This is a genomic window from Thermopolyspora sp. NPDC052614, from assembly GCF_040678635.1.
Classification (GTDB): domain Bacteria; phylum Actinomycetota; class Actinomycetes; order Streptosporangiales; family Streptosporangiaceae; genus Thermopolyspora.
In genome coordinates this window covers 442,606-499,758 of record NZ_JBFATZ010000005.1, presented here as the reverse complement: position 1 = coordinate 499,758, position 57,153 = coordinate 442,606, and the positions used below count along the sequence as shown (strand labels likewise).

At 71.0% G+C, this 57,153-nt stretch carries 47 protein-coding genes and 3 tRNA genes (2 of these 50 cut by a window edge); 21 read left to right on the top strand and 29 right to left on the bottom strand.

What is annotated here, in order from left to right; translation table 11 throughout:
- On the top strand, positions 1-1,071 hold the 3' portion of the coding sequence (locus AB0K60_RS14360) for a UvrD-helicase domain-containing protein (protein ID WP_364053346.1). 390 nt of this gene lie to the left of the window's left edge; the window shows 1,071 of its 1,461 coding nt (coding positions 391-1,461); its start codon lies beyond the left edge, outside the window; the stop codon is at positions 1,069-1,071.
- A 250-nt stretch (positions 1,072-1,321) separates the two neighbouring features.
- On the opposite strand, the gene AB0K60_RS14355 is transcribed toward AB0K60_RS14360, so the two are convergent.
- The 7 genes from AB0K60_RS14355 to AB0K60_RS14325 form a co-directional block, all read right to left on the bottom strand.
- Entirely contained in the window at positions 1,322-2,731 is a 1,410-nt protein-coding gene (locus AB0K60_RS14355) for a hypothetical protein (RefSeq protein WP_364053343.1), read from the bottom strand.
- Positions 2,732-2,997: 266 nt separating this feature from the next.
- Complete coding sequence (locus AB0K60_RS14350; protein WP_364053502.1) at positions 2,998-3,864, bottom strand: class III extradiol dioxygenase subunit beta; 867 nt, start codon at positions 3,862-3,864, stop codon at positions 2,998-3,000.
- 1 nt (position 3,865) lies between these two features.
- Entirely contained in the window at positions 3,866-4,210 is a 345-nt protein-coding gene (locus AB0K60_RS14345; protein ID WP_364053340.1) for a hypothetical protein, read from the bottom strand.
- A 9-nt stretch (positions 4,211-4,219) separates the two neighbouring features.
- Positions 4,220-5,086, bottom strand: coding sequence for a bifunctional 5,10-methylenetetrahydrofolate dehydrogenase/5,10-methenyltetrahydrofolate cyclohydrolase (locus tag AB0K60_RS14340; protein WP_364053337.1), 867 nt, complete (start codon positions 5,084-5,086; stop codon positions 4,220-4,222).
- 8 nt (positions 5,087-5,094) lie between these two features.
- Positions 5,095-5,964, bottom strand: coding sequence for a formyltetrahydrofolate deformylase (gene purU, locus AB0K60_RS14335; protein ID WP_364053334.1), 870 nt, complete (start codon positions 5,962-5,964; stop codon positions 5,095-5,097).
- Positions 5,961-6,848 carry a methylenetetrahydrofolate reductase gene (locus tag AB0K60_RS14330; protein WP_364053331.1) on the bottom strand — a complete coding sequence of 296 codons (888 nt, stop codon included), beginning with the start codon at positions 6,846-6,848 and terminating at the stop codon, positions 5,961-5,963. The genes purU and AB0K60_RS14330 overlap by 4 nt, the downstream gene beginning before the upstream one ends.
- Positions 6,849-7,283: 435 nt before the next feature.
- The gene (locus AB0K60_RS14325) at positions 7,284-7,877 is read right to left on the bottom strand and encodes a helix-turn-helix domain-containing protein (RefSeq protein ID WP_364053328.1); all 594 of its coding nucleotides are present in this window, start codon (positions 7,875-7,877) and stop codon (positions 7,284-7,286) included.
- Between the two features lie 140 nt (positions 7,878-8,017).
- On the opposite strand from AB0K60_RS14325, the gene AB0K60_RS14320 reads away from it, so the two are divergent.
- The 10 genes from AB0K60_RS14320 to AB0K60_RS14275 all read left to right on the top strand — a co-directional run bounded on the left by AB0K60_RS14320 (position 8,018) and on the right by AB0K60_RS14275 (position 18,922).
- Positions 8,018-9,226, top strand: a complete 1,209-nt coding sequence (locus AB0K60_RS14320) for a lipid-transfer protein (protein WP_364053325.1) — start codon at positions 8,018-8,020, stop codon at positions 9,224-9,226.
- A 4-nt stretch (positions 9,227-9,230) separates the two neighbouring features.
- Positions 9,231-9,683, top strand: a complete 453-nt coding sequence (locus tag AB0K60_RS14315) for a MaoC family dehydratase N-terminal domain-containing protein (RefSeq protein WP_364053322.1) — start codon at positions 9,231-9,233, stop codon at positions 9,681-9,683.
- The gene (locus tag AB0K60_RS14310) at positions 9,680-10,123 is read left to right on the top strand and encodes a MaoC/PaaZ C-terminal domain-containing protein (RefSeq protein WP_364053319.1); all 444 of its coding nucleotides are present in this window, start codon (positions 9,680-9,682) and stop codon (positions 10,121-10,123) included. Before AB0K60_RS14315 ends, AB0K60_RS14310 begins: the two co-directional genes overlap by 4 nt.
- The gene (locus tag AB0K60_RS14305) at positions 10,120-10,953 is read left to right on the top strand and encodes an SDR family oxidoreductase (protein ID WP_364053316.1); all 834 of its coding nucleotides are present in this window, start codon (positions 10,120-10,122) and stop codon (positions 10,951-10,953) included. The genes AB0K60_RS14310 and AB0K60_RS14305 overlap by 4 nt, the downstream gene beginning before the upstream one ends.
- A 384-nt stretch (positions 10,954-11,337) precedes the next feature.
- Entirely contained in the window at positions 11,338-12,858 is a 1,521-nt protein-coding gene (locus tag AB0K60_RS14300) for an AMP-binding protein (protein ID WP_364053313.1), read from the top strand.
- On the top strand, positions 12,855-13,637 hold the full coding sequence (locus AB0K60_RS14295) for an enoyl-CoA hydratase/isomerase family protein (RefSeq protein WP_364053310.1): 783 nt from the start codon (positions 12,855-12,857) through the stop codon (positions 13,635-13,637). The genes AB0K60_RS14300 and AB0K60_RS14295 overlap by 4 nt, the downstream gene beginning before the upstream one ends.
- Positions 13,638-14,309: 672 nt before the next feature.
- On the top strand, positions 14,310-14,858 hold the full coding sequence (locus tag AB0K60_RS14290) for a DUF3455 domain-containing protein (RefSeq protein WP_364053307.1): 549 nt from the start codon (positions 14,310-14,312) through the stop codon (positions 14,856-14,858).
- Positions 14,859-15,231: 373 nt separating this feature from the next.
- Entirely contained in the window at positions 15,232-16,206 is a 975-nt protein-coding gene (locus AB0K60_RS14285) for a carotenoid biosynthesis protein (RefSeq protein WP_364053304.1), read from the top strand.
- The gene (gene crtI / locus AB0K60_RS14280) at positions 16,152-17,648 is read left to right on the top strand and encodes a phytoene desaturase family protein (protein WP_364053301.1); all 1,497 of its coding nucleotides are present in this window, start codon (positions 16,152-16,154) and stop codon (positions 17,646-17,648) included. Before AB0K60_RS14285 ends, crtI (AB0K60_RS14280) begins: the two co-directional genes overlap by 55 nt.
- Positions 17,645-18,922: a glycosyltransferase family 2 protein gene (locus AB0K60_RS14275; RefSeq protein WP_364053298.1), complete on the top strand. Its 1,278-nt coding sequence runs from the start codon at positions 17,645-17,647 to the stop codon at positions 18,920-18,922. Before crtI (AB0K60_RS14280) ends, AB0K60_RS14275 begins: the two co-directional genes overlap by 4 nt.
- Here AB0K60_RS14275 and AB0K60_RS14270 read toward each other — a convergent pair.
- Positions 18,849-19,469 (bottom strand): glycerol-3-phosphate acyltransferase, encoded by a 621-nt coding sequence (locus AB0K60_RS14270; RefSeq protein ID WP_364053295.1) that lies wholly within the window; start codon positions 19,467-19,469, stop codon positions 18,849-18,851. The two genes, AB0K60_RS14275 and AB0K60_RS14270, sit on opposite strands and share 74 nt — an antisense overlap.
- Here AB0K60_RS14270 and AB0K60_RS14265 point away from each other — a divergent pair.
- Positions 19,444-20,148 (top strand): spheroidene monooxygenase, encoded by a 705-nt coding sequence (locus AB0K60_RS14265; RefSeq protein WP_364053292.1) that lies wholly within the window; start codon positions 19,444-19,446, stop codon positions 20,146-20,148. The genes AB0K60_RS14270 and AB0K60_RS14265 overlap by 26 nt on opposite strands.
- A gap of 85 nt (positions 20,149-20,233) precedes the next feature.
- On the opposite strand, the gene AB0K60_RS14260 is transcribed toward AB0K60_RS14265, so the two are convergent.
- From AB0K60_RS14260 to AB0K60_RS14230, 7 genes are all read right to left on the bottom strand, one after another.
- A complete protein-coding gene (locus AB0K60_RS14260) occupies positions 20,234-21,445 on the bottom strand; it encodes a phosphate acyltransferase PlsX (protein ID WP_364053289.1) in 1,212 nt (403 codons plus the stop codon).
- Positions 21,442-22,344: a phytoene/squalene synthase family protein gene (locus tag AB0K60_RS14255; protein ID WP_364053286.1), complete on the bottom strand. Its 903-nt coding sequence runs from the start codon at positions 22,342-22,344 to the stop codon at positions 21,442-21,444. The genes AB0K60_RS14260 and AB0K60_RS14255 overlap by 4 nt, the downstream gene beginning before the upstream one ends.
- On the bottom strand, positions 22,341-23,810 hold the full coding sequence (crtI, locus tag AB0K60_RS14250; RefSeq protein WP_364053283.1) for a phytoene desaturase family protein: 1,470 nt from the start codon (positions 23,808-23,810) through the stop codon (positions 22,341-22,343). Before crtI (AB0K60_RS14250) ends, AB0K60_RS14255 begins: the two co-directional genes overlap by 4 nt.
- Before the next feature lie 166 nt (positions 23,811-23,976).
- Positions 23,977-25,503: an alpha-amylase family glycosyl hydrolase gene (locus tag AB0K60_RS14245; protein WP_364053280.1), complete on the bottom strand. Its 1,527-nt coding sequence runs from the start codon at positions 25,501-25,503 to the stop codon at positions 23,977-23,979.
- Between the two features lie 63 nt (positions 25,504-25,566).
- Complete coding sequence (locus AB0K60_RS14240) at positions 25,567-26,538, bottom strand: carbohydrate ABC transporter permease (protein WP_364053277.1); 972 nt, start codon at positions 26,536-26,538, stop codon at positions 25,567-25,569.
- Positions 26,539-26,547: 9 nt separating this feature from the next.
- Positions 26,548-27,408 (bottom strand): sugar ABC transporter permease, encoded by an 861-nt coding sequence (locus tag AB0K60_RS14235; RefSeq protein WP_364053274.1) that lies wholly within the window; start codon positions 27,406-27,408, stop codon positions 26,548-26,550.
- 142 nt (positions 27,409-27,550) lie between these two features.
- The gene (locus AB0K60_RS14230; protein ID WP_364053271.1) at positions 27,551-28,927 is read right to left on the bottom strand and encodes an extracellular solute-binding protein; all 1,377 of its coding nucleotides are present in this window, start codon (positions 28,925-28,927) and stop codon (positions 27,551-27,553) included.
- Between the two features lie 470 nt (positions 28,928-29,397).
- Here AB0K60_RS14230 and AB0K60_RS14225 point away from each other — a divergent pair, with 470 nt between their 5' ends.
- On the top strand, positions 29,398-32,715 hold the full coding sequence (locus tag AB0K60_RS14225; RefSeq protein WP_364053268.1) for a discoidin domain-containing protein: 3,318 nt from the start codon (positions 29,398-29,400) through the stop codon (positions 32,713-32,715).
- 359 nt (positions 32,716-33,074) lie between these two features.
- Here AB0K60_RS14225 and AB0K60_RS14220 read toward each other — a convergent pair whose 3' ends face one another.
- Positions 33,075-34,124 (bottom strand): LacI family DNA-binding transcriptional regulator, encoded by a 1,050-nt coding sequence (locus AB0K60_RS14220; RefSeq protein ID WP_364053265.1) that lies wholly within the window; start codon positions 34,122-34,124, stop codon positions 33,075-33,077.
- A gap of 544 nt (positions 34,125-34,668) precedes the next feature.
- Between AB0K60_RS14220 and AB0K60_RS14215 the strand changes: the two genes are divergently transcribed.
- Positions 34,669-35,421 (top strand): enoyl-CoA hydratase-related protein, encoded by a 753-nt coding sequence (locus AB0K60_RS14215; protein WP_364053262.1) that lies wholly within the window; start codon positions 34,669-34,671, stop codon positions 35,419-35,421.
- A gap of 236 nt (positions 35,422-35,657) precedes the next feature.
- Positions 35,658-37,502, top strand: coding sequence for an acyclic terpene utilization AtuA family protein (locus tag AB0K60_RS14210; RefSeq protein WP_364053259.1), 1,845 nt, complete (start codon positions 35,658-35,660; stop codon positions 37,500-37,502).
- Between the two features lie 131 nt (positions 37,503-37,633).
- Here the strand turns inward: AB0K60_RS14210 and AB0K60_RS14205 are convergent.
- The 4 genes from AB0K60_RS14205 to AB0K60_RS14190 form a co-directional block, all read right to left on the bottom strand.
- Positions 37,634-37,705 (bottom strand) — tRNA-Val (locus tag AB0K60_RS14205).
- Between the two features lie 9 nt (positions 37,706-37,714).
- Positions 37,715-37,785: transfer RNA gene (locus tag AB0K60_RS14200), tRNA-Cys, on the bottom strand.
- Positions 37,786-37,824: 39 nt separating this feature from the next.
- Positions 37,825-37,897, bottom strand: a tRNA-Gly gene (locus AB0K60_RS14195).
- Positions 37,898-38,099: 202 nt separating this feature from the next.
- Positions 38,100-38,909 carry a hypothetical protein gene (locus tag AB0K60_RS14190; RefSeq protein ID WP_364053256.1) on the bottom strand — a complete coding sequence of 270 codons (810 nt, stop codon included), beginning with the start codon at positions 38,907-38,909 and terminating at the stop codon, positions 38,100-38,102.
- 430 nt (positions 38,910-39,339) lie between these two features.
- Here AB0K60_RS14190 and dusB point away from each other — a divergent pair, with 430 nt between their 5' ends.
- Positions 39,340-40,464, top strand: a complete 1,125-nt coding sequence (dusB, locus tag AB0K60_RS14185) for a tRNA dihydrouridine synthase DusB (protein WP_364053253.1) — start codon at positions 39,340-39,342, stop codon at positions 40,462-40,464.
- A gap of 383 nt (positions 40,465-40,847) precedes the next feature.
- Here dusB and AB0K60_RS14180 read toward each other — a convergent pair whose 3' ends face one another.
- Entirely contained in the window at positions 40,848-43,346 is a 2,499-nt protein-coding gene (locus AB0K60_RS14180) for a DUF3516 domain-containing protein (protein ID WP_364053250.1), read from the bottom strand.
- 206 nt (positions 43,347-43,552) lie between these two features.
- Here AB0K60_RS14180 and AB0K60_RS14175 point away from each other — a divergent pair, with 206 nt between their 5' ends.
- Entirely contained in the window at positions 43,553-44,311 is a 759-nt protein-coding gene (locus AB0K60_RS14175; protein WP_364053247.1) for a metal-dependent phosphohydrolase, read from the top strand.
- Positions 44,312-44,441: 130 nt separating this feature from the next.
- On the opposite strand, the gene AB0K60_RS14170 is transcribed toward AB0K60_RS14175, so the two are convergent.
- From AB0K60_RS14170 to AB0K60_RS14160, 3 genes are all read right to left on the bottom strand, one after another.
- On the bottom strand, positions 44,442-44,714 hold the full coding sequence (locus AB0K60_RS14170) for a DUF4031 domain-containing protein (protein WP_364053244.1): 273 nt from the start codon (positions 44,712-44,714) through the stop codon (positions 44,442-44,444).
- Between the two features lie 93 nt (positions 44,715-44,807).
- On the bottom strand, positions 44,808-45,473 hold the full coding sequence (locus AB0K60_RS14165; RefSeq protein ID WP_364053241.1) for a rhomboid family intramembrane serine protease: 666 nt from the start codon (positions 45,471-45,473) through the stop codon (positions 44,808-44,810).
- Between the two features lie 438 nt (positions 45,474-45,911).
- Positions 45,912-46,316 (bottom strand): nitroreductase family deazaflavin-dependent oxidoreductase, encoded by a 405-nt coding sequence (locus tag AB0K60_RS14160; protein ID WP_364053499.1) that lies wholly within the window; start codon positions 46,314-46,316, stop codon positions 45,912-45,914.
- A 348-nt stretch (positions 46,317-46,664) separates the two neighbouring features.
- Here AB0K60_RS14160 and AB0K60_RS14155 point away from each other — a divergent pair, with 348 nt between their 5' ends.
- Positions 46,665-47,627 carry a hypothetical protein gene (locus tag AB0K60_RS14155; RefSeq protein ID WP_364053238.1) on the top strand — a complete coding sequence of 321 codons (963 nt, stop codon included), beginning with the start codon at positions 46,665-46,667 and terminating at the stop codon, positions 47,625-47,627.
- 32 nt (positions 47,628-47,659) lie between these two features.
- Here the strand turns inward: AB0K60_RS14155 and AB0K60_RS14150 are convergent, their stop codons facing one another.
- A complete protein-coding gene (locus AB0K60_RS14150; RefSeq protein ID WP_364053235.1) occupies positions 47,660-48,652 on the bottom strand; it encodes a sulfotransferase in 993 nt (330 codons plus the stop codon).
- Between the two features lie 329 nt (positions 48,653-48,981).
- The gene (locus AB0K60_RS14145; RefSeq protein WP_364053232.1) at positions 48,982-49,731 is read right to left on the bottom strand and encodes a hypothetical protein; all 750 of its coding nucleotides are present in this window, start codon (positions 49,729-49,731) and stop codon (positions 48,982-48,984) included.
- Positions 49,732-50,178: 447 nt separating this feature from the next.
- On the opposite strand from AB0K60_RS14145, the gene ligD reads away from it, so the two are divergent.
- On the top strand, positions 50,179-51,423 hold the full coding sequence (gene ligD / locus AB0K60_RS14140; protein WP_364053229.1) for a non-homologous end-joining DNA ligase: 1,245 nt from the start codon (positions 50,179-50,181) through the stop codon (positions 51,421-51,423).
- Between the two features lie 336 nt (positions 51,424-51,759).
- Here ligD and AB0K60_RS14135 read toward each other — a convergent pair whose 3' ends face one another.
- Positions 51,760-52,431: a phosphatase PAP2 family protein gene (locus AB0K60_RS14135; protein WP_364053226.1), complete on the bottom strand. Its 672-nt coding sequence runs from the start codon at positions 52,429-52,431 to the stop codon at positions 51,760-51,762.
- 598 nt (positions 52,432-53,029) lie between these two features.
- Positions 53,030-53,734: a hypothetical protein gene (locus tag AB0K60_RS14130; protein WP_364053223.1), complete on the bottom strand. Its 705-nt coding sequence runs from the start codon at positions 53,732-53,734 to the stop codon at positions 53,030-53,032.
- Between the two features lie 356 nt (positions 53,735-54,090).
- On the opposite strand from AB0K60_RS14130, the gene AB0K60_RS14125 reads away from it, so the two are divergent.
- On the top strand, positions 54,091-55,422 hold the full coding sequence (locus tag AB0K60_RS14125) for a hypothetical protein (RefSeq protein WP_364053220.1): 1,332 nt from the start codon (positions 54,091-54,093) through the stop codon (positions 55,420-55,422).
- 126 nt (positions 55,423-55,548) lie between these two features.
- On the opposite strand, the gene AB0K60_RS14120 is transcribed toward AB0K60_RS14125, so the two are convergent.
- The gene (locus AB0K60_RS14120; RefSeq protein ID WP_364053213.1) at positions 55,549-56,661 is read right to left on the bottom strand and encodes a DUF5685 family protein; all 1,113 of its coding nucleotides are present in this window, start codon (positions 56,659-56,661) and stop codon (positions 55,549-55,551) included.
- 172 nt (positions 56,662-56,833) lie between these two features.
- Between AB0K60_RS14120 and AB0K60_RS14115 the strand changes: the two genes are divergently transcribed.
- Positions 56,834-57,153: the 5' portion of an MmcQ/YjbR family DNA-binding protein gene (locus AB0K60_RS14115; protein WP_364053210.1), read on the top strand. The gene runs 64 nt beyond the window's last position; only the first 320 of its 384 coding nucleotides appear in the window; its start codon is at positions 56,834-56,836; the stop codon falls past the right edge of the window.

Below are 57,153 nucleotides of genomic sequence, written 5' to 3'. Positions count from 1 at the left end.
GCTCCCGTGCTGCACATCGTCGAGTCCGGCCAGATCGAGTTCGGCGGCCCGGAGCAATTCCACGGCCCGCTGGCCGAGGGGCGGTGCACACATGACGAGATCCGCACGGTCATCGCCGGTGCCCTGGACCGCCGGGTGCTGAAGGCCGCGATAGCGGATTTCCTCCGAGCTTCGGTACGGTCCGTCATCGTCGACGAAGCATTCGACGTCAACGAGCTCGACCTGCGAATCTTGGAGCTGCTATGCGAGCAGGATGTCTCGATGACCCTGATCGGCGACCCGTGGCAGGCGCTCTACGAGTTTCGTGGCGCACGACCGTTGCTCGCCGAAGCGCTGCTCATGAACTACGGCTTTCACCCGGTGCGGCTGAGAAGATCGTTCCGATTTCGGAACGCGGCGACGCGAGAACTCGCTGAGCACATGCGCACCGGGCGTCCCGTCACGATACCCCGCTGGGAAGCTGCTGGACCGCTCGATGTCGCACTCGCGGCTAGATGGGAGGACATGTGGCGGCTCGGACCGGAGATCTTGCCGTTGTCGTTCGGGCGACCGACCAGTTCGGAGAAGGCGCTCGCGACGCTCCTGCTGAATCGCTTCGCGTCCACCGTCCTGAAGACTGAGGCTGTCTACGTCAATGACGCCCTTCGGCGGCTGAACCTTCCTACCGACGTGGACTTGGGAGAGGAATTGGATGATGTCCTGCTCACTCTTCGCAAAGGCGGTGTGGATGCTGTGGATGCCGCAGGAGAGAGACTGCTTCAGGTGGTGAGGGAAGTCGGCCCGACTGGGAGATGGCTCGCAGTGACGCACGGCCTCAGAAGGCTTCTGCGGAATCTCGCGAGGCGTGTTGAGTCACAGTCCACCGGTTTCATCCCCGGCATGACCGTGCACCAGGCGAAAGGGCGGGAGTGGGACGCGGTCGGTTTCCTGGCGAGGGAGGAGGATCTCTCCGCCCTGCGCACCGGCCTTGACCGCGGCCGGGCCGGTGATCGGCAGATCTACGTGGCACTCACCCGTGGAAGATACTCGACCTTCCTCCTCACTGCAGCAGCAGAGGAGCGATCTCGATAAGGCCGTTTCGCCAAGGTCTAGGGCGGTGTGATGACCCGTTACACCGCCAATATCCACACCACGCGGTCCGCCCGGCGGGAAGCGGAAACATCGCCTATGTGCTGTGGGGCGGTCGGTGCGACGACAGCGAGGCCGCAGCGTGTCCAGCGGCGCTGGGGATCGCCCAGGGCGAGGGCAGGACCTGTCGCCTCGCCCTGGGGATCGTCCAGGACCCGCCGCCGGGCGGCGGAGGGGGTGGGGCCGGTCGGCGTCAGGCGACCGGGGCGGAGCGCCAGCCCGGCTGGTACTCCTCCTGCACCACCTTGGAGTACGGGGCCTTGCTCACGATGGCGCGGACGGCGATGGGCTCGTGCTCCTGGACGGTGAGCTTCTTGGTGCCGCCGTTCGGCTCGCCCCAGATGACGCGGACCTCGGCGCCGATCGGCACGTCGGGGTTGACGGTCGCCAGGGACAGGCCGGAGCGCTCGTTGGCGCTGTAGCCGGTGAACAGGGACAGGCCCACGACGTTGTCGTCGGCGTCGATCACGGCGTCGTAGTTGGAGGAGCCGTAGTTGGCGTTCGGGACGTCGAAGAACTGGTGGCCCGGGCCCTGCGGGTCGGCGAGGGAGGCGAAGATCTTGCCCAGGTCCTCGGCGTTCCAGGCGAGGGTGACCTTGCGGCGCTGGGCGTCCTTGTTCTTCTCGATCTCGCGCAGCGCGTCGGCGCCCATGAAGTCGTGGTCGAACTTCACGAAGGAGCCGTAGCCGAGCTCCCAGGGGTTGAGGTAGTAGTCCTTGATGTCGTCGGAGATGAAGCTGCCGGCGAGGGCGTTGGTGGCCTCGTAGCTGTCCACGCCCAGCCACTCGCGGTACGGGCGCAGCTCCTCGGCGGTGTAGACGGCCGGGAGGGGCGAGGGGATCCAGCCGGACTCCAGGGTGTTGCTGGAGTAGGCGCGCGAGCCGCAGGGCTCGATGCCGAACTCGCGGCCGGCCTCGAGGATGGCGTCGCGGATCTTCTCGTAGGTCTCGTACGGGCCCCAGATCTCCAGGCCCGGCGCGCCCGCCATGCCGTGGCGCAGGGTGCGCACCCGCTCGCCGGCGATGTTCATGTAGCTCATGCGGAAGAAGCGGAGCTGCTCGAGCGGGCCGCCGTGCAGCTTCTCGATGATCGGCCAGGCGTTCGGGCCCTGGATCTGGAAACGCCACAGGTCACGCGACACGGCCTTGCCGTACGGGCGCATCGGGGAGCGCTGGTCGAGGCGGATGTCGACGTTGTAGCCCTTGCCGCCGTAGAACTGCAGCCAGTTGGCCACCGGGGCGCGGCCGACGAAGGTGAACTCCTCCTCCGACTCGCGGAAGAGGATTCCATCTCCGATGACTCCTCCCTCGGGGGAGACCGGGACGAACTGCTTGGCCATGTTGACCTCGAAGTTCGCCACGCTGTTGATGCCGGTGTCGGAAATCAGCTTCAGCGCGTCCGGGCCGGAGATGAACAGGTTGACCATGTGGTGTGACTGGTCGAACAGCACGGCGGTCTCACGCCAGGCCCGGACCTCGCGACGCCAGTTCGTGAACTCGGCGGGGACGACCGGGTAGATGTAGGCACCGAGCTGGGAGTTGCGGAGCAGCTCTACCGTGTTGCCCGTCTGGTCCAGCAGTTCCTGCAGGTTCTTCGCAGTCATTTTTTACCCGTTCTCGTTTGACGCCGTCGGCACTTCCGTCGGCTTCAAGCTATTCCTTCGCCCTGTGCCGTTCACATGGCGAAGGGTTGGAGTGCAGTGGCCATGACCGGCAATGGCCGGTGAGTCATTTGACGTAAGGGATTACGCAGGTGTGAAGCGCGAAGAATCGCGGCCTCACCGCCGGTCTGAGCTTGTGGTTTCGTCCCGGCGGGGCACCGGGACGGGCCGGTACGGCACGGCCGTCGCCGTACCGGCGAACAGGGGGATCAGGCCGCGGCCCGGCCCCCGATCTCCTCGTCCCCGAGGTTCTCGAAGAGCGCCAGCGCCGCCGCCGTGTTGGACACCGGCACGTGATAGGTGTCGTGCACCCGGGCGATGTTGTCGCCCAGCGCCCCGCGCATCACCAGCCACATGATCAGCTCGATGCCCTCGGTCCCGGCCTGCTCGATGTAGTCCTCGCGGCTGAGCGCGGCCAGCGACTCCGGATCGTGCTCGATCTCCTCCAGGAACATGCGGTCGAAGGGCTCGTTGATCAGCCCGGCGCGGGCCCCGGCGAGCTGGTGGGACATGCCGCCGGTGCCGAATACCGCGACCTTCAGATCCTGCGGGAACGACCGGATCGCCCGCCCGAGCGCCCGCCCGAGGGCGTAGCACCGGGCCGCCGTGGGCTGCGGGTACTGCAGCACGTTGACCAGCAGCGGGACCACCGCGCACGGCCAGGCGTCGCCGGGGTCCGGGCAGTACACCGACAGCGGCACGGTGAGCCCGTGGTCGACCCGCAGCCGGTTGAATGTGGCGATGTCGAACGAGGAGTCCACGAGCTCGCGCACCAGATGCTCGCTCAGCTCGGGCGCGCCGGTCACCGCCGGCACCGGCCGCGGCCCCCACCCCTCGTCGGCGACCTCGTACGACTCGGCGGTGCCGATCCCGAAGGCCGGCACCAGGTCCATGCCGACGCCGTTGGCGTGGTCGTTGTACACGATCACGGCCACGTCGGGCCGGTGCTCGGCCATCCACCTGCGCGCCGGCGCGTAGCCGTCGAACAGGGGTTTCCAGTAGGAGTCCTCGGTCTTGTCGTGGTCGATGGCCGCGCCGATGGCGGGCACGTGGGAGGTGGCCAGCCCCCAGATCACCTCAGCCAAAACGCCGCCCCCCTGCGCGCATGGTCGCGGTGAACTCCTCGGTGGTCATGCCGGTGAAGACCGCGCCGAGGTCCTGCACCGACTTCTTGTCCACCATGGCGAGCTTCACCGTGTAGAAGATCGACGCCCCGAGGTCCAGCATCGCCGTCCAGTCGCGTTCGAGGATCGCCCGCTTCTGCTCGGGCGAGAGCCCGTACGCGTCGCAGTAGGCGGCCTCGTCGGCGAGGAAGCGGCGCCGGTTCTCCGGATCCGTCAGCGAACCGCACATCCGGTTCAGCGCGTAGCCTCGCCGGCCCGCGCTCACGTCGAGCACATAGTTGTCGCGTACCTTGCTCATTCCCCAACCTCAGGCCGGAATCGCGGAGTTCTGGCGCGCGGCCTCGTGCTCGCGCGCCGCCCTGATCGTCTGTGCGAGCAGGGTGGCGATGGTCATGGGGCCGACTCCGCCGGGCACCGGGGTGATGTACGACGCCCGCTCGGCCGCCGCCTCGTACTCCACGTCGCCCCTGTTGTCGGCGTAACCGGCGTCGACGACGACGGCGCCGGGCTTGATCCACTCGCCGCGGATGAGCGCCGGCCGGCCGACGGCCGCGATCACCACGTCCGCCTCGCGGACGTGCGCGGCGAGGTCGACGGTGCGCGAGTGGCAGTAGGTGACGCTCGCGTCGCGGGCCAGCAGCAGCATCCCGACGGGCTTGCCGAGGATCGGGCTGCGGCCGATCACGACCGCGTGCTTGCCCGACAGGGGGATGTCGTACGCGTCGAGCAGCGCCATGATGCCGCCGGGCGTGGCCGAGGAGAACCCGCCCTCGTCGAAGGCCATCATGGCGAAGGACGTGCGGGTGACCCCGTCGACGTCCTTGGACGGCGCGATCGCCTCGAAGGCGGCGCGCTCGTCGATGTGATCGGGCACCGGGTGCTGGAGCAGGATGCCGTCGACGCCGGGGTCGGCGGACAGCTCCCGGATCCGGTCGACCAGCGTCTCGGTGCTGATCGAGGCGTCCAGCTCGATGCGGCGCGAGGTCATGCCGACCTTCGCGCACCGGTTCGCCTTCATCCGGACGTAGGTGTGGGAGGCGGGGTCGTCGCCCACCAGCACCGTCGCCAGGACCGGTACGCGGCCGTACTCCTTGATGAACTCGCCGACGTCGTGTTTGACGTCGTCGAGCATGCCCGCCGAGACGGCCCGGCCGTCCAGAATCTGTGCTGTCACTGGTTCTCCTAGAACACGACCGTGCTGTTGCCGTCCCGGATGACGCGGTCCTCGCAGTGCCAGGCGACCGCGCGGGACAGCACGAGCCGCTCCACGTCCGCGCCCTTGCGCTGCAGCTCCGCGACCGTGTCGGCGTGCGTCACCCGGATGACGTCCTGTTCGATGATCGGACCCTCGTCGAGGTCCTCGGTCACGTAGTGCGCGGTCGCGCCGACCAGCTTCACACCCCGTTCCTTGGCCCGCTGGTACGGCCCGGCCCCGATGAAGGCCGGCAGGAACGAGTGGTGGATGTTGATCACCGGGACGCCGACCTCCTCGAGGAAGTCGCCGGAGAGGATCTGCATGTAGCGGGCGAGGATGACCAGGTCCACGTTGCCCTTGACGAGGTTGACCTGCTCCTTCTCGGCGGGCGTCTTGTTGCCCTTCTCCACCGGGACGTAGAAGAAGGGGATGTCGAACTGCCGTACCTGGTCGCCGAGGTCGGGGTGGTTCGACACCACCATCGACACGGTCATCGCGATCTCGTCGCGGCGCTGCCGCCACAGCAGGTCGAGCAGGCAGTGGTCCGCCTTCGACACGAAGATCGCGGCACGCTTGCGGCGCTTCGCCTCCACCAGCCGGAAGTCCAGGCCCAGCTCCTCGCCGAGCTTGGCGTCGAGCGCCGCTCTCAGAGCGTCGATCCGGGCCGCGAGGCCCTCCAGGTGGAAGACGGTGCGCTGGAAGAACCGCCCGCCGGAGGGGTCGCTGGAGTACTGGTCGAGCGAGACGATGTTGGCCCCCTGCTCGGCGAGCACACCGGACACGCTGTTGACGATTCCCGGCCGGTCGGCGCCCTGCACGATCAGGCGGCCGTAATCGGCGTTGCGGTGCTCACTCATGACCGATCGTCCCTCCCGGCGACCGCCGCGAGCAGCTTGCGCCGCCACGCCTCGGTCCCCTCCAGTTCGTTGAACGTGAAGATGTGCAGCCCGGCGATGTTGCCGCCGCCGATCTTGGCGGAGGCGGACGCGAGCCGCTTGACCAGTTTCGTGGGGTTGTAGGCGCCGGGCAGCAGGAACTTCCACAGTAGGCCGCTTTGCTTCTGCAGGAACCGGGCGGACTGGCCGAGGCCGATGCCGGCCGAGATCCTGATCAGCTTCTGGCGGTTCACCGGCCCCGGCATGCCGACGTACACCGGCAGTTCGACGCCCTCGGCGGCGATGCGCTTGGCCCAGGTGGCGGTCGTGGTGGCGTCGAAGCAGATCTGCGTCATGATCCGGGTCGCCATCGGGGCCTTCTGCTTCAGCGCCAGGTCGATCGCGTCCTGCGGGATGAGCGCGTGGCCTTCGGGGTAGCCGCCGATGCCGATGTTCTCGAAGGGGTGGTTCAGCTCCTCCATCGCCTTCAGCAGTTGGTACGACTCGGTGAACTCGCCCGCCGGGTTGGGCGCGTCGCCGCCGACGCAGAACACCCTGCGGATGCCGGCCTCCGTCAGACGGGCGACCACGTCGGCGACGTGCTGCTTGTCGACGAACTGGCGGGCCGGCAGGTGCGGCGCGACGGTGTAGCCGTGACGATGCAGGGCCTCGGCGAGGTTCAGGGTGTGGTCGATGCCCTTGGCCTCGGTGACGGTGACGGTGAGCGGAATGGTCTTCGGCACGTACGCGAGCACATCCTGCTCGGTCTTCTTGAACGGCATCACCTCGTAGCCGATGTTGCGGACCAGGTCCGCGACAGTGGAAGCTCGGCGCCCGGAGCCGGAAACCTCCTGCTGCATCGCCATGGCCTTCGTTCCTTCCAGTAGCGGGCGTCGGCGGAACCGCCTGCGATCAGTAGACCTGACCGTTACCTTCGTTTCGTCCGGCATCGGAAGGGAGTTGACTGCGACAAATGACCGAGATGACCATGTGACATTGCCGTAGGAGCTCCGCCGGTCGAGGGACGCGGGGCCTTTCCCGCCGACGGTGAACCGGGTGGCGGGAACCAAGGGGATGGGCCTTCCTGGGGAAACGCGTCCCGGGGGATGGTCGCCGGGTTCGCCGCGGCGTTCCGCACGGACGGTGGGACGGACGGTACGGCGGCGTTCGACGGGGCCTCGCGGTTTCCGGAACGCGGTTCCCGTACCCGACATGTACTAAAAGCCCTCCCGGCCGGTGGGTATTCCGTGGTCCGGCGGGTCGGTCCGGCGGTCGGCCGGCGCCGCGCGAGAACCCCCGGCTCAGCCGAGCACGTCGTGCGCGAGCTTCTTCCACACCGCCAGGTGAGGATCCGTGCGGTGGTCACGCCGCTCGAAGGTGTACGTGAGCGCCACGCCGCGCATGCTCGTCACCAGCAGCGACAGCAGGTCGTAAAAGCCCGGCCGGGCCGCCAGCTCGGGGCCGAACAGTTTGCCGAGCACGGTCCGGATCGCCTTGCCGAGCTCGTGTTCCTTGGGCGAGAGCACGGCCGCGAGCTCGGCGTTGTTCTTGGCGGCGATCCACAGCTCAAGCGTCGCGGCGAACAGCGGTCCGTGCAGGGTGTCCCACAGCGCCTCCACGGCCGCGTCGATGTCGCCCGCCGTCCGCCGCCCCTGCTCCTCCAGGTCCGCCGTACGCGCGGCGGCCAGGTGGTGCACCGCGGCGATCAGCAGGTCGTCCTTCGACGGGAACTGGTGCAGCAGGCTTCCCCGGGACACCCCGGCCCGCGCCTGGATGCGCGAGGTGGTGGCCTCGGCGTACCCCTCCTCGGCGAGACAGGCGACGGCCGCCTCCAGGATGCGCGTGCGGGTGTCCCAGGCGCGCTTCTGGACCGGGAGGGCGGGGGATTGGCTCATGGTCGCGAGTCTAGAGCACGCCTCCACCTTTTGGTCAGCTCAAACTAGTACGTCTTGACTAATTTCGGCCTGCGTGTGATGTTTGGCCTACACACCGCCAGATCCCCCCGAAAGGGATCGCCAGGCAAGAAAGGTCATCGATGAACGACGTCCGCAGCACCGGAGCCACCCGCGCGGTCCACGTCGTGGGAGTCGGCATGGTCCCGTTCACCAGGCCCAGCGCCGGCGCGCGGTACGAGCGCATGGGCGCCGACGCCGCCCGCGAGGCGCTCCGCGACGCCGGTGTGGACTACTCCCTCATCCAGCAGGCGTACGCCGGCTGGGTCTACGGCGACTCGACCTCCGGCCAGGCCGCCCTGTACGACGTCGGCCTCACGGGCATCCCGATCCTGAACGTGAACAACAACTGCTCCACCGGCTCCTCGGCCCTGTGGCTGGCCCGGCAGGCCGTGGAGAGCGGCGCGGCCGACTGCGTGCTCGCGCTCGGCTTCGAGCAGATGGCGAACGGCGCCCTGACGATGGTGTACAACGACCGCACCTCCCCGCTCGGGCGCTGGGACGAGCCGATGGCGAAGCTCCAGGAGCCCACTAACGGGCCGTTCGCCGCCCAGATGTTCGGCGGCGCGGGCCGCGAGCACATGGAGCGGTACGGCACCAGCCTGGAGACGTTCGCCAAGATCTCCGTCAAGGCGCGCAAGCACGCCGCGCACAACCCGTACGCCGTCTTCCGCGACGAGATCACCGTCGAGCAGGTGCTGAACTCGCCGCACATCTACGGCCCGCTGACCCGCCTGATGTGCTGCCCGCCCACCTGCGGCGCGGCGGCGGCCGTCGTGTGCAGCGCCGACTTCGCCGAGCGCCACGGCCTCGACACCTCCGTACGGGTCCGCGCCCAGGCGATGACGACCGACACGCCGAGCACGTTCGACTCCGGCGACATGCGCAAGATCGTCGGCTACGACATGTCCGCCGCCGCGGCCCGCGACGTCTACGAGGCCGCGGGCGTCGGCCCCGAGGACGTCGACGTGGTCGAGCTGCACGACTGCTTCTCCACCAACGAGCTCATCTCCTACGAGGCGCTCGGCCTCACCCCCGAGGGCGAGGGCGAGAAGTTCGTCGCCGACGGCGACAACACCTACGGCGGCAAGGTCGTCACCAACCCCTCCGGCGGGCTGCTCTCCAAGGGGCACCCCCTCGGCGCGACCGGCCTCGCCCAGTGCGCCGAGCTCGTCTGGCAGCTGCGCGGCACCGCGGGCGCCCGCCAGGTCGAGGGCGCCCGGCTGGCGCTGCAGCACAACATCGGCCTCGGCGGCGCGGCCGTCGTGACCCTCTACGAGAAGGTGAGCTGAGCACGTGGCCCTGGACCTGGAAGCCACCAAGGCCGTCGAGATCCCCGAGTCGACCCTGACCCTGGAGCGCGGGCGGCTGATCTTCTTCGCCCGCGCCATCGGCGAGACCGACCCCGTCTACCTCGACGTGGACGCGGCCCGCGCGGCCGGGCACCCCGACATCCCGGCCCCGCCGACGTTCCTGTTCGCGATGGAGGCCGAGTCGCCGTTCCCGTTCGCGTACGCCGAGCAACTGGGCTTCGACCCGGCCCTGGCGCTGCACGGGCAGCAGTCCTTCACCTACGACCGCCTCGCCTACGCCGGCGACGAACTCGTCTGCCGCTCCTACGTCGTCGACGCCTACGCCAAGACCCCCACCATGGACTTTGTCATCAAGCGCAGCGAGATTTTCCGCGGCGACGAGCGGGTGCTCACCGCCGAGTCGCTGCTCATCCTCCGCAGCGGGGTGACCGCATGACCGCCGCCTCCTCGCTCGCCTCTCTCGCCGACCTCAAGGTGGGCGACGAGCTCGAACCGCTGCCGATCGAGCCGATCACGCGCACCACGCTCGCCCTGTTCGCGGGCGCGTCGGGCGACCACAACGAGGTGCACATCGACATCGACGCGGCCCGCGCCGCCGGCCTCGACGACGTCTTCGCCCAGGGCATGCTCTCCATGGCCTACCTGGGCCGGCTGCTGACCAGATGGGCGCCGCAGGACCGGCTGCGCTCGTTCTCCGTCCGCTTCACGGCGATCACCCCCGTCCACGCGCGGCCGACCTGCCACGGCACCGTGACCGCGATCGAGGACGGCCTCGCCACCCTCGCCCTCGCCGTACGGCTCGCCGACGGCACCACCACCCTGACCGGGACGGCCGTGATCGACATCCGCCCGGCGCACACGGAAGGACAGCGATGAGCCTCAAGCTCGCCGGCAGGACGGCGATCGTGTCCGGCTCCGGCCGCGGCATCGGCCGGGCGATCGCCCTCAAACTCGCCGCCGAGGGCGCGAACGTCGTCGTCAACGACCTCGACGACGGCCCGGCCAAGGAGACCGTCGAGGCCATCCGCGCGGGCGGCGGCCACGCCGTGGCCTGCGTCGGCAGCGTCACCGACGACGACTTCGCCGCCCGCTTCGTCGGCACGGCCGTCGAGGAGTTCGGCGGGCTGCACATCATCGTGAACAACGCCGGCTACACCTGGGACACCGTCATCCAGAAGATGACCGACGAGCAGTGGGACGCCATCCTCGACGTCCACCTCAAGGCCCCGTTCCGCATCCTGCGCGCGGCCCAGCCGGTCATCTCGGCCGCGGTGAAGGCCGAGCGCGCCGCTGGCGAGGCGCGGATCACCCGGAAGGTCGTCAACATCTCCAGCGTCGCCGGTACGGCGGGCAACGCGGGCCAGGTCAATTACTCCTCGGCCAAGGCCGGCGTCATCGGGCTCACCAAAACGCTCGCCAAGGAGTGGGGCCGCTACGACGTGACGGTCAACTGCGTGGCGTTCGGGCTGATCCGGACCCGCCTCACCGAGGCGCCCGCGGGCGGCGGATCCACCATCAACGTCGCGGGCCGCGACATCGCGGTCGGCGTCAACCCCGACCTGCTGGCGCAGTTGGAGAAGGGCATTCCGCTGGGCCGGGCGGGCACGCCGGAGGAGGCGGCCGGGTCCGTCTACATGCTGTGCTCGCCGGAGTCCGACTACGTCAGCGGGCAGGTCATCATCTGCGGAGGCGGATTCAACGGCTGACGCGCACCCCCGCGCCCGTGTGGGGGCACGGGCGCGGGGGACCGCGGGGGACGCCGTACGGCCAGGGACGACGCCCGGACTGAAGACGACGGCCAGGGGCGTCGGGCGGACGATGAGGCCAGGCAACGGCCAGGGGTACGGGTCACCCGCACGGGTATCCGGGCAACGGCCGTGGCGACGGCCACCGACAACGACGACGGAGAACACAGAGAAGATCGCCCGTGGACGGGCCGGCCGCGCACAGGTCTCGGCGAACGGCCCGGCAGCCGCGATCGCGATCTTCTCTCTCGACCGCTCCCCGGGGGAAACGCGTACCTCCCGGGGCCGATAACCAAGCAATGGGCCGCCGACCGGCGGCGTCGCGACACCTCCCTGGAGGCCCCCATGACCGAGCCCGCCATCCACTCCGGCGCCCGCTCCCGCCCGATCTCCGAAGCCCGGACCCGGGCCGCACGGCTGGCCGCGGGTCTGCGCCGGCTGGGTGTGGGGCACGGCGACCGCTTCGCCCTCGTGCTCCGCAACGAGATCGCCTTCCTGGAGGCGACCATGGCGGCCACCCCCATCGGCGCCGTGCCGGTGCCGGTCAACTGGCACTGGACCGGGGTCGATCTCGAACATCTCCTCAACGACTCGGGCGCGAAGGTCGTCATCGCCCACAGCGACCTGCTGCCGGGCGTGGAGAAGTACGCGGGCCCGGACGTGGTCATCATCGAGGCCGAGGTGCCGCCGGAGGTCGCGGAGACGTACCGGCTCGGCGACGTCCCGCTCAGCGGCCGGCACACGACGATGGAGCGGCTCATCGAGGACAACGAGCCCGTGCAGGACCCGGTCACCCGCCCGCCGATGAGCGTCATCTACACCTCCGGCACGACCGGCCTCGCCAAGGGCATCCTGCGCGACCCGATCGACGCGGCCTCGATGCCCCGGCTGGTCGCCTCGATCGCGAAGATCTTCGGCATGCGCCCCGGCGGCAGCACGCTCATCACCGCGCCGATGTACCACACCGCCCCGAACGTGCAGGCGACGTTCGCCGTCGCGATGGGCCTCGACGTGCACGTGATGCCGGCCTTCCGCCCCGAGCTGTGGCTGCGCCTCATCGCCGAGCACCGCATCGAGTCGGTGCAGATGGTCCCGACCATGTTCCAGCGGCTGCTGCGCCTGCCGGAGGAGACGCGCCGCTCCTACGACCTGTCGTCGCTGCGCGCCGTCGTGCACGCCGCCGCGCCGTGCCCGATCCCGGTCAAGGAGGCGATGATCGACTGGCTCGGCCCGATCGTGGCCGAGTACTACGGCGGCTCCGAGGGCGGCATCTGGACCTACGCCACCTCCGAGGACTCCCTGTCCCACCCCGGCACCGTCGGCCGCCCCTTCGCCGAGGCCGACATCCGCATCCTCGACCCCGACGGCCGTCCGGTTCCCACCGGCGGGACCGGCATCGTGTACGGCAAGGCCATCGCGGGCTGGCCGAACTTCACCTACCTCCACCAGCCGGACAAACGCGCCGCCATCGAGCAGGACGGCTACATCACCGTGGGCGACATCGGCCGCGTCGACGAGGACGGCTTCCTCTACCTCAGCGACCGGCTCAACGACGTCATCGTCGCCGGCGGCGTCAACATCTACCCGGCCGAGATCGAGGCGGCGATCCTGGAACTCGACGCGGTCGCCGACGTCGCGGTCTTCGGCATCCCCGACGAGGACCTCGGCGAGGCCGTCTGCGCGCACGTCGAACTCCGGCCCGGCGCGCACTCCACCGTCGAGGCGATCCAGGAGCATGTGCGCGCCCGGCTCGCCCGCTACAAGGCCCCCAAGCGGGTCGTCTTCGACGAGTCCCTGCCGCGCGAGGACTCCGGCAAGCTCTTCAAGCGCCGCATCAAGGCGCTCTACTGGCCAGAGATGTCATGACGACCTCGCCCGCGGCCGCCGAGGTCCAGGTCATCGCCGACGGCCCCGTCGCCCACGTACGGTTGCACCGGCCCGAACGCCTCAACGCCTTGCGGGAGAGCACGTTCCGCGAGCTGCGCGCCGCGCTGCGCCGCATCGGGGACGACGACACCTGCCGGGTGGTCGTGCTCTCCGGAGCCGGGCGCGCGTTCTCGGCGGGCCTGGACGTCGAGGCCGGGCTCGGCCCGCGGATTCCCGAGATCCTGGGGGTGCTGCGCGTCGGCGTGGAGACGATCACGCTGCTGCGGGACATCCCGCAGCCCGTGATCGCCGCCGTCGGCGGGCACGCGGTCGGTGCCGGGTTCGCCCTCGCCGCCGCGTGCGACATCCGTCTCGCGTCGGCCGACGCGGTCTTCACCGCGCCGTTCGTCGGGATCGGCATGAGCGCCGGCGACCTCGGCCTGTCGTGGCTGCTGCCCCGCCAGGTCGGCGTGTCCGCCGCCGCGCGGCTGTTCTACACCGCCGGGAGCCTCGGCGCGGACGAGGCGCTCCGGCTCGGCCTCGTCTCGGAGGTCGCCCGGAGCGCCGAGGAGACCGTGGCGGCGGCGCTCGAACTCGCGGCCACGATCGCCCGGCAGCCGCCGCTGGGGGTCCAGGAGACCAAGTCGGTGCTCAACTCCAGCGTGTACGGCATCGGGTTCCGCGCCCACCTCGAACAGGAACTCCGTGCGCAGGCCCTGTGCTGGAGCGGAGGGGGAGCGGAGATCATCCGGGCGCGGTTCGCCGCCAGGAAGGGGTGATCGGCCGCCCGAGACGTCAGGCGCGGGGCGGCGAGACGATACCTATTCGGTATTTCGTGACTTAAGAGTGCATGTTCGTCATTGTTTCGTGACGGCGAGTCGTACGCCTGGCATATTGGGCAGGCGAAGCATGAGGCCGCTCGCATCTATCGTGGCGTATTATCCGCGCGACGACCGACGGCCGATCGCCCCGGACGGGCCCGGCCTGAGCCTGGCGCGCACTCTCCGCACGGTGATCGCCGCCGTCGGCCAAGCGTGCGGCACGCTCGTATTTATCGCGGCGCGTTGTCCGTGCGACGACCGGCGGCCCATCGTCCCGCACGGGTCGGCCTGAGTCTGGCGGGCACCCATCGCGCCGTGATCGCCGCCGTCGGCTGAGCGCGCGGCCGGTCCGACCGGACGGCCTGTCCCTTGTTCGGCCCGATCGAATCGGGTATGCCATACCAAAAGCCGAATTATCAGCATGGTTTCGTTACCTCATGGTACTTGCTGAAAATGCTGAAGCGCATGAGATGTTCGGTTTGCTCGCTCTAATCTTCCATACGATATCCATATGGCATCTACCCGTATCTTGCGCTTAACCATTTTTTGCTGCGAAAAACCTTCATCTGTGTCGGTCGAGTGTGTAGGGTCGCGCTGTCCACATCCGACACAGAAACAACAGGGGTTACGTTGCGAAGCCTTGCAAAGACGACGGGCTCGTCGCTGCGCCGCGCCGCGTCGATCGGTCTGCTCGCGACCGGCCTGGTCGCCGCGTCCGTCGGAAGCGCTCACGCTACAGCGACGCCGGGCCACGGCGCCCCGGTGCCGCCCGAGCTGAAGCCGCCCGCGGGCCATGTCCTGGCCAAAGCCTTCTCCGCGAGCGGAGTCCAGGTATACGAGTGCAACGGCGGCACGTGGTCGTTCGTCGAGCCGGCCGCGTCCCTGACCGACGCGCGCGGCCGTACGGCGGCCATTCACTTCCGCGGCCCGACCTGGCAGTCGACCACCGACGGCTCGCTCGTCGTCGGGAAGGCCGTCGCCAACAAGCCGGTCACGGGCACGATCCCCCTCCTGCTGCTGGAGGCCACCGACAACCGCGGCGACGGCCTGTTCGGCCGCGTCACCTACATCCAGCGCCTCGCCACCCAGGGCGGCGCCGCCCCCACCGGCCCCTGCGAGGACGGCGACACCGAGGGCGTGCCGTACCGCGCCCAGTACCGCTTCTTCGTGGAGGAGTGACCACCTGAACGTCGGTCTCCGGACCGCGCACGACGCCCCCGCGCACACGAACCGTGCCGGGGGCGCTGTGTTGTCCGGGTGCTTGCGGTGTCCGGATGCTTGTGGTGTCCGGGTGCTTGTGGTGTCCGGGTATGGACGACCGACCGGCTCGACTCCTCGTGTCCTCGACGTTGCTGGCGTTGGTCCGAGTTTGTCCGCGTACGAGATTGATGTGGGCGAGGCGGGGGCAGAGCGAGAAAGGCGCGTGGCCCTGATACGGGCGGTGGCGAATCCGGGGTGAATCCGGCGGGGACGCGATCGGGAGGGGGTCTCTCTGCGGACACCGGCTGCGGACTATAGGAGTGAAACGGCGCGCAGGGCGCGGACCGGGCGCGTGGCCGCCGGGGCGATGGGAGCCGCCGCCCTGGGCATGATGGTCGTCCTGCAGGTGGCGTCCGGGGTGAGCGAGAATCCGGCCGGGTTCACCGGCCCGATCGTGACCGTCATGGCGGTGAGCGCCGTCTGCTTCGCCGCCGCCGCGCGAGGCTGGGGGCGTGCCGGGAGGGCATTCGCGGCGGCGGCATTGATCGGGTACGCGGCCGAAGCGATCGGGGAGTCCACCGGTTTCCCCTTCGGCCAGTACCGGTACAGCGGCGTGCTGTGGCCGGAGGTGGGTCCGGTGCCGGTGACGGTCTGCGTCGCCTGGGGCGGGATGGGCCTGGCCGCGTACGGCGTCGGCACGGCGATCAGCACCCGGTGGGCGGTGGTCCTCGGCGCGTCGGCTCTGACGGGATGGGACCTGTTCCTCGACCCGCAGATGGTCCGGCTGGGGCTGTGGACGTGGGCGGAGGGCGGGCCGTATCGGGGGGTTCCGCTGACCAACTTCGCGGGATGGCTCCTGGTGTCGCTGCTCGTCATGGCCGCCATCCGGCGAACACTCGGCGTCCCTTTCCGGTCGCGCGGGCTGACGTCCCTCTACACGGTGATGGCCGCCATGGAAACGCTGGCGTTCGCAGCCGTCTTCGAGCCGCGAGACCCCCTGGTGGCCGCCTTGGGCGGGGTGACCATGGGCGCGTTCGCCTTGATGGCGTGGCGGCGCGGACGGGAGCCGGGGCGCACGCGACAAGCAGGTTTCGTACGGAACCGGGGACGTCTACGGGAGCCGGACGCATCGGCCGCCCAGCGGGAATCAGGAGGCGAAGACAGGCCGGGCTATGTGCGGGAACCGGACGGTGTGCGGGAGCCGGGCGGTGGGCTGTGGCCCGGACGCGGACTCGCCTGGGTACGGCGGCAGGGCTGGGGACGGATGTCTCGATGGATGGTCCTGCCCGGACGTGCGCGGGGGTGGAGACGATCGTGGCGCGGGTGACGGTGATCGGCGGCGGCGTGGGCGGGATGGCGGCGGCTTTGCTGCTCGCCCGCGACGGTCATCGGGTCCGGCTGTTCGAACGGCTGCCACGGCTGGGCGGCAAACTCGCCGAGCACCGCCGCGACGGCTTCGCTCTCTCCCTGGGACCGTCGCTGCTCACGATGCCGCAGGTGTTCCGCGACCTCGGCCTCCGGCTGGACCTCGTCGAGCCCGCCGAACTGTGCCGCTACCGGTTCGCCGACGGCTCGACGCTGACGGCGCGTCGCGACCCCGAGTCGATGGCCGCCGAGGTGGAACGGCTCGCCCCCGGCGAGGGCGCGGCCTGGAAGGCGTTCCACGCCTGGGCCGCGCGCTGCCTGGCCGCCGCCGAGCGCACCTACTTCGCCGGCCCGTTCGGTCGCCCGACCCGCGGCGCGCGCCTGGACGACTTGGCGGCGGTCGCGCCGGGACGCACCCTGCACCACCTGGCCCGGCGCTTCTTCCGCGACCCCCGCCTCGTGCAGTACGTCGACCGCTACGCCACCTACTCCGGCTCCGATCCGTACCGTGCCCCGGCGGCCCTCGGCTGCATCCCGGCACTGGAGCACGGCCAGGGCGGCTGGTACGTGCCCGGCGGCCTGCCCCGCCTCGCCGACGATCTCGCGACGCTCCTGCGGGAGGCGGGCGTGGAGGTCGCCCTCGAAACGCGAGTGTCCGAAATCATCACCTCCGCCGACCAGGTGACCGGGGTACGGCTCACGGACGGCGAACGCGTCCCCGCCGACATCGTGGTGGCCAACACCGACGCCGCCCAACTGTACGGCCGCCTGCTGCCCGACCGCCGTCGCCTGCGCCGCATCGCCAGGCTCGGCCCGTCCTCGTCGGCGTTGCTGCTCCTCGCCGGAGTGGAGGGCCGCACGCCGGGCCTGCCGCATCACTCGATCGTGTTCTCCGCCGACTACCGGCAGGAGTTCCGCGACATCTTCGGCGCGGGCCGCCCCCCGCGCGACCCCACCGTCTACATCGGCTGCTCGGCCGTGGACGACCACTCCCAGGCCCCGAAAGGCGCGGAGAACTGGGTGATGCTGGTCAACGTACCGGCCAGGGACCCCGCCCGCTGGCCGCAAAGCGCCGAGTCGTACCGAGACATGATCCTGGAAAAGCTGGCCCGGCGCGGCCACGACCTGTCCGGACGCCTCCGTTTCGTCGACCTGTTCACCCCCGCCGACCTGCGCGACCGCTACGCATCGTGGGGCGGCGCGATATACGGCGGCGCGACCAACGGCGTCTTCGCCCCATTCCTGCGCCCGGGCAACCGCGGCCCCCGACGCGGCCTCTACCTGGTCGGCGGCTCGGTCCACCCCGGCGGCGGCCTGCCCTTGGTGGCCATGGGCGCCCGGATCGTCGCCCGTCTGATCGCGGAGGACTTCCGGCCCGCCGACGTCATCCGGGACGGCCGATGAGGATTCGCCCGCTGGATGTCGCGCAGGCCGTTGCCGTGGCCGTGGTCGCCGCCCGTCTCTCCCGAGGCCGTCGCCGTCTGCCGCCGCTTGCGAAGCCGCTGTCCACGGTCGAGCGGCGCGATCCGGTGAGTGCGCCGGGACGGGCGTGCGGGGCGGCACGGGAGGGGGCGTGGCCCGGTGGGGTGTCGGTCGTAGTGCCCGCCCGTGATGAGGAGCATCGCATTGGGCCGTGCCTGCGGGCGGCGCTTGCCGACCCTGCTGTGGGGGAGGTCATCGTGGTGGATGACGGGTCTCGGGACGGTACCGCGCGTCTGGCCGCGAAGCTGGGGGCGAAGGTCGTCGTCGGTGTGCCGCCGCCCGCTGGATGGGTGGGCAAGCAGTGGGCGTTGCGGCAGGGGGTCGCGGCGGCCTGCGGGGAGGTGGTCGTCACGCTGGACGCCGATACCCGGCCCGCGCCGGGGCTGTTCGCGGCCCTCGTCGCGGCGCTGGACGGGCGGGACCTGGTCAGCGTCGGGCCGAGATTTGTCTGTGATGGGCCGCTGGAGCAGGCATTGCACGGCGCGTTCCTCGCGACCCTGGTGTATCGGTTTGGGCCGATCGGGTCCGCCGTGGCGCCGCCACCGCATCGGGTGATCGCGAACGGTCAGTGCCTGGCCTTTCGGCGGAGCCGGATGCTGGAGGTTGATGGGTTCGCGCGGGTGCGGGATCGCATGACCGACGACGTGGCGCTCGCCCGGTATCTCGCCGGGCGCGGCTGGTCGGTGGCGTTCTTGGACGCGGGCGGGCTGCTGGAAGTGGACATGCATGAGTCGGCGGCCGAACTGTGGCGGGAGTGGGGGCGCTCGCTGCCGCTGCACGATGTGACGCGGCCGGATCGGCAGGCGGCGGATTTGGCGGTGTTGTGGCTGGTGGCGGCGTTGCCCGTGCTGCGGTTGGTGGTGGGCAGGCCGTCCCGGCTGGATTTGGGCCTGCTGGCGGCGCGCTGGCTGCTGATCGCGGCGCTGCGCGGCAGCTATGCGGTGCCAGGACTCGGTCTCTGGCTGTCACCATTGCTGGATCCGGCCGCAGCGCTCCGCCTCACCTGGGCCACCGTGCGTCCGGTTCGTTCCTGGCGCGGACGTCGCTACCCGCGTGAGGCCGCGCTCTCGCTGGGGCGGCTCTGGGCGAGGCGGTGTCGTGAGTGTGATCGTGACGGCTCGCTCACCCGGCCCCGGCCCGGCGGGGGCTGCGACGACGTGCCGCCAGCGCGGCCTGGCCGAAGCGCAGCCCGATGAGGCACATCAGCGCCCCGGTGGCCGCCACCTGCGCGAGGGGCGTGAACAGCGCCTGCAGCGCCGGGATGGCGAACACGGCCACTCGGGCGCCGATCGCGAACGAGCGGGTGACCTGCGAGACGACGACGAGGGCCAGTACCGCCAGCGCGAAGGCGGGCGGGCAGATGACGGCCATGCCTCCTGCGAAGGTCAGGACCGAGCGCCCGCCGCGGAATCGGGCGAAGATCGGCCAGGCGTGTCCGATCATCGCGCCGGCCACGGCCGCGTACACCGGCACGACGCTCGCTCCGGTGGGGACGCCGAGGTCACCGGTCTGCCAGCCGCCCGCCGACAGGCCGAGCAGCCCGGCCGCGGTGCCCTTGAGCAGGTCGCCGACGAACACCGGTACGGCGTGCCGCGCGCCCAGCCGCTCCTTGACGTTCCAGAAGCCCGGGTTGCGGTCGCCGACCTCGCGTGGGTCGAATCCGTGCGCCCGCCCCACCAGCAGGGCGACCGGCACGGAACCGGCGAGGTAGCCGCCGATGAAGGACAGCAGTGTCTCGATCATGGCGTCGTTCCACCTCGTTCGTTACGGCGATCTGGGCGGGATGCGGCACATGGCCTTCGACCGGCCGCTTCTGCGCGGCACCGAGGGTCTGCGTTTTTGGCGGCTGCTGGGTACCGGACGCGGCACGTCCATGTCGCTCGGGGCGGATCTGCGCCGGTGGGCGCTGTTCGCGGTATGGCGCGGCGAGGGGGACCTCGACGCGTTCCTGCGGCGTTCGCCGATCGCCGCCCGCTGGCGGGCCGAGGCGGTGGAGTTCTGGCAGGTACGGCTGATGCCGCTCGCGTCGAAGGGGCGCTGGGGCGGTGCCGACCCGTTCGCCGGGGTGGCCTTTCCCGAGACGCCGCCCGGCGGGCCGCTGGCCGTACTGACGAGGGCGTCGATCAGAGCCACCCGAATGGTGGCGTTCTACCGCGCCGTGCCCGAGGTGGACCGGGTGCTCCGGGAGCAGGAGGGGCGGCTGGCCTCCGTCGGCGTGGGGGAGTGGCCGCTCGCCCGGCAGGCCACGTTCTCCCTGTGGCGGGACGCCGAAGCCGCGAACGCCTTCGCCTATCGGACCGCCGCGCACGGCCGGGTCATCCGGCTGGTCAGAGACCACGGCTGGTATCGCGAGGAGTTGTTCGCCCGGTTCGCCCCCTATGCGAGTGAAGGCACCTGGGACGCGCGCGACCCCTTGCGCTGACCACGCCCCAGCAGTGCCTCGTACAGTGCCTCGTACCGTGCCTCGTGCCGCGCGTCGCACGGGATCGCCAAGCCGATCGGAGCGCTCAATCATGACCCTCGCGCACCGGGCCGCTGCCGGACGACGTGGTCGCCGCGCTCGCGGGAGGGACGCGGGCCAGTGCGTGCGCGACCACGCAGGCCCGCGCGATGGTCTCGGCGGTGGAGGAGCCGTGGGCGACGACGACGGTGCCGCGCAGGCCGAGGAGCGCCGCGCCGCCGTGGGTACGCGGGTCGTAGCGGCCGCCCACCTCGGCCAGGGCGGGCGGCGGGGCCGGGCCTGCGGCGGCGACCATGGCGAGGGTGGTGCGTACGCAGCCCTCGATGGTCTTCAGCACGACGTTGCCGGTGAAGCCGTCGGTGACGATCACGTCCACGACGCCCGCGAGCACGTCGTGGCCCTCGATCATGCCGTGGAAGCGCACCGGCGTCTCCGCCAGCACCTGCGCGGCCCCGCGGGTGAGCCGGTTGCCCTTGCCGGGCTCCGAGCCGATGGACAGCAGGCCGGCGACGGGGGCGGCCACGCCGAGGACGTTCCGCGCGTACTCCACGCCGAGCAGGGCGAACCGTCCGATCATCTCGGGGGTGGGGTCGGGCGTCGCCCCGGCGTCGATGAGGATGCTCGTGCCGCCGCCCAGCTGCGGAAGGGCGACGGCGAGCGCGGGTCGCGCGACGTCCTCGGCCCGGCCGATGCTCCGCATGGCGCAGCTCACGACCGCGCCCGTGGAACCCGCCGACACCAGGGCGGCGGCGGTTCCGTCCCGGACGAGTTCGCAGCCGATCGCCAGGCTGGAGTCCGGGCTCGCGGCCGTGCCGCGCTCGCTCATCGGGACGGCGTCGGGGGCGTGCACGACGGGGATCTCGCCGATCGCGTCGTGGCGGCGCAGCAGCGGCAGCAGATCCGCCTCCCGGCCGGTGAGCAGGACGGGCACCCCGTGGACGCGATGCGCCAGGACGGCCCCAGCCACCGCCTCGGCCGGGCCGTGGTCGCCGCCCATCCCATCGAGGACGACGTTCCCTCTGGTGCGGCGCTCTGCCGTCACCCCGCCGGTGGCCCCGGTGGTCGCCTCGCGCGTCGCCGCGCCGGTGGCCCCGCCGGTCGCCGCGCGGTGCTCTTGTCGGGGCTCTTGTCGTGTTTCCGCGTCGGTCACCGGGTGCGTCGCCGTGTCGGCGGCCCGGTCGGTTATGTCGCCGGTCATTTCGCCGGTCCCGCCGCCGATCGCCGCGCTCGAGGGCGCGCGGGGCTCGCCGCCGGTCATGGCGCGTCCACGACGGCGCGGAGTTCGGCCCTGCCGGTCGCGGCCGACAGCAGCAGGTGGCGGGCGAATGTGGCGAGCTTGCGCCGTCGCGGCACCCGGGCCCGCCGCTCAAGCACCGCGAAGCCGCTGCGTTCGATCTCGGTCAGGATGCCCCCGTACAGCTCCCTGGCCGCGCGGATGCAGGGCCGGGACGACGGGATGAGCATCGCGATGCCAGGCGCGGCGGCCGCGTAGTGCTCGCGTGCCCGGCTCGCCTCGAAGGCGAGCAGCTCGCGGACCGCCCGGCCGGTGCTCGGCCCTCGCAGGTCCGCCTCGGTGACGCCGAACGCGGCCATGTCCTCAAGCGGCAGGTAGATGCGGTCCCGGGCGAGGTCCTCGGCGACGTCGCGCAGGAAGTTGGTGAGCTGGAAGGCGAGGCCGAGCCGGCGGGCGGGCTCCCGCGCCTCGTCGCGTGCCGACGGCACGGTCTCCAGGATGGGCAGCATCATGGTGCCGATGACGGCGGCGGAGCCCTCCATGTAGCCGAGCAGGTCGTCGTAGGTCGCGTAGCGGGTGACGGTGAGGTCGGCGCGCATCGACCGCAGGAACGCGGCGATGTCGCCGTGGGCGACGCCGAAGGACCGGACCGTGTGCAGGAAGGCGGGCAGGACCGGGTCCCGCACCGGCTCCCCGGCGAGCCCGGCCGCGACCTGCGAGGCGAACGCGTCCAGGGCGGCGGCGCGGTCGCCGCGGACGTCGAAGGAGTCGACGATCTCGTCGGCGTAGCGGGCGAAGCCGTACAGGGCGTGCACGTGCCGCCGCTTCCAGCCGGGCAGCAGGCGCGTGGCGAGATAGTAGGAGCGGCCGTGGCGGGCGTGCAGCCGGCGGCAGCGTTCGTAGCTGGCGGTGAGGGTCGTCATCGCGGCTCCTGCAGGACGCGTTCGGCGGCGAGCCGGCCCGAGACGAGCACGGGCGGTACGCCGATGCCGGGTGCGGTGTACATGCCCGCCAGATGCAGGCCGGGGACGCGTCGGGCGACGGGCGAGGGGCGGAACCAGGCGGTCTGCGTGAATCGCTGGTCCAGCGCGAACGGCGTGCCCGCCGTGTGGCCGCGCCGCGCCCAGGCGGGCGGGTCGATGACGAGGCGGGGGCGAGCGGACAGGTCCGGATAGCCGAGGGCGGTCATCCGCGCGAGCAGCCGCTCCTCCAGCGCCGGGCGCAGCCGGTCCCAGTCCGTCCGCAGCAGGTTGGGGGCCGGTTCCAGGACGCTGATCACCGCGTGCCCGTCGGGGGCCGTGTCGGCGTCGGCGGGCGGGCAGGTGACGAGCAGGCTGGGGTCCGGCTGGGGCAGGCCGCGTTCGAGCGCGTCGAACGTGGCGTGCCAGGCCCGGCCGAAGTGCAGCGTGTGGTGGGCCTGGCCGGGCAGCGGCCGGTCGAGGCCCGCGTGGATCACCAGGCAGGAGGGGGAGTAGCGGGGGCGGCGCAGCCGCCAGTCGGCCGCCGCCTTCGGCAGCAGGCCGGTCGCGTGCGCGGCGGGCAGGTCGCACGCCACGATCACCTGGCCCGCCCGCAGCGTCTCCCCGCCGGCGAGGCGGACGCCGCGCACGCCGTCGCCGCCGGTCTCGACGCGCTCGGCGCGCGAGCCGTACCGGAACACCGCGCCCTTCTTCTCCGCCAGGGCCGCGAGGGCGGCGGGCACGGCGGCCATGCCCCCGCGTTCGGGGAAGTAGACGCCGCCGACCAGATCCATGTGGGCGACGACCGCGTACACGCCGAGCGCCCGGCGCGGCGACAGCCCGACGTACATGGCCTGGAAGGTGTGCGCCCGGATGAGCCGATGGTCGCGCAGATGGGCGGCGGCCAGCCGGTCCAGCCGCCGGAATCCGCCGAGCGCGGCCAGTCGCAGCAGCGTCGCCGGGCGCAGCAGCGACCGGAGCCGCGCGGTGTCGGCGTCGATGAACGCCGGCCACTCCACCGCGAACAGCTCGCCGAGCCGCCGCCGGTAGGCCAGGTAGCGGGCGGCCTCGGCCGGGCCGCACAGCTCCCGCACCCGTTCGGCCATGATGTCCCGGTCGGGCACGACGTCCAGCCGGGAGCCATCGTGGAAAACCAGCCGGTAGGCGGGGTCCAGCCGCCGTAGCGGCAGCCACGCGTGCAGGTCCTCGCCCGCCTCGGCGAACAGCGCGGCGAGCACGCCGGGCATGGTCAGCACCGACGGGCCGACGTCGAACCGGTACGGCCCCGCCCGCTCGGCCCCGCAGCACCCGCCGGGACCGTCGGCGGCCTCCACCACCACGACCTCGCGCCCGGCGGCGGCGAGCCGGACGGCCGCGGCCAGCCCGGCGAGCCCCGCTCCCACGACCACTGTGCGGTCACCCGGCCGCATGCAGCCCCCCGGCGTTCCCCCGCATGCCCCCGCATGCCTCCTCGTACCCCTCGTGCCCCCTCGTGCGCCGTGCCCCGGAGACATCGGCCGCTCGCAAGGAGTAACTGCCCTTCTTACGGCCCGTTATGTACGGCGCGCCGAGTTGGAGGAGGACGGGAGGCGGGTGTCACATGAGCCAGGCGGTGGTGTCGGGCGGCAGGAGGCCCTCGTCCAGCGGGCCGCTGGTCAGCAGGATCTCCTCGTGCGGCGGAAGGGGAACCGGGGCGGCCGACAGGTTGGTCACGCAGGTGAGGCCGGAGTCGCGGGTGAACGCGAGCACCTCGGGGCCGTGCTCCCGCCAGGTGAGCGTGCCGTCGCCGAGCAGCCGGGCGCGGATGCGCAGGGCGGTGCGGTAGAGCGTGAGCATGGAGCCGAGATCGGCGGTCTGCGCCTCGACGGTGAGCTTGCGCCAGTCCTCCGGCTGCGGCAGCCACGGGCGTCCGGCGCCGAACCCGAACGGCGGCTCGTCGCCCGACCAGGGCAGCGGGACGCGGCAGCCGTCGCGGCCGGGCACGGTGTGGCCGGAGCGGGTCCAGATCGGGTCCTGCCGCAGCTCGCCGGGGATGTCGTCGACCTCGGGCAGGCCGAGCTCCTCGCCCTGGTAGATGTAGACGCCGCCGGGCAGCGCCATCGCCAGCAGGGCGGCGGCGCGGGCGCGGCGGAAGCCGAGGCCGAGGTCGGAGGGCACGCCGTCGCGGCGGTCGCCGTGGTCCCACGAGGTGTCGGCCCTGCCGTACCGGGTGACGACCCGGGCGACGTCGTGGTTGGACAGCACCCAGGTGGGCGGCGCGCCCAGCGGGACGTGGGTGGCGAGGGTCCGCTCGATGACCGAGCGCAGCCGGGCCGGGTCCCACGGGCAGGCGAGGAAGTCGAAGTTGAACGCGGTGTGCAGCTCGTCGGGCCGCAGGTAGCGCGCGAAGCGCTCCTGGTCGGGCAGCCACACCTCGCCGATGAGGACGCGTCCGCCGTACTCGTCGCTGATCCGGCGCCAGCTCCGGTAGACGTCGTGCACCTCGTCGAGGTCCTCGAACCGGCCGGTCAGGCCCTCGGGCTTGGCGAGCAGCGCGGCCGAGTCGATCCGGATGCCGTCCACGCCGCGGTCGAACCAGAACCGCAGCACGTCGTGGAACTCCGCGTGCACCTCCGGGTTCGTCCAGTTGAGGTCGGGCTGCTCGGGCGCGAACAGGTGCAGGTACCACTGCCCGTCGGGCACCTGCGTCCACGCCGGCCCGCCGAAGATCGACCGCCATTCGCCGGGCTCGTCGCGGAACCAGAAGCGCTCGCGTTCCGGCGAGCCGGGCCCGGCGGCGAGGGCCTGCTTGAACCATTCGCTCGCCGTCGAGCTGTGGTTCGGCACCACGTCGATGATGACCTTGATGTCGCGTGCGTGCGCCTCCGCGATGAACCGCTCGGCCTCGGCGAGCGTGCCGAAGACCGGGTCGATGTCGCGGTAGTCGGCGACGTCGTAGCCGCCGTCGGCGAGCGGCGACGGATACCAGGGGGTGATCCACACGGCGTTCACGCCGAGATCGGACAGGTACGGCAGGCGTGACCGCAGCCCCGCCAGGTCGCCGACGCCGTCGCCGTTGCCGTCGGCGAAGCTGCGCGGATAGACCTGGTAGATCGCGGCGCCCCGCCACCACGTTTCGGACATGCCGAGGACAACTCCTTGCGCGTCGATGGAACTCGGACGGAAATGAACAGGATCGGTGGAAGATCAGCCCTTGAGGCTGCCGGCGGTGAGGCCGGCCATGATGTGCCGCTGGAACACGAAGAACACGATGATCGCCGGAACGCTGGCGATCACCAGGCCGCCCATGATGGCGTTCTGGCTCACCGCCCCCGCCGTCTGCGACAGGCCCACGCTGATCGTCATCTTGTCGCTGTCCGGCAGCACGAGCAGCGGCAGGACGAAGTCCCGGTACGCGTTGACGATCGTGAAGATCGAGACGACGCCGAGGATCGGCCGGGACACCGGGATCACCACCGACCACAGGATCCGCAGCGGCCCGGCCCCGTCGATCGCCGCCGCCTCAAGCAGCTCCCGCGGGATCGAGTCGAAGAACCGCTTGAGCAGGAAGATGTTGAACCCGTTGGCCGCCGCCGGGAACCACAGCGCCCACGGCGTGTTCAGCAGATGCCAGCCGAAGATCGGCACGTCCACGATCGTCAGGTAGGTGGGGATGAGCACCACCATCGGCGGGATCATCAGCGTGGCCAGCATCGCGCCGAGGATCACGTTCCCGAACGCGGGCCGCAGCTTCGACAGCGCGAACGCCGCCGTCACGTCCACCGCCATCGCGAACAGCCAGCCCCCGAGGGCGTAGAAGGTCGTGTTCCGCAGCAGCAGGCCGATGTCGAACAGCTCCCACGCCTCGGCGAACGCGTCCAGCGTGGGCTCGGCGGGAAACAGCGTCGGCGGCATCCGGGCGATCTCGTCGCCGGTCTTCATCGCCCCCGTGACCATCCAGTACAGCGGGAACACGAACACCAGCGTGAACACGACGATCACCGTGACGAGCACGGCCCAGTAGATCCGCCGCCCCCACGGCGAGTTGAGCTGGTGCGGCGAGATGATCGTCCGTACCTGCGTCTCGATCCTGCGGCGCGGTCGCCGCGGCCGGCGGCGGCGCGCGGCCCCGCCCGCGCGGGAGGGGGCGGGCGGCCGGTCCAGGGTGAGGTTCGGCATCTGGTCCCCTCAGCTCTTGTCGTCACGGGTCAGCCGCAACTGCACGGCGGCGAAGGCGAGCAGCACGATCATGAGCATCATCCCGAGGGCGCCGCCCGCGCCGTAGTTGCCGCCGTACACGAACGCGTACTGGTACATCAGGTACGCGACGGTGACGGTGGCGTTCTCCGGGCCGCCGCCGGTGAGCATGTACGGCTCGATGAACACCTGCATCGTCGCCACGATCTGCAGCATGAGCATGAGCAGCAGGATCAGCCGGGTCTGCGGGATCGTGATGTGCCGGATCCGGCGGAACACCCCCGCCCCGTCGAGCTCGGCGGCCTCGTACAGCTCGGGCGGGATGTTCTGCAGCGCCGCCAGGTAGATCAGCGTCGCCGAGCCCATGTTCATCCACGTCGACACCAGCACCAGCGAGATCAGCGCGGTGTCGGCCGAGTCGAGCCAGGCCAGCGGCGGCAGGTGGAAGAAGTCCAGCACCTGGTTGAACAGGCCGGGACCCGGGTCGAGCAGCCAGCGGAACAGCAGCACCGTGACGATCGGCGGCAGCATGACCGGCAGGTACACCACGAACCTCAGGTACGCCCGCGCGTGCCGCAGCTCGTTGAGCACCAGCGCGACCACGAACGGCACCGCGTACCCGCACACCAGGGCCAGCAGCGTGAACGCGATCGTGTTCAGCCACGCCTGCCCGAACGCCGGGTCCTGGACGACGGCGCGGAAGTTCTCCAGCCCCACCCATTCGGGCGGGTCGATGAGGTTCGTCCGCTGGAAGCCCAGGATGAACTCCCGCACCATCGGATACCAGGCGAAGATCGCGAAACAGAACAGCGCACCGCACATGAACCCGTAGGCGGTGAGGTTGCGCCGCACGATCTGCCCCAGCCTCGACGGGTTTGAGGGGTTTGAGGGGTTTGAGGGGGACCCGCGCCGGGGGGAGGGCCCCGGCGGCGGCCGCAGCCGCCATCCGGAGCCCGTCGCCCGCGTCGTCTCGATGCCACCGGCCACGATCAGGTCAGCCCTTGCTCGCCAGTACGGCGTTCGCCTTGGCCTCGGCGTCGGCGAGCAGCTTGTCGATGTCGGCGTCGCGGCGGCTCAGCACGGCCGACATGGCCACGTCGAGCACGGCGTACAGCTCCTGCGCGTACGGCGGCTCCATCTTGGGCGGGATCGTCGCCGAGGCGTCCACGTACGGCTGGTAGTTCGACACCGGCAGCGCGGCGTTCGCCTGGCGGGCCTCCTGGATGGCCTTGCCGGTGGGCGAGTCGCCGTACACGTCGTTGTCGGGGATGCCGACCGGGTTGCCGATCTGCTTGCCGCGCGCGAAGTTGAACCGGCCCTTGCCGACGGTGTTGAACTGGAAGTCGATCCACTGCAGCCCCGCCTTGGCCTGCTCGGGCGTGGCCTTGGGGTTGATGAAGTACGCCTCGCCGCCGCTCAGCGACGCCTTCGCCTCCGGGAAGCCGGTGATGCCGTAGTCGGCGTAGTTGCCGTTGAACTTCTGCACCACGTCGGTGACGACGTCGGGCGCGCCGAGCATCATGCCGACCTTGCCGCCGCCCATCGCCAGCATCAGGGCCTCCCAGCCGTTGTACAGCTTGGCGCCCATGCTGTTGTCGGTCCACCGCATGTCGTAGAGGTTCTGCAGCACGGCCTTGCCCTCGGGGGAGTTGAAGGCGGCCTTCTTGCCGTCGGGGGTGACCATCTCGCCGCCCCGGCCGTACACCTGCATCGTGAAGTGCCAGCCGCCGGTGTTGCCGCCGGAGTACTCGCCGTAGCCGACGTGGCCCGGCCCCAGCGCGGCGATCTTCTTGGCGGCCTCGCGGACCTCCGCCCACGTCTTGGGCGGGTTGTCGGGGTCGAGGCCGGCCTGGGTGAACAGCTTGCGGTTGTAGACGAGGCCGACGCTGTAGTGCACGTTCGGCACGCCATAGACCTTGCCGTCCTTGGTGACCAGGTCGCGGACGTCCTGGCGCAGGTCGTTCCAGTTCTTGATCTCGCCGATGTACGGCGTGATGTCGAGGGCCTGGCGCTTGCCGATCACCTCGTTGTAGTTGGTGACCGGGACGACGAAGACGGTCTCCATCTGGCCGCCGGCGAGCTTGGGGCCGAACGTCTTGGGGTCGAAGCAGGGCTGCTGGTCGGTGCTGGCGACCACGACGTTCGGGTGCGCCTTCTGGAACTCGGCGACGTCGTCGTCCCACGCCTTGCGGTTCTCCGGCGCCGTCTTGGCCGGCTGGCAGGCCACGGTGATGCTCACCTTCGCGCCCGCCTGGGCGCCCTGCCCGCCGCCGCCCGTCCCGGCCGGGTCGCCGCCGCACGCCGCGGCGCTCACGCCCAGGCCCGCCATCAGGATCAACCCCACGGTCCTGCGATAGCCCGATCTGCTCATCGTCTGGCCCTTCTTCACGTTCGTGGGACGGTGTGGCGCCCCGCCGTGTGGCGTCAGCATAGACACGCGAACAGAAGGCAGCAATATCTTGATGGTATCGCGCAAGATAACAACTAAATCACGTCAAACATGCGCGTCGTACTGGCGATGACCTTGTGGCATGGGCTCCGGGCGGCGCGCGGGCGGTCGCCGGCGGGCCCGTGACCTGTGGTGTTTCCGTGTACGCAAACCGGCGAAAGTCGCCGCAAAGGCTTGCGTCGGCTTGCGGCCGTACGACGTCAGCGCTTGCATGATCGGGGAATCGGCCCGGCCGCTCGACCAGACGCACTGCCTGCGGCTTCGTGGTAGCAACCGATGCATGTCCGGAGTCGGACATTTGCGAAATGAAGTTGGAACATTGCAGTGATTTGTTGGTCATCTTATGGTGTGCCCACCCCCCCACCCCTCAGCCCCCCGAGAGGGAGCAACCCATGAGGCACAGATCGGTTCTCCTATCCCTGATCGCGGCGACGGTCGCCGCCCTCATCGCCGCCGGACTGCCGGCGTCCCCGGCGGTGGCGGCCCGGGCCCGCGCCGCGGCCGCCGGGCCCAACCTCGCCGCAGGCAAGACCGTCACGGTCGCGAGCACCCAGAACGGCTACCCCGCCGCCAACGCCACCGACGGCAACCAGGCCACCTACTGGGAGAGCGCCAACAACGCCTTCCCGCAGTGGATCCAGGTGGACCTGGGCCGCGCCGTCAGCGTGAACGAGCTCGTGCTCAGGCTCCCCGCCCACTGGGAGAGCAGGTCGCAGACGTTCGACGTGCGCGGCAGCCTCGACGGAAACACCTTCACCCAGCTCGCGCCCTCCGCCGCGCGCCTGTTCAACCCGGCCGCCACGGTCACCTTCGCGACGGCCACGGCCCGCTACATCCGGCTGAACATCACCGCCAACACCCAGTGGCCCGCCGGCCAGATCTCCGAGTTCGAGGCGTACGGCCCGGCCCAGGACCCCGACCCCGATCCCCCCGGCACCGACCTGGCGCTCGGCAAGCCGATCGAGTCCTCCTCCCACACGCACGTCTACGTCGCGGGCAACGCCAACGACGGCGACGTGACCACGTACTGGGAGGGCAACGGTCACCCCAGCACGCTCACCGTCTCGCTCGGCGCCAACGCCGAGATCTCCGCGGTCGTGCTCAAGCTCAACCCCGACCCCATCTGGGGCCCGCGCACGCAGACCATCGAGGTGCTCGGCCGTACCCAGAACGGCGACTCCTTCGCCACCCTGGTCCCCGCCGCGACGTACGCCTTCAACCCCGCCTCCGGCAACACCGTCACGATCCCGCTCGACGCCACCGCCGCCGACGTCCGCCTGCGTTTCACCGCCAACAGCGGCGCGCCCGGCGGCCAGGTCGCCGAGTTCCAGGTCATCGGCGAGCCCGCGCCGAACCCGGACTTGACCGTCACCGGCCTCACCTGGTCGCCCGCGTCGCCCGTCGAGACCGACGCGGTCACCCTGTCCGCCACGGTCAGGAACGCCGGCACCGTCGCCTCCGGCGCGACCGACGTCGCCTTCTTCCTGGGCGACGCCAAGGTCGGCAGCGCCGCCGTCGGCGCGCTCGCCCCCGGCGCGTCCGCCACCGTCACCGCGAACATCGGCGCCCGCGACGCCGGCACCTACTCCGCCGTCGCCAAGGTGGACGAGGACAACGACGTCGTCGAGCGCGACGAGGGCAACAACGTCTTCACCGCGCCGTCCGCGCTGGTCGTGCGGCCCGTCGACAGCTCCGACCTGGTCGCCGCCGCGGTCTCCTGGACGCCCGGCAACCCGGCCGCCAACGACGAGGTCACCTTCACCGTGGCGCTGCGCAACCAGGGCACGGTGGCCTCCGCGGGCGGCGCGCACGGCATCACCCTGACCGTGCTCGACGCCGACGGCGCCACCGTCAGGACGCTCACCGGCTCGTACACCGGCGCGATCGCCCCCGGCGCCACCACCGCCCCCGTCACCCTCGGCACCTGGACGGCGGCCAACGGCGAGTACACCGTACGGACCGTCATCGCCGCCGACGCCAACGAGCTGCCGGTCAAGCGGGCGAACAACACCGGCACCACTCAGATGTTCGTCGGGCGCGGCGCCCGCATGCCGTACGACATCTACGAGGCCGAGGACGCCGTCGTCGGCGGGGGAGCGGCCGTGGTCGGCCCGAACCGGACGGTCGGCGACATCGCCGGCGAGGCGTCCGGGCGGCGCGCGGTGACCCTCAACACCACCGGCGCCTACGTCGAGTTCACCACCAAGGCCCCCACCAACACCCTGGTCACCCGCTTCTCCATCCCCGACGCGCCCGGCGGCGGCGGCATCGACGCCACGCTCAACGTCTACGTCGACGGCGTGTTCCACAAGACGCTCAACCTGACCTCCAGGTACGCCTGGCTGTACGGCCCCGAGGCGGAGCCGGGCAACTCGCCCTCGGCCGGGCCGCCGCGGCACATCTACGACGAGGCCAACATCATGCTCAACGGCACCGTCCCGGCGGGCAGCAGGATCCGGCTGCAGAAGGACGCGGCCAACACCAGCAGGTACGCCATCGACTTCATCAACCTCGAACAGGTCGCACCCATCGCCAACCCCGACCCGGCGCGCTACGCCGTACCGGCCGGGTTCACCCACCAGGACGTGCAGAACGCGCTCGACCGCGCCCGCCAGGACCCCGCGCTGGAGGGCGTCTACCTCCCGGCGGGCGACTACCAGACCAACGGCAAGTTCCAGGTGTACGGCAAGGCCGTCAAGGTCATCGGCGCCGGCCCCTGGTACACGAGGTTCCACTCCCCGTCCGGCCAGGACAACACCGACGTCGGCTGGCGTACGGAGGCGTCGTCGAACGGCTCCACGTTCGCGAACTTCGCCCACTTCGGCAACTACACCTCCCGCGTCAACGGCCCCGGCAAGATCTTCGACATGACGAACGTGTCCCGGATGACCATCGACAACATCTGGGTCGAGCACCAGGTCTGCATGTACTGGGGCGCGCACGTGGACCACGTCACGATCAAGAACTCCCGGATCCGCAACCTGTTCGCCGACGGCGGCAACTTCACCAACGGCAGCACGGACAACCTGGTCAGCAACGTCGAGGCCCGCGCCACCGGCGACGACGGCTTCGCGCTGTTCGCCGCCACCGACGGCAACGGCGGCGACCAGTCCGGCAACGTCCTGGAGAACCTCACCTCGATCCTCACCTGGCGCGCCGCCGGCATCGCCGTCTACGGCGGCCAGAACAACACCGTCCGCAACGTCTACATCGCCGACACGCTCGTCTACTCCGGCATCACGATCAGCTCGCTCGACTTCGGCTTCCCGATGCGGGACTTCGGCCCCGGCGAGACCCGCTTCGAGAACATCTCGATCGTCCGGGCGGGCGGCCACTTCTGGGGCGCCCAGACCTTCCCGGCGATCTGGGTCTTCTCCGCGCAGAAGCAGTTCCGGGCGATCCGCGTCAGCAACGTGGACATCGTCGATCCGACGTACCACGGCATCATGTTCCAGACCAACTACGGCACCAACGGCGTCGCGCAGAACCCCATCACCGACACCGTCTTCACCAACGTCAAGATCTCCGGGGCCCGCAAGAGCGGCGACGCCTTCGACGCCAAGTCCGGCTTCGCCATCTGGGCCAACGAACTCCCCGAGCCCGGCCAGGGTCCGGCGGTCGGCTCGGCCACCTTCACCAACCTGACCCTGACCGACAACCACACCGACATCCGCAACATCACGACCACGTTCACGATCATCCGCAACTGACCGCCCGCCCTCGGGACGCCGGCGGCGCCTTCACCACAGCCCTCCCGGGCACGGCGAAGGCACCGCCAGGCGTCCTGGTCACAGCGGTACGTCGAGGGCGATCGGCAGGTCACGGACGCGTTTTCGGCGGCCGGAGGATCTCGATGGCGACGACCTGAGAGCGAGAAAAGCGCCTCAACCAGGACGAAACCGACGTGAACGAATCTCCTCCGCCACCGTGGCGCCCCCCGGAGCCCCCGGGGTCAAGATGCCGCCCGTACGCCCGGCCCGCCGAGCGGCCCGACCGTCGAACGGCCCCTACCGTCGAAGGGCTCCGGCCCGTCGAACGCCCCCGCCACGCCGAGCGGCGACGACGCGCGTCAGGCGGGCATGCGGGCGCGTACCGGTCCGGTGGAGCCGCGGACCACGAGCTCGGGCTCGAACAAGAGCTCCTCAGCGGTCACGGTAGCGCCATCGATCTGATTGACCAGCAGCGTCACGGCGGTGCGGCCGATCGCCTCGATCGGCTGGCGCACCGTGGTAAGCGGCGGATGAGTGCAGTTCATGAACGCCGAGTCGTCGAAGCCGACCACCGACACGTCCTCGGGCACCGACCGGCCCAACCGCCGGACCGCCCGCACCGCGCCGAGGGCCAGGACGTCGCTGGCACAGATGATGCCGGTGACACCGCGCCGCACCAGCCGGGTCGTCACGGCCTGCCCGCCCTCCAGCGAGAACAGCGTGCGCTCCACCGCCTCCGGCTCCACCGGCAGCCCCACCCGCCGCGCCTCGCTGAGAAACGCGGCCAGCTTGCGCCGGGACGGCACATGATCCTCCGGCCCGAGCACCATGCCGATGCGCTCATGCCCAAGCGAGACCAGATGCCCGAACGCCTGCTCCACCGCCACCTCGTCGTCGGTGGACACACAGGGGAAACCGAGCCCCTCGGTCGCCGCGTTCACCAACACGACCGGCAGCCGCACCTCCAGCAGCCGGTGGTAGTGGTCGTGCGGCGCGTCCGCCTCCGCGTAGTGCCCGCCCGCGAACACCACCCCGGAAACCTGCTGCTCCAGCAGCATCTCGATGTAGTCGGCCTCCGACAGCCCGCCCGCCGTACGCGTGCACAGCACAGGCGTGAACCCGCGCTGCGCCAGCGCACCGCCGACGACCTCGGCGAGCGCGGGAAAGATCGGGTTGCCGAGCTCCGGCAGCACCAGGCCGACCAGCCGCGCCCGCTCACCGCGCAACTGCGTCGGCCGCTCGTACCCGAGCACGTCCAGCGCGGTGAGCACCGCCGCCCTCGTCGCCTCGGACACCCCGGGCTTGCCGTTCAACACCCGACTGACGGTCGCCTCGCTGACGCCTACCTTCTTCGCCACCTCGGCGAGCCTGCGCGTGGTGGAACGGCCCGAGGCCCGGGTTTCAGTCACGCCGCAAGCTTACGGCAGAATCACGCAAGCCGCTTGCGAACGACTGCGTCACCGCCTCACACGCCGCCGATCCCGGCCCTCGTCGGCCGCACGGGCATCGCGCCGATATTCGGGTGCCGCGCGTCATCTCGACCTGCGGACGGCTGTGCCGCCGATCCCGGCCCTCGTCGGCCGCAGGGGCATCGCGCCGACGTTCGGTGCCGCGCGTCATCTCGGCTTGCGGTCGGCTGCGTCGCCGCCTCGCGCGCCACCGATCCCGGCCCTCGTCGGCCGCACGGGCATCGCGCCGATATTCGGGTGCCGCGCGTCATCTCGACCTGCGGACGGCTGTGCCGCCGATCCCGGCCCTCGTCGGCCGCAGGGGCATCGCGCCGACGTTCGGTGCCGCGCGTCATCGCGACCAGGCTCCGGCGGCCTCGCCGACACCTTTCTTCGGCGATATCGATGGCGACCTTCAGGTCCGCCCTCGGCCTGCTGCGGCGGAACGGCCACGCCCCCGATGTACTAGGTTTCACCGTCGGCGGCGTACGAAAGGGACTAAGTCATGAACAAGGCCGAGCTGGTTCACTTGGACATCGCCGATCAGGTCGCGACGATCACCCTGGACAGCGAGCACAACCGCAACGCGCTGAGCCGCCGTCTCGTCGCCGAACTGGAGGGGCACCTCGCCACCGCGTCCGAGGACACCGAAAGCCGCGCGATCCTGATCCGGTCGTCGGGCCGCGTCTTCTGCTCCGGCGCCGACCTGAGCGAGGCGTCGGAGGGCGGCATGACGCAGGGCGCGCACGCCCTGGTGCGGCTCCAGCGCCAGATCGCGACAAGCCCCAAGCCGGTCGTCGTCGAGGTCGGCGGCCCGGTGCGCGCCGGAGGCCTCGGCATCGTCGGGGCGGCGGACATCGTGATCGCGGCCGAATCGGTGACCTTCCAGTTGACCGAGGTACGGCTCGGACTCGCCCCCGTGGTCATCTCGCTCAGCCTGCTCCCGCGGCTCGGCGACCGCGCGGCGGCCGACCTGTTCCTGACCGCCCGCGTCTTCGACGCGGCCGAGGCCGTGTCCCTGGGGCTCGTCACCCGCGCCGTACCCGACGACCGGCTCGGGGACGCCGTGGCGGAGGTCCTCGCCGAGCTCGCTCTGGGCTCCCCGCAGGGCCTGCGCGAGACCAAGAGGCTGCTCAACCACGACCTCGTGGCCCGAATCGACACGCTCGGCGACGAGATGGCGAAGCGGTCGGCGGAGCTGTTCGGCAGCGCCGAGGCACGGGAGGCCATGAAGGCGTTCCTCCAACGCCGACGTTGAGCGGCCCCCGGCGAGCCGACGCCGGAGACGGGAGGTGTCGGGGTAGGCCGGAGAAGCGATTCTGATTGGTGTTCCTCCGGCGGGCATGCCGACCGGTCCCCGGCGCGCCGACGCCGGGGGCGCGGGCTTCGGCGGGAGGACGGAGAGGGATCATGATCGAGTCGGATGTGTCATAGTTTCGGCCAAGCGGTCACGGCCGTCGGCGGCGTAGCGGAACGACCGAGGGTGAGGCGACGATGACGACCAGCGGATCCGGGAGCGTGCGGATCGGCAACTGCTCGGGCTTCTACGGGGACCGGCTCGCGGCCATGGAGGAGATCCTCCAGGCCGGGGTCGACGTCATCACCGGCGACTATCTTGCCGAACTCACCATGCTCATCCTCGCCCGCCAGAAGGCGAAGGATCCCGAGATGGGCTATGCGTCGACGTTCCTCACCCAGCTCTCCGGCTGCCTGCGCGCGGCGCACGAGCGCGGAGTCCGCGTCGTCGCCAACGCCGGGGGCATGAACCCCCGGGCGCTGGCGGAGCGCATCCGCGAGTTCGCTCGGGCGCAGGACCTTGACGTGCCCGTGGCGTACGTCGACGGCGACGACCTGACCGCCGAGGCGGACGCGCTCGGCCTCGGGAAGCCGCTGGCCGCCAACGCCTACCTCGGCGCCTTCGGCATCGTCCGCGCGTTGGAGGCGGGCGCGGAGGTGGTCGTCACCGGGCGGGTCACCGACGCCTCGCTCACGGTGGGGCCCGCCGCATGGTTCCACGGCTGGAGCCGTACCGACCATGACGCGATCGCCGGAGCCATGGCCGCAGGGCACATCATCGAGTGCGGAGCCCAGGCGACCGGCGGCAACTTCTCCTTCTTCACCGAGATCGCCGACCTCGCCTACCCCGGCTTCCCGATCGCGAGAATCGCCGCCGACGGCTCCTCGGTCATCACCAAACCGGACGGATCAGGCGGCGCCGTGACCGCCGAGACCGTGCTCTCACAACTCCTGTACGAGGTGGCGGGCGCGCGTTACCCCGGCCCCGACGCGACGCTGCGGCTCGACTCCATCGTGCTCACCCAGGAGGCCCGGGACCGGGTACGCGTCAGCGGCGTGCGCGGCGAGCCCCCGCCGCCCGACCTGAAGGTCTCCGTCGTCGAGATCGGCGGCTTCCTCAACGAGATGACCTTCCTGCTCACCGGCCTCGACATCGAGGCGAAGGCCGAACTGGTCCGCGCCCAGTTCGACCGCGCGCTCTCGGTGCGGCCCGCCCGGATCGACTGGGAACTGGCCCGCACCGACCACCCGGACGCCGACGTCCAAGAGGAGGCCACGGCGCGGCTCACCGTGCTCGCCCGCGACCCCGACCCCAAGAAGGTCGGCCGCGCGTTCTCCAACGCCGCCGTTGAGACCGCGCTCACCGGCTACCCGGGGCTGTTCCTCGCCGCGCCGCCGGGCGAGGGCCGCGTCTACGGCCGCTACCGGCCCGCGTTCGTGCCGCAGACCGTGCCGGCGCACACCGTGCACCTCCCCGACGGCACCGCAGAGATCATCCCCGCCCCTGCGGAGACCCGCGCCCTCGCGCCGACGAAGCTCGACGAGACTCACGACCCCGCCGACCCCGCTGGCCCCGCTGACCCCGCCGACGCCGCCACGACGGAGGCCGCCGCGCCCCGGCCGACGGACGTGCGCGCGTCCGCCGACGCGGACACGGTCCGCGTTCCGCTCGGCCGTTTCGCCGGTGCCCGCAGCGGCGATAAGGGCGGCGCGGCGAACATCGGCGTATGGGCGCGTACGGACGTCGCGTGGGCGTGGCTGCGCGAGCACCTCACCGCCGACGCCCTGCGGATCCTGCTGCCCGAGACCGCGGGCCTCCGGATCGACCGCGTCGAACTGCCCAGGCTGCGAGCGGTCAACTTCGTCGTCCACGACATCCTCGGCGAGGGCGTGGCCTACCGGGCGCGCTTCGACGCGCAGGCCAAGGGCCTCGGCGAATGGCTCCGCTCCCGCGTCGTCGAGGTGCCCGCGGAGGTGGCCGCCGCGACCGCCCTCGACGACCACTTCGCGCCGACGACGCCGAATCCGGAACCGCGCCCATGACCGGCGTATGACCGGCCCAATGACCGTGGCGGTTCAGGACGCCGATCACGGCCGGGCGGCCGGATGTCCGCCTGGTCGATGATCGAAAAATAAAAGATCCCCAGGTCGCCGACCTGGGGATGGGTAAGGAGTGGGCGATACTGGGATTGAACCAGTGACCTCTACCGTGTCAAGGTAGCGCTCTCCCACTGAGCTAATCGCCCCTGCTGATGAGGTGGAGACGGGATTTGAACCCGTGTACGCGGCTTTGCAGGCCGCTGCCTCGCCTCTCGGCCACTCCACCGAGGAGGCCCTGTCAGCGTATGACCGAAAGACCCCTCCGAGCGGACGACGGGATTCGAACCCGCGACCCTCACCTTGGCAAGGTGATGCTCTACCAACTGAGCCACGTCCGCGTGTCTCCCGCCGGGGGTTCGCCCTGCGGTGACTCCTGAAACTGTAGCGGGTTTTCCGGCCTGGTGCGTACTCGAAATGCGCTCGGACGGCGATCGGGCGAGGCGAGGGCGGAGCGGCGACCTGCCGACGAACACAGACGCGGGCCGGATCCGGCCGGGGACCGGGCGGGGGAGGGCCGGTCCCCGGCGGGCCGCCGGGCGGTCAACGCAGGGCGGGGACGGCGCGCACGAGGCGGGTCCGTGACCACCAGCCGCCCAGGCCGAGGGTGTCGCCGGCGTGGGAGACGGCGAGGGCGATGATGACCAGGGCGTAGATGACGTGCTGGTCGAGGAAGGGGTTGCTCTCCACGGGCAGGCCGGCCAGGTAGATCAGCCCCATCAGGGTGACGCCGGACACGGCGGCGACGCGCATGCCGATGCCGAGAACGAGGGCGAGGCCGACGCCTGCCATGCCGGACATGAACAGCCAGTCGGTCCAGGGCTGCTCGGCCATGGCGTGGAAGTGCGCGGCGAAGGGCCCCTCGGCCGTGGTGAGGTAGCCGTGAGTGGGCGAGCCGCCGTTAAGCCAGGAGCGGGAGGCGGAGACGGGTCTGCCGAATCCCGCCAGCCGGTCGGCGAACGCCCACAGGAAGATCAGGCCCATGGCGATGCGGGTGACGGCCCACGCCCACCGCGCGGCCAACAGCCGGTCGCGGGGGCGTGTCTTGCGGCGGGTGCCGGCGCGGCGTGCGCGACGCGGGGATATCGGGGACCGAACGGCGGCGGGGCGACGCACGGGCGACGCCTCCTGATGGCCAAGGTGATGGCCAAGATGATCGCCGGGCTGATCGCCGAGGTGAACGCCGGGGTGGTGGGGGCCGAATGCTCCGGACGCGTGCCCGTCCAACAGTTCGTTGAGCACGGCCTGAGCCGTCCTCGGATCGGATGCGTAGCGATACGGCGTCGCCCAGTACGGATCATGGGACGGCGCGTCGGCCGGCCAGGCGTTCCACGCCTCGCTCTGCCTGCTCATGATGTTCCCCCCGAAACGTCAAGCGGTCGTGCCGGAGATCATGCCCGCCAAGTGCGAATTCCATGTCCGTCATGAGTCGTCGTGATCCGCCGCGCCCCGAAGTGACCTGCGGTGGCCTGCCGTGGTTGATCGTGGGCGGTGCGGCGCCTTGAGGCCGGTCATGATCCTTCATGGCCGGTAGTGGCGGTCTTGTCCGGTGGGTGGTGATGATCTTCGAGCTCGCCGTGGTCCTTAGTGGTCCTCGTGGCCGCCGTGCCCCGATGGCCCCGTACTGACCTCCGGTGACTTGCCGTGGTTGATGATGATGGGCGGTGGGAATCTCGGGCTTGTATGGCCCCTTGTGGCCTGCTGTGGCGATGATTGGCCTGGTTGGGGCGTACGTGGGGTGGGTTCGGTCCAGGCGGGGCGGGTGCTCCGGTAGAAAAGACCGGTGAGTACGTCGTTGAAGATCGGGCCGTTGGAGGTGTGGCCGCCGGTCGTGCTGGCGCCGATGGCGGGGATCACCAACTCGGCGTTCCGCACGTTGTGCCGGGAGCAGGGCGGCGGGCTGTTCGTGTCCGAGATGATCACCACGCGGGCTCTGATCGAGCGTGCGCCCAAGACGATGCGCATGATCGACTTCGGGCCGGGGGAGACGCCGCGTAGCGTGCAGCTTTACGGCATCGACCCGGAGGTGGTCGGCAGGAGCGCGCGGATCCTCGCCGAGGAGGGCCTGGCCGACCACATCGATCTCAACTTCGGCTGCCCGGTGCCCAAGGTGACGCGCAAGGGCGGGGGCGCGGCGCTGCCGTACAAGCGGGAGCTGTTCCGGCGGATCGTACGCGCGGCGGTCGCGGGTGCCGGAACGCTGCCGGTGACGGTGAAGATGCGCAAGGGCATCGACGACGGGCACCTGACCTACCTCGACGCGGGCCGGATCGCCGCCGAGGAGGGCGTCGCCGCCGTCGCCCTGCACGGCCGCACTGCCCTGCAACACTACGGCGGCGACGCCGACTGGACCGCGATCGCCCGGCTCAAGGAGGCCCTTCCCGGCGTTCCCGTGCTGGGCAACGGCGACATCTGGAGCGCCGAGGACGCGCTGCGCATGATGCGCGAGACCGGCTGCGACGGCGTGGTGGTCGGCCGCGGCTGCCTCGGCCGTCCCTGGCTGTTCCGCGACCTGTCCGAGGCCTTCGCCGGATCGTCCCGCCGCGCCCGACCCACCCTCGGCGAGGTGGCCGCGACCATGCGCAGACACGCCGAACTACTCTGCGACCTCCTGGGCGACGAGCGCCAGGGCGTCGCCGGCTTCCGCAAGCACGTGTCCTGGTACCTCAAGGGCTTCACCATCGGCGCCGCCCTCCGCCGCGACCTCGCCACCGTCTCCACCCTGGCCGAACTCGCCGAACGCACCGCCGAACTCGACCCCGCCCAGCCCTGGCCCGCCGCCGCCGAGGGCCAGCGCGGCAGGGCCAACCCCCGCGACCGCGTCCCGCTCCCCGACGGCTGGCTCAACGACCCGGACGACGCCCGAGTCCCCGACGCGGACGCGGAGGACGGCACATCAGGCGGCTGAACAATCAGCGCGGCGGACTGCGACGCCACGGCCCCGACGCGTGCGCGGGGTACCCGGGGGGCGGTTAGAGCAGGCGGCGGGCGGCAAATCGGAGCGGGCGGCCCGTGTTGTCACCTGTCGCAACGCCGTCCAATACCAATGCGGTGGGCGCACGCGGAACGGCCGAGCTCGATGGCGGGCGGCCGGGCCGAGTACGCGGGCCTGCGAAAGGCCACGGTCGGCATGCGGACGCGGTGAGCACCGCCGGAGTCGCTAAACCAGTGACCGGCAGCACGGTCAACGGAAGCGGCGCTCAACCGCTCGGAGGCGGACGGCTCAGCGCGACGCGCACGCGCGGCTGACCGGCACGTCGCTCGGCGGCGGCCTTTCGGCAGGGCTTTGGCTCAGAGGCGGTCGAAGGCGGTGACGTGGATGACGGCGCGGCCCTCCTCGTCGGAGGTATGCAGGTCGACCTGGGCGGAGATGCCCCAGTCGTGGTTGCCCTCCGGGTCGTCGATGATCTGGCGGACGCGCCACAGGCCCGGCTCGGTGTCGATGAGTAGCAGGGCGGGGCCGCGGGCGTTTGGGCCGGTGAGGATCTCGTCGTGCTCCTCGTAGTAGGTGTCGAGGGCCGCGCCCCAGTCGATGTCGGGGGCGAGCTCCTCCAGTTCCTCCTCCTTTTCCAGGGCGGCCAGCTCGACCAGGCGGAACATGGCGTTGCGGACCAGTACGCGGAAGGCGCGGACGTTCGCGGTGACCGGCTTGGGCTTCTCCTCGATTTGGTCGCGCTCCTCCAGGGCGGCGTCGGGGTTCTGCAGCTTTTCCCACTCGTCGATGAGGCTGGAGTCGACCTGACGTACCAGCTCGCCGAGCCACTCGATCAGGTCCTGCAGGTCCTCGGTCTTCATGTGCTCGGGCACCGTACGGCTCAGCGCACGGTAGGCGTCGGCGAGGTAGCGCAGTACCGCCCCCTCGGCCCGGGCCAGCTCGTAGAACTGGATGTAGTCCGTGAAGGTCATCGCCTTCTCGTACATGTCCCGGACGATCGACTTGGGGCTCACGACGTAGTCGCCCACCCACGGATGGCCGCGCCGGTAGGTCTCGTACGCCCCGAGCAGCAGATCCTCCAGCGGCATCGGGTAGGTGACCTCGGTGAGCAGCTCCATGCGCTCGTCGTACTCGATGCCTTCGGCCTTCATCCGTGACACGGCCTCGGCGCGTGCCTTGTTGAGTTGGGCGTGCAGGATCTGGCGTGGGTCGTCCAGGATCGACTCCACGATCGACACCATGTCGAGCGCGTACGTGGGCGACTCGACGTCCAGCAGCTCGAACGCGGCCAGCGCGAACGTGGACAGGTTCTGGTTGAGCGCGAAGTCGGCCTGTAGGTCGACGGTGAGCCGCGCCCGCCGCCCCTGCTCGTCGGGCTCGGGGAACTGCTCGACCACGCCCCCGGCGAGCAGCGAGCGGTAGATGGCGATGGCGTGGCTGATGTGCCGCCGCTGCGACTTGCGGTCCTCGTGGTTGTCGGTGAGCAGCCGCTTCATCGCCTGGAAGCAGTCGCCCGGCCGGTTGATGACGTTGAGCAGCATGGCGTTGCTGACCTTGAACCGGGAGGTGAGGGCCTCGGGCTCGGCCTGCCGCAGGCGCTCGAAGGTCTCCTCGCTCCAGTTCACGAACCCCTCGGGGGGCTTTTTGCGCACGACCTTGCGCCGCTTCTTGGGGTCGTCGCCCGCCTTCGCCAGCGCCTTCTCGTTCTCGATGACGTGCTCGGGGGCCTGGCAGACGACGTAGCCGAGGGTGTCGTAGCCGGCCCGGCCCGCGCGCCCGGCGATCTGGTGGAACTCGCGGGCGCGCAGCAGCCGCACCCGGTTGCCGTCGTACTTGCTTAACGCGGTGAACAGGACCGTGCGGATGGGGACGTTCACCCCGACGCCGAGGGTGTCGGTGCCGCAGATGACCTTGAGGAGGCCGGCCTGGGCGAGGCGCTCCACCAGGCGGCGGTACTTGGGCAGCATGCCGGCGTGGTGCACGCCGATGCCGTGCCGGACCAGGCGGGAGAGCACCCGGCCGAACCGCGTGGTGAACCGGAAATTTCCGATAAGGGCGGCGATGGCCTCTTTCTCGGATTTGCTGCACATGTTGATGCTCATCAGCGCCTGCGCCCGCTCCATCGCGGCGGCCTGGGTGAAGTGCACCACGTACACCGGGGCCTGCTGCGTCGACAGCATCTCCTCCAGCGTCTCGTGCAGCGGAGTGGTCCGGTAGGAGAAGAACAGCGGAACCGGACGCGTCGCCGACCGCACGACCGTCGTCGGCCTGCCCGTCCGCCGCGTCAGATCCTTCTCGAACAGCGTGACGTCCCCCAACGTCGCCGACATCAGGATGAACTGCGCACGCGGCAGCTCCAGCAGCGGCACCTGCCACGCCCAGCCCCGATCGGGCTCGGCGTAGAAGTGGAACTCGTCCATCACGACCTGGCCGACGTCCGCGTCCGCTCCGTCCCGCAATGCGATGTTCGCCAGGATCTCGGCCGTGCAGCAGATGATCGGCGCGTCCGAGTTGACCGAGGCGTCCCCGGTCATCATGCCGACGTTCGCGCTGCCGAACATCGCGCACAGGTCGAAGAACTTTTCCGACACCAGCGCCTTGATCGGCGCGGTGTAGAAGGTGCGCCGCCCCTCGGCGATCGCCGTGAAGTGCGCCCCCGCCGCGACCAGGCTCTTGCCCGACCCCGTCGGCGTGGCCAGGATCAGGTTGTTGCCGGAGACGACCTCGATCAGCGCCTCCTCCTGCGCCGGATACAGCGTCAGGCCGCGCTCGGCGTTCCACTCGACGAAGGCCTCGAAGAGCGCGTCGGGTCCGGTCTCGGCGGGAAGGTGCTGTAGGAGGGTCACGCCCTCCATACTGCCGAAGACCGCGCCATGGTCGAAACGCGCGACGGTCGCCTGTGGATAACCCGTCGCCTGTGGATGACCCGCCCCGCCCATCCGGCGCGGCACCGCCGTCCTATCCTGCTCCCGTGGCGAATTCCGCGACCGGTAACCCCTCCACAGCAGAGCTTTCCACCGCGGAGCCTTCCGTTGCGGAGTCTTCCACCGCAGAGTCTTCCATGGAGCCTTCCGCTGGGGAGCGTTCCGCTGCGGAGCCCTCCACTGCGAAACTTCTCACTGCGGGGCGTTCCACTGCGGAGCCCTCCACTGCCCGGCCCTTTACCGTCGGGGCCGTCGCGGCGCAGGACGCGGACGCGTCGGCGCTGCTGTCCGAGTGGCGCCGGGTGGTCCCCGCGTCCCCGGCCTCGGACGCCGTCGCCGCCGAACTGCTCGCCCGCTGGTCGGAACCCCACCGCCGCTACCACACCCGCGCCCACCTGCGCGCCGTGCTGACCGCGATCGACCCCCTCGCGACCGCCGCCGCCGACCCCGCCGCAGTACGGCTCGCCGCCTGGTTCCACGACGCGGTCTACGACGGCCACCCCGGCCAGGACGAGGAACGCAGCGCCCAACTCGCCCAGTCCCACCTGCCCCGATGCGGCGTGCCGCCCGAGCGCGTCGCCGAGGCCGCCCGCCTGGTCCGCCTCACCGCCACTCACGCCCCGGCCCCCGGAGACCGCAACGGCGAGGTCCTCTGCGACGCCGACCTGGCCATCCTGGCCGCCCCCCGCGACGCCTACGCCGCGTACACGAGGGCGATCCGCGAGGAGTACCGCCACATCCCCGACGAGTTGTTCGCCCTGGGCCGCTCCCAGGTTCTCCGCAACCTGCTCGCCATGCCCCGCCTCTACCGCACCCCCGCCGCCCACGACCTGTGGGAGACCGCCGCCAGAGCGAACATCGCCGCCGAACTGTCCGAGTTGACCGCCCTGTCGTGACGATGAGGGCGTTGAGGACGAGCAGGACGGCGCACACGCGATCGTGGGGTGGCGCGCTCGCGGATGGTGCGTGCCGGACCTCGGCCTCGCCCGGGTTCCCGCACCTCCCATGAGCCGTCCCGTGCGGTGGCTAGCGGAGGTCGCGGGTCTTGCGCCGCCGCAATCCGGCGGCGGTGAGCCGTACCACCAGCACACGTGAGGTCACCGGCTCGGCCCCCAGCAGGACGGCACGGTCGTACACCGTCTCGGGAACGTCATAGTGATCGCGGTCGAACGCCCGCCCCGGCACTCCGAGCCGCGCCGCGAACCCGTGCAGCTCCTCCAGCGAGACATCACTCACCAGATGCGACCACAACAAACCCCGAGGCCCGGGCCAGTTGGGCGGGTCGATCAGCACGGCCATGCCCGAGCCCCCTCCGCGTCGGAGCCGCGCCGCGCGGTGTCCGGCGCGGCGACCCCATGGTAGATCCGACCGCTCCCGCCGGGCCGCGCGAGGTCACAGGCCGAGGTCGTCGATCTCCTTCAGGAGGGCGGCACGGGAGTCGGCGGGCCGTACGGCGGGCGGGGTGGATGTGGGTACGGCGGGACGGCGTTCGCGGAAGAGCCAGCCGCCGAGGATGCCGCCGATGAAGCCGAACAGGTGGGCCTGCCAGCCAATGCCCTCCTGGGGAAGGAGGCCGGTGAACTGGTAGGCGAAGCAGAGCGCCATGACGATGCCGATGACGATGTCGATCAGATGCCGGTCGAAGGCGCCACGCACGAGCACGTATCCGAAATATCCGAAAACGATGCCGCTAGCGCCGGCGCCCACCGTATTGGGAGCGGCGGTGAACCAGGCCCCCAGGCCGCTGGCGATCCCGATCAGCGCCGTGACCCAGAGGAACTTGGTCACGCCCCGATACGCCGCCAGGAAGCCGAAGATGAACAGCGGGCCCGAGTTGCTCTCGATATGCGCCCAGCTCCAATGCAGGAACGGTGCCGTGACGATGTCGGGCAGGCTCTCGGGGTCCCAGGAACGGACGCCGAAGCGCTGGCTGAGGCTGTAGGCGCTCAGCCAGTTGACGATCTGGAGCACCCAGATGAGCCCGAGAAAGCCGACCATGACCCAAAACGCCTTCCGGGCTTCCGCGATCATGAATTCGGCGGTGCGACCGTTCGTCATCCTGCCTCCCTTGGCCCCCTGCCGGAGAAGATATCGGCACGAAGCGGGCGAGAGGAAGCGAATGCACAGGGACCTCGCCTCAGAGCGAGGGCTCCCGGCTGGGTGAATCCCTCCGCCGGAGGCGCGGTCCGGGCGACATCGGGGGCGGTACGGGAGCGACGGAGGTGGGCCGGGCGTCGGGTTGGGCTTGCCACTGCGGGCGTCGTCCGGGCGGCCGTGCGGACATTAGGGGGACTTTGCGGGCGGTAGGGGACCGGTGGCGGAGGCGGGCCGGGCCGAGGGCCCGTCGCTGCGGGCGTCGTCCAGGTGGCCGTGGGTCATCAGGGGACACCCGGGGACATCCGGGCGACGTTGGGGGCGGCGCGGGGCAGACGGAGGCGGGCCGGGCCGCGGGTCGGAACCCGCCGCCCGGCCCGCCGTGCCGGGGCGATCGGCCGGTTAGCGGCGTTCGAGGATGACGACCGGGATCTCGCGGTCGGTCTTCTTCTGGTACTCGTCGTAGTCGGGCCACACCTCGGCCATGTACGGCCACAGTTCGGCCCGCTCCTGGGGCGTGGCCGTACGGGCCTCGGCCTCGAACTTGTCGCCGAGCACCTGGACCTTCACGTGAGGGTTGGCCTGCAGGTTGAGGTACCACTCCGGATGCCGGGGGTCGCCTCCCTTGGAGGCCACGACCACGTACGCATCGCCGTGCGGCCGGTAGATCAAAGGGGTGATGTGCGACTTGCCGGTTTTGCGGCCGGTCGTCGTGAGCAGCAGCGTGGTGGTGCCCCGCCGCCAGTCGTGGCCTTCCCGGCCGTCGGTCTCCTGGTAACGCCGGATGTGTTCAGCACCGAAGAGCATCATGACTCCTCAAGATAGTCGGTGGCGGATGACTACCCCTTCTGCTGGTCGTCATCCGCCGATCAGGTCCAAAGGCGACCATGAGCCCGGCCTCGCGGCGCTCCTCGTCCGTGATCGGGTCGTCTCTCAGGAACCAGCGTCCCGGGGTACGCGTCACGGGTTCGCCGGGCGGGTCATGGGAGCCGCCCGGCCTCCGATCACGGCCCCTGCCAGGGCGGCGCCGCCCCTCGCGAGGTCGTGACCTCGATTTTTTACCCGCCGCGACGGTGTGGCAGATGGCACCGCACGGGCGCAGGTCAACTATTGTTAAGCGTGCCTAGCGAACACAGTGACCCTCTCGTTACCGTCATGCTGCCCGAGCCCAAGCGCTCGGTCGTCGCGATTCCTCCGCCCGGGGACGGCCCCGGCTTCTGGGCCGGAGCGCCCAGCGCCGTCGTCTGGGACGGCGATATCTATCTCGCCTACCGCCTCCGGCGCCCCATCGGGAAGGGCCGGGGATACGCGGTGGTGATCGCCAAATCGTCCGACGGCGTGAGCTTCGAGACCTTGCTGACGATCAGCAAGGAGCAGATGGACACCGAGTCGCTGGAGCGTCCCCGGCTCGTGCACACCCCCGAGGGCGGATGGCGGCTGTATCTGAGCTGTGCGACCTACGGCACCAAGCACTGGCGGGTCGAACTGCTCGAAGCCGAGGACCCCAAGGGATTCGACCCCCGCCACGCCCAGGTCGTGCTGCCCGGCGACCCCAAGACGGCGGTGAAGGATCCGGTCATCGTACGCCAGGACGGCATCTGGCACCTGTGGGCCTCCTGCCACCCGCTCGCCGACCCCGACGAGACCGACCAGATGGTGACGGACTACGCCACCAGCCCGGACGGGATCAACTGGTCCTGGCACGGCACCGCGCTGGAACGGCGCGAGGGGAGCTGGGACTCCCGGGGCGTTCGCGTCAGCGCCGTCTATTTCACCGGCCACTTCACCGGCGACGGCGGCGGAGACCGCAGCGTCGTGGCCTACTACGACGGCCGGGCCAGCGCGGCGGAGAACTACGAGGAGCGCACGGGCATCGCGATCGGCGTCGATCCGGCCGCGCTCACCGCCCTCGGCTCCACGCCCAGGGCGGTCTCACCGTACGCGGGCGGCGGGCTGCGCTACCTGGAGATCCTGCCCCTGCCGGACGGCCGCCACCGCCTCTACTACGAGATGACGCGCCCCGACGGCGCCCACGAACTGCGCACCGAACTGCGTACTGGACCGGGTACTGGACCGGGTACGGGACCTGGGCCGGGCACCGGGTACCGGGCTGAGTAACGGTACCGGGCCGCGCTGACCGTCGGCGCGGCCTAACCGGCCGTGGGGTCGGTGCGCGGACGGCCGTTGCGAGCCTGGCGCTGGCCCTCCGGCCGGGCGCCGACCAGGCCGCCGGAGCGGAGCCGGGGCCTGACCCAGTCGCCGAAGTCGTCGCCGGTGACCTGTTCGAGCAGGCGGATGTCGTCGGTGAAGTACGCCATCAGGGCCTGGCGCTGCTCCCAGGTCAACGGCTGGCGGGGCCGGGCGCGCTGCTGCAGGCGGCGTTCGAGCGTGTCGGTGACCCTGCCGGCCAGCGGGCCGGGCATCCGGGAGCCGAGGCGCAGCGCCGCGGACGTCAGGCGATGGCTCAGCGTCGGCTCGGGGTGCGCGGTGACGTTCTCCCGGGGGATCTCGGTGACGGCGCCGGGGGCGACGCCGAGGAAGGGGAAGATCCGGTCGAGCGTGGCCTCCGGGCGGTCGACCAGGTCGCGGTAGCGGAAGACGAGCACCTGCTCGCGGGGGAACAGCGTGTAAAGGCGGGAGAGCTGCTCGCCGTACCGGCCGAGGCGCACGTAGTGCCAGAACGGCGCCCAGCCGGCCGCGATCCGGTGCTCCTCCTCGGCGCAGGCCCGCACCACGTCGCCGATCGGCTCCAGCCCGGCCGACCACAGGTGGGTCCAGTTGGAGTGGGCGCGCTCGATCGGGTCGCGCAGGATCACGATGAGCCGTGCGTGCGGGATCAGGTCGTGGATGCGCCGCTGCGCCTCGTGATCGTACAGGTAGAAGGGGGTGGACTCGCCGCGCCGCGTGCCCTCGGGCGCGCCGTCGAACAGGGCCTCGTAGTCCTCGCGCCGCCACACGTGCTCGCGGTAGGTCTGCGCGTCGCCGGGGCCGCCGCCCCGGGTGGGCGGCGGGCCGTCGGTGAGGAAGAACTTCGGCTCCTTGACCGGTGACATGTACAGCTCGGGGTGCCGGGAGAGCGCGGCGTGCAGTGCGGTCGTGCCGGCCTTGGGGGCTCCGATGACGAGGAAATCCGGGAGGGCCATGCCCACCTCCGAACGATCATTGCCGCTTTTTCCTACTCATTTAGGAGGAATATACGGCAGACAGGGTCGGGGGTGAATCGCTCCAGCGGTTGTTCATGCTGGTCCGTCGAGGGTCCATCGAGGGTCCGTCAGGCTCTACCGTGGGTCCGCCAAGGATCCATCGCGTGTGCCGGTTGGTGAACCGTGCCGGTCCGCGCAGGCCCGTCCCTCGCGAGGACGTCCCCGCCAGAGCCTGGAACCGGACCACCGCGTAATTCGCATGGATGCCCTTATGCCCACATAGAGCATGGTCAGTCCCGTACGCCCGCCCGACCTTGGCGGCCCGGCCGTCAGTCCAGGCTGTGCAGGCTGTTTCCGTACCCTTCGACGATGAGCCGGGCCAGCGAGGTGTGGGCGCCGAGCGACTGCGCGCAGCCCGCGCCGATGCTGTCCGCGGCGGCGCGCACCTGATCGTGGTCGGCCTCCGGCCCGATGATGCAGGGGGCGATGGCGAGCCGGGAGGCGCCGATCTTACGCAGCCGCTCGGCGGCGTCGTGCGGGTGCGGGCCGGAGTCGAGGGAGGCCGCCACGACCGGCAGCGCCAGCCGGGCGGCGAGCAGCACGGCCGTGGTGTCGGCGGCGCGTGCGGCCTCCTCGCCGCCGGAGGTGAGCACGATGATGCCGTCCACGGGGGCGGAGATGTTGAACAGCCGCATGCGGTCGGCGCGGGCGAGCCCGGCGTCGGCGAGGCGGATGTGCAGCAACTCGGCGATGAGCGGGTGCGGGCCGAGCGGCGGGTTGATCGCCGCGTGGGTGCCGCTCGCCGCCACGGCCTCGCGTACCGCGCGGAACACCTTGGGATGGGGCCCGGGCACCAGGGGCGCCACCACGGCGGCCTGGGCGTCCCGCGGGCGGGTGGCCGCGATCTCGGTCAGCTCCTTGGTGAGGCAGTCCACGCCGTTGCCGAGATGCACCAGCCGCACGTCGATCTGCGGGTTGTCGACCCGGAGCATGCTCGCGATGTCCTGGGGGATCTCCTCGTCCTTGCCCGGCGAGGCGATCACCAGCGCGGGCGCGTCGGGAGACAGGTCGCTCGGCACCGGGCGCCGATGGCGACCGGAGCCGCCCGGCCGCGAGGAGGAGGAGCGGTCGCGTGTCGGCAGGGGCGGATTCGGCAGGCCATCAGTCACATTGGCGGATTTTAGGGCTATGTGAAGGACTTTGCCGATCGATTGCCTGATCGGTGACCTGTAACGAAGATGACGTGGCAAGAACTGCCCGAATTTTCTTCCACGTTGTCGCCGTCCGGTGACCCAGGCGGGTTTGAGGGTAGCCCAGAAACACGACTTTCGGGCTGGAATGCTCAAAAGATCAGACTCTGCCGGGCTCCTCCCTCGGGGAATGTCGGCCGCGCTCGATAGCATGTTCGACATCGGAGTGGGCAGGGCGGAACGCGCCGGATGGCCGAGCCTCCCGTACGCCGGACGGGAAGGGGCCGCCGCGCCGCCGGATCCGCCCGGTCCGCGGGCGCCGGGGAGGAGCTGGTGATGACGCAGGTCCTGGAGGTGGCCGGGCGCGAGGTGACCATCACCAACCCGGGCAAGGTGCTGTTCCCCGCCACCGGGCACACCAAGCTCGACCTGGTGCGCTACTACCTCGCCGTGGCGGAGGGCGCGCTGCGCGGCGTGCGCGGTCGGCCGATGATCCTCAAGCGGTTCGTGCACGGCCTGGAGGAGGAGCCCTTCTTCCAGAAACGCGCGCCGTCGCGGCGTCCCGACTGGATCGAGGTCGTGGAGCTGCGCTACCCGTCGGGCCGCAGCGCCGAGGAGGTCGTGGTGCGCGACGCCGCCCAGCTCGCCTGGGTGGTCAACCTCGGCTGTCTCGACCTCAACCCGCACCCGGTGCGCGCCGACGACCTCGACCACCCCGACGAGCTGCGCATCGACCTGGACCCGGTGCCGGGCGTGCCGTGGCGGCAGATCGTCGACGTCGCCCTGGTCGTCCGCGACGTCCTGCGGCAGCACGGCCTCACCGCCTGGCCCAAGACGTCGGGCTCGCGCGGCTTCCACGTCTACGCCCGGATCGAGCCCCGCTGGACCTTCCGGGAGGTACGGCTCGCCGCCGAGGCCGTGGCCCGCGAGGTCGAGAACCGGGCGCCGAGGCTCGCCACCAGCCGCTGGTGGAAGGAGGAACGGCAGGGCGTGTTCGTGGACTACAACCAGAACGCCCGCGACCACACCGTCGCCTCGGCCTATTCGGTGCGCCCCACCCACGACGCCCGGGTCTCCACGCCGCTGACCTGGGACGAGGTCCCCGACCACGATCCCGCCCGGTTCACCGTCGCCACGGTCCCGGACCGTTTCGCCCAAATCGGCGACCCTTGGCGGGACATGGACGACGACGCCCCCGGCACGCTCGACGCACTCCTCGATCTCGCCGCCCGCCTGGGTCCCGCCGAGAAACCGCCCAAGGGCAAGGGCCGCAGGCAGGTGACCATGCCGCTCATCGAGATCGCCCGAGCCCGCACCAAGGGCGAGGCCCTGGAGGGCCTGGAGCGCTGGAAATCCCGCCACCCCTCCGCGGCGGCCCGCCTCCGGCCCGCCGACATCCTGATCGACTCGATGCGCGGCCGAAGCTCCACCTGGACCCGCATCCGAATCAACCTCCGCCACGTCCCCGAGCCCGAGCGCCCGCCACAGGAGCCCTTGGAGGTGGATTACGACCCGTGGACCGGCGAATCTCCGCCTTCCGCCCCGAAACGGTCGCGGCGTGCCAAAGGCACCGAAGACTGACCAGGAGCGGCAGGCACCTGACCACACCTACCGCACAATGCCGGACACATCGGAGGCGAACGATGCCCTGGCCGGTGCCGCAGGGTCGCCGGAGGGAAGGGAGCCAGGCCCCTGCACGGTGACCGCGGCCTGCTGCCAGGCGGCCAGGGTGTTCTTGAGGCGGCGATCGGCACTGTGGCCGGTGCGCCGCGCAGGGTCCCCGGAGGGAAGGGAGCCAGGCTCCTACACGGTGACCGCGGCCTGCTGCCAGGCGGCCAGGGTGTTCTTGAGGCGGCGATCGCCCGCCGCCCAGGTCACGCGTACGCCCGAGCCCGGCGCGGATGCCGATTTCTCGCGTCAGGAGCGGCGTGAGGACGGCGATTCGCGCCCGAGCCACTCCCGTACCGTCGTCTGCGTGCGATCGAGCCGCGCGGCGGCGGGTCCGACGACGGCGATGACGCCCATCGCGACGGCACTCACCACCAGGAGCGCGCCGACGGCGTCGGTGGGGTAGTGCGCCCCAAGATAGACGCGGGCGAAGGACTGGGCGACCACCAGCGTGGCACCGCCCAGGACGGCCAGCCGGAACCGCAGCCGGTCGGACCCCGCCGCCGACAGGCACCAGACGATGACCAGGGCGAGCGTCACCGCCACGTGCCCGCTCGGAAAGCTGTCGTACCCCGTCAGTGGATCGAGCTGCAGCTCCGGATCCGGCCGTGGCCTGTCGATCACGGCCTTAAACAACGAGTTCGTGGACCACGCCGCCGCGACCACCGGCACGGTGAGCAACGCGCTGCCGAACCGACCGATTAGGACGAGCGCCGCGACGGTCAGCACGCACAGGCCGATCGCGCCCGGCGGCAGAAACACGACGCGCAGGACCTCGGACAGCGCCGTCAGCCCCGGATTGCGCAGCTCGTGCACCTCTCGCGCGATCCGCAGATCGGCCCGCGTCCACTCGGGGGTCTTCGCGAGCAGCCCGAGCAGCGCGGCGGCGGCCAGCGGCATCACGACAAGGGCGAGCGGCATGACGCCCGGCGACCCGGAACCCGGCACACGAAGCCGGGGAGAAGCGCGGCCCGGACGCGGATCCGGATCACGGCTGGCACGACGATGGGAAACCCGATCCGGGGCTCGACGCGGACTCCGCTGCGGCCCCGGTCCCCCGACAGACACCATGCCCAACGTTGATACCCGGCCGGGTTCACGTCCGGGGCCGTTTCCGCCTTTCCGCCCGATCGCGGACGCGCCGCGAGGACTTGGCGGGACGCCGCCCCGGGAGGGACCGCCGTGCTCATGGGCCGTGTGACGGGTGTCCCCGGCGGCCGCCCGAGCCCTGCCGCTCCTAGTGGACCGGTCGCCAAGCGCGGGCAGCGATCGGCCGCCCCGCCCGGACCGGGTACGGCTCGCGCCCGGTGCGGGGTCGCCCGCGGTCTGCGCCGCTCCGTTCCGGATCTCAGCGGGCCGTGGCCGCGAGGTCTCTGGGTCCATCCAGCATTACTGCACCGAATCGCCGCGAACATGACCGGTGGACACCAAAGATGTGGTCACACCCGCCCGCACCGGCCCCTGCCGCGACGGCGGCAGGGGCAGACGAACAGAGCCGTGGTACGTGAAAGGCCGCGGGTCAGCGGGTGCCGGTGACGCGGCAGACGGCGGCCCAGCGTTCGTGGTCCACCGGGAAGTCCTCGCGGGAGTCCGGGCGTAGCAGGGCTCTGGACTCCTCGATCGCCTCGGTGAGCATGGCGCGCAGCCGGTCGTCCGGGTCGGTGACGCACGCCTCGGCCACGCCGCGTACGGCGATGTGCACGGTGTTGGGTGCGGCGAACCGGCGGAACCCCTTGGGCGAGACCAGGATTCCGCGCCTGAACTCCTGGGCCTGCCGGGCCGCGTCCGGCACCTGGGCGAGCGCGTGAAGGCTGCGCTCCTCCAGTTCGCCGGGCGGGCGTCCGTCCAGTTCGGCGAGGACGTGCTCGGCGGCGAGGATCGACACGGCCATCGCGAGCTGACGCTCGGCGGCGGCCACGGGTAGGGCGTGGGTGGCGCAGACCAGCGCGATGCGCGCGTCCATGCGGGGGTCGTCGCCGGTGAGGCCGATCACCGAGGGGATGAGCCCGGCGAGACGGGGTCGTGCCTCGTCGGAGGTGTAATCGTTGACCAGTCGGGCGAGGCCGGCCAGCAGCGGATGGGTACACTTCGGATGGTCGCTCCAGCGCTCACCCGCCAGGTACGAGGCCATTTCCATGAAGCACGCGCCCTTGCGGGGGTTCCGGTGCTTGCCGCGTGACAGCAGCGGAACCAGCGGGGGCAAGTGAGCCTGCTGATTGTGCACAAGACGCTCCATACGATCGCTCGGCCTGCCTCTACCCAGTCTGCGCTTTGTGTCACCCGTGCGCCAGCGCTGAGCGGTCATCCCGCGCTCACCTCCGTGGCCAGTGAGAACAGTGGTGACGGCGATGCGCGAGGGGCCGACGGGACAGAATAACATTTCCGTCAGAAAGGGATGAAGTGCTCACAAAACGGCAAAATTCACAAAAGTGATCGAGTGTGGCGGATCGCTGTACGTCGGGTGCCGTGAGTTAACTCTTGTCACAAAAACACCACCGTTCCGTGGCGTAACCCCCGTACCTTCTGGGATGATCCCCTGGAGAGAGCCTGCCGGACATCGAAACCGACGGACAGTGACTAATGCCCCCCATTGACCAAATCACCAGCTTCGCGGCGAACAATCCGGTCGGAACCGCCATCGTCTGTGCCTCCGCCCTGATCGTTCTCGTTCTAGCGTTCCTCGTCCTTCGCAACCTCATCCGGACCATCGCCGACATCCTGCGCAAGTGGGCCGAGAACCGCCCGGCGGAAGACATCCTCACCATCGTCGCCGCCAGCATCGCGACGGGTGTGTCGGCCCAGGGCATGTGGCGTTTCTCCGGCGACGTGCTGGGCTTCGACGGGCCTTTGCGGCTGCTGCTGTTCGCGTTCATCGAGGTCGCCGTCATCACCAGCGCCGTGCGCGCCCGGCGCAACATGCGGGAGAACTTCTCCGCCGGCATCGACGGCATCGCCGTCTGGGCGCTCACCTCGCTGTCGGCCGTCCTGTCGGCCATGGACGCCCGCAGCCTGGCCGAGGCGGTCTTCCGGCTCGCCGCCCCGCTGGTCGCGGCGTGGCTGTGGGAGCGAGGCATGGCGATCGAGCGGCACCGGATCACCGGCCGGTCCCGGATCAACTGGCGTCTCACCCCCGAGCGGGTCATGGTCCGCCTCGGTCTCGCCGAGGCCAGCGACCGTACGGCCAGCGAGGTGGACGCCCACCGCAGGCTGACCCGCGTCGCGCTCGCCGCCAAGCGGGCCCGCGCGCTGCGCGCCGCCGGGGCCTCCGAGCGGCGCATGCGGCGGGCGCTCAGCAAACTGGACCGGGCGATGGACCAGGCCGTGGAGTACACCGGCCTCGCCGTCGATCCCACGCGCCAAGAGGCGCTTTTGTCCCAGATTGGAGCGCTCTATAACAGTGCGGCACTTATGGACCTGAAACCGCCGGTTCCATGGGAGCCGGAGCAGGAGGAGCAGGCGCCTCCGGCGCTCGTCGGCCAGACCGCCATCTCCGCTTCCACGCTGGATCCGGCCGCCTCGTCCGCCTCCGGCACCAAGACGCGGCACCAGATGCCCGCCCCTCGTCCCTCCGCGATCGACGACGACGAGGACGAGGACGAGGTCGAGGTGCTGGAGCCGCCCGCGCAGACGGCCGACCCGGCGCAGCGTGCCGTTCTCTACCGTGCGGCGCGCGCCTACTGGGACCGGCAGATCGAGCGCAAGTTCGTCCCCCGGGCCGCCGACATCGCCAAGGAGACCGGCCTGCCGCTGGCCACCGCTCGCGAGTACCGCGCCCTCTGGAAGCTGGAGCCCCGGGCCCACGCCCTCCTTGAGGCCGCCTACAACGAGCACGGCGAACGCGACACCGGCACCTTCCCCGCGATCGAGGTCGAGGCCCGCGTCCTCACCGCCAACGGCGCCTCATCGAGCTGAGTCGCCTGAGCCGCCGTCGTCCGTATCGATCGTCCAGATGTGATCGTCATAGCGATCGCGAACCGCGAACCGCCGCTCCCGGCCAGGCCCGGGGGCGGCGGTTCGTCGTTAATCGCTGTTAATCGCTCAGCAGTCGCAGCCGCAGCAGTCGCAGCCGTCACAGCAGTTGCCGTCGCAGTCACAGTGCCGGCAGCAGCGACAGCAGTCACAGCAGCCACTGCAGTCGCAGGAGTCGCACGGGCAGGTGAACCTGTCGCGGCAGCGCTTGCCGTAATCAGGGCTCCAGCGTGGCTGGTAGGCGCCGCAGGTGCACGCGACCATGCACTCGGCCAGGCAGGGGAAAAAGCCGCTCGGCGCCTCGGGGGGACGGCGCGGCCCGCGCTTCTCGCGCTCGTCGAACGTCCGGCGGACGGCCTGCCGTACCTCGGTCACCAGCAACGCCCGCTCCAGTGCCCGGCGCTCCAGGTCCAGGTCGTCGACGGCGAGGGCGAGGCCGTGGGCGGCGTCGTCGCAGAGGCGGCGCACCTCCTCCAGGGAGGTGCCGGTGGCGGTGATCGGGTTGTAGGCGCCGGCCTTGAGATCGGCGTCGAGGTCCTCGACCGCGTCCAGCAGGTGGGCCAGGCGCCCGAACAGCCGTCCGGCCTCGGCGAGCGCCTCGGCGTTGTGCGGCTTGCCGGTGAGCGGGCCGGTGCGGGCGAACACGGCGGAGACGGCGGTCTCGGTGGGTTCGGTGAGCTCCAGCAGCGTCAGGCCGCCGCGCGCCTCAAGCAGCGGCTGGCGGTCCAGCGCGTCGCGCAGCACCTCATCGTCGAGGCCGAGTTCGGCCGACTCCCGGGCGCTCGCCCGGCTCCAGCGGTCCGCGACCCTGCGGGCCACCGCGCCCACGAGGGGACGGGCGTAGAGGCCGTCGTGGTCGGCCACGTGGTCGCCGATCTTGCCGGCGGCGAGGGCGAGCGACGCGGCGGCGGCCAGGCGCGCGCCCTCCGCGCGGGCGTCGACGACATCGGCCCCGGCGAAGCCGCGCAGCGCGCACGGCTTCGCCCTGCGGTGCGGGGACAGCTCCGGGGCCTGCGCCTCGGCGAGCACGGAGACCAGCAGGCCGTCATAGTTGGTGACCAGCCGCGCCAGGTGACCGTGACGGTCGCGAAGCGTCAGGCAAAGGCCGCAGAGGTGGGCTATCCACTCTTCGTGCAGAGACTTGCACAAGGTGTGGCGACAGGGCCGAACGATACCGAACACGGCCGACAACCCTAGAGTGGCCCGATTCCGTGCGCCAGAGAAAAGCCGCGATAGCCCTCAACACGGTGGCTCTCGCCAACGCGCGTCACCGCTTGCGCCGGGCCGTCCGACGGCGGTTCCCGTAGTGTGGGGACGGACGTCGGCCGGTTGCCGTGGTGAGGGGAGGCGCGGGGTGAGCGGCGAGGACGTGATGGAGCGTCTGCGGGAGATCTGCCTGTCGCTGCCGGAGGCCGTGGAGAAGGCGTTCGGCGGGCACACCTCGCCGTCGTTCCGTGTCCGCGACAAGCTCTTCGTGATGACCTCGGAGGACGGCCGGTCGATGATGTTCAAGGCCGCGCCCGGCGTGCAGGAGGCCTTGGTGGCCTCCGCCCCCCAGCGGTTCTTCGTTCCCGCGTACGTCGGGCACAAGGGCTGGGTGGGCGCCCGGCTCGCCGCCGACCAGGACTGGGACGAGATCGCCGAACTCGTCGAGGACAGCTACCGCCTGATCGC

Excerpts from the sequence above, each read along its gene's own strand:
- AB0K60_RS14355 (WP_364053343.1), bottom strand. The coding sequence starts at position 2,731 with ATGACTGCGAAGAACCTGCAGGAACTGCTGGACCAGACGGGCAACACG.
- AB0K60_RS14345 (WP_364053340.1), bottom strand. The coding sequence starts at position 4,210 with ATGAGCAAGGTACGCGACAACTATGTGCTCGACGTGAGCGCGGGCCGG.
- purU (WP_364053334.1), bottom strand. The coding sequence starts at position 5,964 with ATGAGTGAGCACCGCAACGCCGATTACGGCCGCCTGATCGTGCAGGGC.
- AB0K60_RS14330 (WP_364053331.1), bottom strand. The coding sequence starts at position 6,848 with ATGGCGATGCAGCAGGAGGTTTCCGGCTCCGGGCGCCGAGCTTCCACT.
- AB0K60_RS14325 (WP_364053328.1), bottom strand. The coding sequence starts at position 7,877 with ATGAGCCAATCCCCCGCCCTCCCGGTCCAGAAGCGCGCCTGGGACACC.
- AB0K60_RS14320 (WP_364053325.1), top strand. The coding sequence starts at position 8,018 with ATGAACGACGTCCGCAGCACCGGAGCCACCCGCGCGGTCCACGTCGTG.
- AB0K60_RS14310 (WP_364053319.1), top strand. The coding sequence starts at position 9,680 with ATGACCGCCGCCTCCTCGCTCGCCTCTCTCGCCGACCTCAAGGTGGGC.
- AB0K60_RS14305 (WP_364053316.1), top strand. The coding sequence starts at position 10,120 with ATGAGCCTCAAGCTCGCCGGCAGGACGGCGATCGTGTCCGGCTCCGGC.
- AB0K60_RS14300 (WP_364053313.1), top strand. The coding sequence starts at position 11,338 with ATGACCGAGCCCGCCATCCACTCCGGCGCCCGCTCCCGCCCGATCTCC.
- AB0K60_RS14295 (WP_364053310.1), top strand. The coding sequence starts at position 12,855 with ATGACGACCTCGCCCGCGGCCGCCGAGGTCCAGGTCATCGCCGACGGC.
- crtI (WP_364053301.1), top strand. The coding sequence starts at position 16,152 with ATGGATGGTCCTGCCCGGACGTGCGCGGGGGTGGAGACGATCGTGGCG.
- AB0K60_RS14275 (WP_364053298.1), top strand. The coding sequence starts at position 17,645 with ATGAGGATTCGCCCGCTGGATGTCGCGCAGGCCGTTGCCGTGGCCGTG.
- AB0K60_RS14265 (WP_364053292.1), top strand. The coding sequence starts at position 19,444 with ATGAAGGACAGCAGTGTCTCGATCATGGCGTCGTTCCACCTCGTTCGT.
- AB0K60_RS14270 (WP_364053295.1), bottom strand. The coding sequence starts at position 19,469 with ATGATCGAGACACTGCTGTCCTTCATCGGCGGCTACCTCGCCGGTTCC.
- AB0K60_RS14260 (WP_364053289.1), bottom strand. The coding sequence starts at position 21,445 with ATGACCGGCGGCGAGCCCCGCGCGCCCTCGAGCGCGGCGATCGGCGGC.
- AB0K60_RS14255 (WP_364053286.1), bottom strand. The coding sequence starts at position 22,344 with ATGACGACCCTCACCGCCAGCTACGAACGCTGCCGCCGGCTGCACGCC.
- crtI (WP_364053283.1), bottom strand. The coding sequence starts at position 23,810 with ATGCGGCCGGGTGACCGCACAGTGGTCGTGGGAGCGGGGCTCGCCGGG.
- AB0K60_RS14245 (WP_364053280.1), bottom strand. The coding sequence starts at position 25,503 with ATGTCCGAAACGTGGTGGCGGGGCGCCGCGATCTACCAGGTCTATCCG.
- AB0K60_RS14240 (WP_364053277.1), bottom strand. The coding sequence starts at position 26,538 with ATGCCGAACCTCACCCTGGACCGGCCGCCCGCCCCCTCCCGCGCGGGC.
- AB0K60_RS14230 (WP_364053271.1), bottom strand. The coding sequence starts at position 28,927 with ATGAGCAGATCGGGCTATCGCAGGACCGTGGGGTTGATCCTGATGGCG.
- AB0K60_RS14225 (WP_364053268.1), top strand. The coding sequence starts at position 29,398 with ATGAGGCACAGATCGGTTCTCCTATCCCTGATCGCGGCGACGGTCGCC.
- AB0K60_RS14215 (WP_364053262.1), top strand. The coding sequence starts at position 34,669 with ATGAACAAGGCCGAGCTGGTTCACTTGGACATCGCCGATCAGGTCGCG.
- AB0K60_RS14210 (WP_364053259.1), top strand. The coding sequence starts at position 35,658 with ATGACGACCAGCGGATCCGGGAGCGTGCGGATCGGCAACTGCTCGGGC.
- AB0K60_RS14190 (WP_364053256.1), bottom strand. The coding sequence starts at position 38,909 with ATGAGCAGGCAGAGCGAGGCGTGGAACGCCTGGCCGGCCGACGCGCCG.
- AB0K60_RS14180 (WP_364053250.1), bottom strand. The coding sequence starts at position 43,346 with ATGGAGGGCGTGACCCTCCTACAGCACCTTCCCGCCGAGACCGGACCC.
- AB0K60_RS14175 (WP_364053247.1), top strand. The coding sequence starts at position 43,553 with ATGGAGCCTTCCGCTGGGGAGCGTTCCGCTGCGGAGCCCTCCACTGCG.
- AB0K60_RS14170 (WP_364053244.1), bottom strand. The coding sequence starts at position 44,714 with ATGGCCGTGCTGATCGACCCGCCCAACTGGCCCGGGCCTCGGGGTTTG.
- AB0K60_RS14165 (WP_364053241.1), bottom strand. The coding sequence starts at position 45,473 with ATGACGAACGGTCGCACCGCCGAATTCATGATCGCGGAAGCCCGGAAG.
- AB0K60_RS14160 (WP_364053499.1), bottom strand. The coding sequence starts at position 46,316 with ATGCTCTTCGGTGCTGAACACATCCGGCGTTACCAGGAGACCGACGGC.
- AB0K60_RS14155 (WP_364053238.1), top strand. The coding sequence starts at position 46,665 with ATGCTGCCCGAGCCCAAGCGCTCGGTCGTCGCGATTCCTCCGCCCGGG.
- AB0K60_RS14150 (WP_364053235.1), bottom strand. The coding sequence starts at position 48,652 with ATGGCCCTCCCGGATTTCCTCGTCATCGGAGCCCCCAAGGCCGGCACG.
- ligD (WP_364053229.1), top strand. The coding sequence starts at position 50,179 with ATGACGCAGGTCCTGGAGGTGGCCGGGCGCGAGGTGACCATCACCAAC.
- AB0K60_RS14135 (WP_364053226.1), bottom strand. The coding sequence starts at position 52,431 with ATGCCGCTCGCCCTTGTCGTGATGCCGCTGGCCGCCGCCGCGCTGCTC.
- AB0K60_RS14125 (WP_364053220.1), top strand. The coding sequence starts at position 54,091 with ATGCCCCCCATTGACCAAATCACCAGCTTCGCGGCGAACAATCCGGTC.